This window comes from Gallibacterium genomosp. 2, from assembly GCF_000771895.1.
Taxonomy (GTDB): Bacteria; Pseudomonadota; Gammaproteobacteria; order Enterobacterales; family Pasteurellaceae; genus Gallibacterium.
Genome location: NZ_JPXY01000017.1, coordinates 57,672 through 115,342, shown reverse-complemented (window position 1 = coordinate 115,342; position 57,671 = coordinate 57,672). Strand labels below are relative to the sequence as shown.

Below are 57,671 nucleotides of genomic sequence, written 5' to 3'. Positions count from 1 at the left end.
ACAATGACGGTTGAAATTCTACGTTATAATCCGGAAGTAGATAACGAACCGCATTTAAAATCTTATCAGGTTCCATATGATAGCCAAACCTCATTACTTGATGCGTTGGGTTATATTAAAGATAAACTTGATCCGGATCTTTCTTATCGTTGGTCTTGTCGTATGGCGATCTGTGGTTCTTGTGGGATGATGGTAAATGGTCGTCCTAGCTTAGCGTGTAAGACTTTCTTGCGTGATTTTAGTGGTCATATGCGTATTGAACCATTAGCGAATTTCCCAATTGAACGCGATCTTGTTGTTGATTTGAGCCACTTTATCGAAAGCCTTGAATCAATTAAGCCATATATCATTGGCAACAAAGCTCCGGAGTTGAAGAATGTTCCACAACCTTCTTCAGAATTGGCGAAGTCAAGAACAAAACAAACTCCGGCAGAATTGGAAAAATATCGTACATTCTCAATGTGTATTAACTGTGGTTTATGCTATGCAGCGTGTCCGCAATTTGGCTTGAACCCTGAATTCGTTGGTCCGGGTGCAATTACATTGGCTCACCGTTATAACTTAGATAACCGTGACCACGGTAAAGAAGAACGTATGAAGATCCTTAATGGTAAAAATGGGGTTTGGAGTTGTACTTTCGTTGGTTATTGCTCAGAAGTGTGTCCAAAACACGTTGGCCCTGCTTCGGCGGTTAACCAAGGTAAAATTGAAAGTGCGAAAGACTACGTTTTTGCAATGTTAAAAATGCAAAAATAAGGAGAAAGTAGAATGACAACAGTAGCAACAAGTAAACGCAAAAAGTATGTGCGTGAAGTCAAAGCGACTTGGTGGAAAAAGTTAGACTTTTACAAATTCTATGTCTTGCGTGAAAGTACATCAGTACCAACCATTTGGTTCTGTTTAGAATTATTCTACGGTTTGACTTGTTTAGGTAACGGTACTTTTGATAGTAATTTTGTAAACTTCTTACAAAATCCGGTGGTAGTTATTCTGAATATTATAACTCTTGGTGCAGTGTTACTTAACACATTCACATTCTTTAATATGGCTCCGCAAATGATGAATATCATTGTGAATAATGAACGTATTAATGTGAAAATGGTTACCAGAGTTTTCTGGGCAATTACCTTAGTAGTAAGCATTATTGCTTTAATTTTAGTATAGGGAACAGAAAATGAACAAAGAAACTCCAAAACGTTCAAACGAACCTGTCGTTTGGTTACTGTTCGGTGCAGGTGGTGCAATTAGTGCGGTATTTTTTCCTGTATTAGTCCTCATTTTAGGTTTTCTACTCCCATTTGGATTAGTTTCACCGGACAATATTGTTGCATTTGCACATACTTGGATTGGTAAATTGGCAATTTTAGTATTGTTAATTTTTCCAACTTGGTGCGGTATTCACCGTATCCATTTAGGGTTGCACGATTTTAAAGTGCATATTCCTGCAGGTGGAGTGATTTTCTACGGATTAGCAGTACTTTATTCTGTATTGACTATTTTTGCAGTGATTTCACTATAATCGGCTTTTAGTAAAAAATCTCCTGTTCCGGAAGGGCAGGAGATTTTTTTATGGCTTTAAAAAAACTCTTTTTGATATTTATTTTACCATTTTAAATAAATTTAATTCACAAAGGAGAAACATACTTTTTACATCTTCGGGTAAAAAAATGATATTGAACAAAAGTCTATAAAATAAGGCAATAATTTCTAATCTTTTTCTCAATTTTGTGATCTGTGTTATATCTCTTTTAGCAAAATTTCTTTAAAATTGCCGGCGTTTTTACTCTATTTGAAATTTTATCTATTCATTAAATTAAATAAGGAGCTCCTATGAGTATTGCTATTATCATAGCAACGCATGGTGTCGCAGCCGAGCAATTACTTCGTACAACAGAGATGTTGATCGGAGAGCAAGAAAATGTCGCTTTTATTGAATTTGTTCCGGGTGAGAACCAAGAAACGATCATTGGTAAATATCAGGATAAATTGGCGAATGAACTTTCTGGTTGTGATCGAGTGTTATTCCTCGTTGATACTTGGGGTGGCAGCCCGTTTAATGCAGCTAACCGTGTTGCGGACGGCAAAGACAATATGGAAGTGGTAACAGGGGTTAACGTGCCGATGTTGGTGGAAACCTTTATGGCTCGTGATGATGATCCTTCTTTGGAAGAGTTGGCAGAAATTGCTTTGGAAACTGGTCGTGGCGGTGTCCGTGCATTGAAATTGGAACAAAAACCACAGCAGGAAAGCAAACCTGAACCTGCTCCGGCAGCAGCACCGGCGCAACCTCAAACTCAGCCGGCAGCAGCGCCTCAAGCGCAAGTTGCAACAGCCGGTAAACATATGGCAATCGGTCTTGCACGTATTGATGACCGCTTAATTCACGGTCAAGTAGCGACTCGTTGGACAAAAGAGAGCAAAGTTAATCGTATTATCGTGGTCAATGATGAAGTTGATAAAGACGATGTTCGTAAAACAATGTTGAAACAGGCTGCACCTCCGGGAGTTAGTGCGCACGTTGTCAATGTAGCGAAAATGGTGCGTGTTTACAATAATCCTGAATATAACGATGATCGTGTAATGTTGTTGTTTACCAACCCGACAGATGCTCTCTTTTTAGTTGAGTCAGGTTTGGATATTAAATCGGTCAATATTGGTGGTATGGCTTATCGTGAAGGCAAAAAACAGATCACCAGTGCCGTTTCAGTAGATGATAAAGATATTGCTGCATTCAAAAAGTTGGCTGAATTAAATGTTGAACTTGATGTGCGTAAAGTATCGAATGATCGCAAAGAAGATATGATCGATTTATTGAAAAAGAGCAACCTTATTTAACACTTAACTGAAGGAAAATATTATGGAACTTTCTAGTATTCAAATTATTTTGATCTTCATCATCTCCTGTATTTCAGGGATGGGATCGATCTTGGATGAGTTTCAGACTCACCGTCCTTTAATCGCTTGTACCTTAATCGGTTTAGTATTGGGCGATATCAAAACCGGTATTATCGTTGGTGGTTCATTGGAATTATTAGCATTAGGTTGGATGAATATTGGTGCAGCACTTGCACCGGATGCCGCTTTAGCCTCCGTTGTATCTACCATTTTAGTTATTGTTGGTGGACAAGAAATTACCACTGGGATTGCGATTGCGATTCCGCTTGCAGCTGCCGGTCAGGTATTAACCTATGTGGTGCGTGCAATTACAGTAGGTTTCCAACATCTTGCGGATAAATCTGTGAAAGATGGTAACTTAAATCGTTTAGACTGGGTTCACTGTAGTGCATTACTTCTTCAAGCGATGCGTATTGCTATTCCGGCATTGATCGTGGCATTGACAGCCGGTACAGACACTGTTCAATCTTTATTAAGTGCGATTCCGCCGGTGGTGACAACTGGATTGAAAATCGCCGGCGGTATTATTGCCGTTGTTGGTTATGCAATGGTTATCAATATGATGCGTGCAGGTCATTTAATGCCATTCTTCTATGCTGGTTTCGTTGTGGCAGCATTTACTGATTTCAATTTAGTGGCATTAGGTGTACTTGGTACAATTATGGCAATTCTTTATATCCAACTTCACCCTAAATACAATCAAAGTAAGCAAGTGGTGCAAGTAGTATCAAGCGGTAATAACGATCTTGACAACAGATTAGATTAATGGGGGAAGCAGAGATGACAACAGAAACTAAAAAAGTAACCCAAAGCGATTTAAATAAAGTCGTACTCCGCTCAAATCTTTTCCAAGGATCTTGGAACTTTGAGCGTATGCAAGCGTTAGGTTTTGCATTTTCAATGGTGCCGGTGATTAAACGTTTATATCCTGATCCAAATTCTCAAGAGCGTAAAGATGCGATTAAACGTCATTTGGAATTCTTCAATACACAACCTTTCGTAGCAGCACCGGTATTAGGTGTAACTATTGCGATGGAAGAAGAACGTGCTAATGGTAAGCCGATTGAAGATTCAGCAATCAACGGGATTAAGGTTGGTTTAATGGGACCATTGGCTGGTGTGGGTGATCCGATTTATTGGGGAACTGCACGTCCGGTATTTGCGGCATTAGGTGCTGGTTTAGCATTAAGCGGTAGTATTTTAGGGCCATTACTCTTTTTCGTATTATTTAACCTAGTTCGTTTGGCAACTCGTTACTATGGTGTAACGTATGGCTATAAAAAAGGTTTGGATGTGGTTAAAGATATGAGTGGCGGTTTATTGCAAAAATTAACCGAAGGAGCTTCTATTCTTGGTCTGTTTATTATGGGAGCGTTGGTGCAGAAATGGACAACTATCAATGTGCCGCTTGTCGTTTCCACCATTACTAAACAGGATGGCACGGTTGAAGTTACCACCGTGCAATCCATTCTCGACAGCTTAATGCCGGGATTATTACCGTTGCTGTTTACCTTTGCCTGTATGTGGCTATTGCGTAACCGTGTCAATGCACTTTGGATCATTATTGGTATTTTCATTATCGGTATTATCGGGGCAGCAACCGGAATTTTAGGCTAATCGATAAAGGTGGGCAGTCGTCCACCTTATCACTATTCGGCGGAAGTGGGCTTTGCCCACTTTCTGTTTAAATAAATAATAAATTTCTGTTAGAACGGATAGAAATAGCTATGTTGATTAACGCCATATTATTCACTTTGATTATTCTCTACTTTCTGTTTGCCATTTATGATCAATTCTTAATGGAGAAACGTTACGGCAAAACGGCACTAAAAATACGGCTTCTGCGCAAACAGAAAATCGAAGGGGTGGTCATGTTGGGGCTGATTTGGTTAGCTGTTTATCAAGCAGTGCCACAAGGGCTTGAACAAATGACAATTTACCTGTTAGTGATGGTGTCAATTTTATTGATTTATCACTTTTTCGTGCGTTATCCGCTATTTTTACTCAAACAAGACGGCTTTTTTCTAAATAATATTTATATTCCCTATCAACATATCAATGCGATAAATATCAGTGAAAACGGCTTTTTACAAATCGTGTTAAAAAATCATAAAGCGTTGCCGGTCTATATTGAGGATGTTGATGACATTGCCGCTGTTTTACAGTTTTTAGCGCAAAGCGGAAGAATTACCCAGCCGATTGGAGGAAAATAAATTATGTTTTATCGCCTAAATGGAAAGGCACAACATTATATTTGGGGTGGAAAAACATTCATTCCACAATTATTACAACAACAACCAGATGGTCAGGTTTATGCAGAATGGTGGTTAGGCACACACCCAAGCGCCGTTTCTAGTATCGAAGTAAACGGACAACAACAAGGGCTTGATCATTATATTGCTGCACATCCGGCGGTGTTAGGTGAAAAATCGCAACAACAATTCGGTGATAGATTGCCTTATCTCTTGAAGATATTGGATGTGCTCAAACCTTTGTCTATTCAGCTGCACCCAACCAAAAAAGAGGCGGAACAAGGTTTTGCACGTGAAAATGCACAAGGCATTGATCTGAAAGATCCGAAACGCAGTTATAAAGATGACAACCATAAACCGGAAATGATGATTGCGTTATCTGATTTTTGGTTATTACACGGCTTCAAAAGCAAAAGTGCGATTTTAAAGACCTTGTATGCACGACCGTCTTTGGTGGTTTTAGCGGAAAAATTGGAACAACAATCTTTAAAAGATTTTTATGCAGAGGTAATGCAGTCCTCACAAACGCAATTAGCACAATGGTTATTGCCGATTATTCAGCATAATCAAGTGGCATATCGAAATAATGAATTAACTTTGGATAATCCAGATTATTGGTTGTTATATGCATTGGAAGCGATGGAAATTTCGGTAGATAAACTTGATGTGGGATTATTGAGTTTCTACTTATTCAATATTGTTCATCTGAAAAAAGGTGAAGGCATTTTCCAAGATGCCGGTATTCCACATGCCTATTTACGCGGGCAAAATATCGAACTAATGGCAAGTTCCGATAATGTGATTAGAGGTGGTTTAACGCCGAAATATGTTGATATTCCGGAACTGTTAAAAATTGTCGATTGCACAGAAATTGTGCCAAAGGTGATTGCAGCGGCAAGCAAAGAGAATGGTTACAGCACTTATCAAACGCCAAGCCGAGATTTTGCGTTAAGTAATATTAATTTTTCCACTGATTATCAGTGTCAAATAAAAGCGGATAATGCTGAGATTCTGTTGGTGATGCAGGGTGAAATCACTTTGCATAACAGTGAACAAAAATTAACTTTAGCACAAGGTGAATCTGCATTTATTGAAGCGCAAACATCATATACTTTGTCAGGTGAACAAGATGGGTATGCCATCATTGCCAAGTTACCTTAATAGATAGATTCTTTCTTTGATAAGAAGAAGTAAATTTTATAATAGATAAGGTGCGAATCAACGCACCTTATCTATTATTGATAGGAGAAAGTGAAAGTTGCTCTGCTGATAACTGAGCCTGGCTGGAGTGGGGTGCTAGGATCTAAAGCGTATTTCACAATATAACGTTGAGAAGCTGAACCCCAATCGTTTGGTGGTTTAGTATAGTTTCTGAAAGGTATAGCGTTTAAATTGTCTTTAATTCGAGAGGGGGGTCCAAATTTTATTGCTTGAGAGCTATTTTCTGGATAAATTTTGATGCCAATGCCGGAGGCAGTAGCATCCTTACTTAAACTTAATATATCGCCATAATTGCTAGGCGTGCTTGCATCAGAAAAGGTAATAAAAATCTTTTCAATAGCATTGGAAGAGAAAGAATGTCCTGCTACACCGGCACCACAATTTCCAAGTCGAATTTCAAAATTACCAGATTCAATTTCTCTTTCTTGGCGTAATTTGTAGACCTGTATTGTTTTCATATTGATATTAATATTTTTTTCGGTAAGTAAGTCACAAGTGCTAGATTCAACTTTGAGATTAAGTCCGATTGGCTTGATTGCTGTTTCAGGTGTACCATGTGCACCCCTAATAGATATATCATTGTCATCTGTTACTGTGATATAGCCCATATCATAATTTTCAAATCGTGCAGAAGAGTAGGTGACAGTTTCTCTTTCTAATGATGTAGCGACAGCCACAATTTCCGGATTAATAGTAAATGAAACTTGTTGTATATTGGCATCTACGTCAATAAAAATGGCATTAAAATTTTTTCCCCCATTTTGAACGACCTCTTTTTTATAAAAACGGCTACCTGAAGAATAATTGGTAATGTTAAATTGTAATTCAAATTTATTCCCTGTACCAACAAGATACTGTTCTAACATTACTCTTATTCTTTTTCGTTTAGAGGTTGCTTCTGAACCTTGAAAAAAGAGTGTTACTTGCTGTGGTGTGGTAGCTAACCGTTTACCATAAAAATTATCGCGTGCTAAATAGATATAATTAATTTTTCCTTGTAATTCTAAACGAACAGGATTAGGTGTAGCTTGATATTGAATATCTGCATACCCCTTTGAGATGGTTAAAAATAAGGAAAAAAAGAGAAACAACAAAGACTTTAAATGCATAGCGACCTCTATTTAAATTCGCACTGTACAGGGATAATTAATGGTTTATCTTCGGAAGTTTTATGATTAATGTGATAATGAATTACGCATTGTTTATCACGCCATTTTAACTGTAGTACGCCTTTTTCATCAGAAATATGGCTATAAATACGACCGCCTTGAGCGACAACACCAATGGCTTGTCCATTTTGATCAAAAACTTCTGTACCTAATGGAGGCACACTTTCTCGATTTTGAATTTCAAAGAACACTACGTTACCGACTGTTGTTGCAAACTCAACTAAAATAGCGTTATTAGCACGAGGGATCACTTTTTCTTCCGTTGCTGAAAACTCGACATTATCAGGTAAATTGTCGGTATCAATGCCGACATAATTGATTTTATAAGGCGAAATATAAGGCACAATGCCGTTACCAAAGCGGTCAATTTGGCTGCCGTTAGTGCCGTTAATCAACGCCCCTTTTGCCCCTTTAGCGTGAATAATGGCGAACGTGTCGCTAAGATCGTTAGTTAAGGTAATCCCTCTTGGGTGAGCAACAATCGCACCAGAAACACCAAATGACAATTGGTTATTATGTAGATTGTCTTGACTCCAAGAAGAATCTAATCGCATTAGTGAACTATAATAACTTTGATTTATTGCATAGCTATGTGAAGCACGCTGTTTATTAAATGATAAGTTATAGCTATAACTATTTGTTTCGCCAAGCGTACCTGAAAGCGCAGTGTAACTAGAATGCCCTTGAGTTTTGTTATAATTTAACTGTTGTGATACATAGGCAGAATTTGCACTATTACCAAATGGGATTGATAAATTCAGTGAAATTATTTTCTCTTTGTGTCCAAGGGAATTTTTGCTTTGAGAAAACGCTAAATTGTAGCTTAAACTTTTGTAGTTATTACTATAACCAAATTGGTACTCATTTTGCTTAGCGGAATTATCCCAATAAGTATTGGTTGTTCCGATTAGGTAAGCGGAACCCCAACCGGGTTTTAATTCTTGGCTAATAGAAATTTGAAATTGATTTTTTAAATTTTTTCGAATGATGCCATTTGTCTCTTTATTAAAACGTTGTTGGTTATTTAACATCATTACATCTACAAGGCTCATATAATTACGAGAAAGGTAGCGATAAGCAGCTAAAGTAACATTAGTATTAGTGGGATCAATACGCTTGTTATAACTGGCAGATAAACTGTAGCCTTTGTATTTTTCATTAAGTGGTATCACTGTTGCAGTAGAAAAAGTCGCATTAGTTGCAAATGAACCAAAAGGTGTGTTGAAGGCTAAACCGGCTAATTCTGCGTGATAATGTTTTGAAAAGGTTGCACCAAAATTAACAGTAATATTGTTATTAAGACCATATTGCCAAGTGGCTTGAGCAATTTTTTCATTAAATAGCGTATTACCAAAACGATAACGACCGGCCGCTATTTGGTAACGGCTATATCCCGGTCTGATAAGTTGGGCAGTAGCTGTATAAGGAACACTAAATGTACGTTTTTCACCGTTAGCCTCTAAAATTTCAACTTGTAAATCACCCCCATAACCTATTGGGTATAAATCGTTAATGCTGAATGGGCCTGCCGGTACGGTAACTTCTCGTAAAATACTACCGTTTTGTCTAACTGTAACACGTGCATTACTATTGGCGATTCCACGAATAATAGGTGCATAGCCTTGTACGGATGTGGCTAACATTCTATCATCAGAACTGAGTTGTACGCCTCGCAAAGAGAAACTGTCCATTAAAACACCATCAGTATTAAAATCACCAATTTTTAATTGTCCGCGAAGTACAGCAATATCTCGTTGTAAATAGGTTGCCGTATTTTGATATGGTAATCTCTGATTGTTTTGCCACGAGATCGAACCTTGATGACGCAATGCCCAACCAGCAAAATTGAGACCAGCATTAATACCTAAATAACTTTGTTGTGAATTTATATCTGCGTATTTATAGCGATAGTTTGAGGCATCATAACGGATAAAAGCAACGGGAACACCGACTTGCCATTGAGCGGGGGAAATGTAACCTAAAGGACGTTGCTTAATAAAGGCTTGAGGCGATTTGACATCAAGTTGTAAATCGTTGAGATTAAAATCAGTTTTGATTTCAGGCGCAATATTATCAAATAAAATACACCCATTATGTTCATTACGAGTTCTAGCAATGGCATCATCGGTTAAATCTAACATTTCCAACAATGTGTCATCAGCACATAATGCAGTATTATTTTTTTCAGGAACTTCAATAAATTGAAGTTTTAAGCGTCCTTTAAATTCTTGATTAAGGTAAATATCACTTAAATATTCACCAGCAGGTGTTGGGTTTCCGTAATTAAAACGAGAAATATCTACTGTTTCTTTAACTGTTTTTCCTCGTAAAAATCCATCATAAAACTCAGCAAATTCAACGGCTTCTACGCTAGAATGTAGAAAGCAACCTAGCAATGCCAAAGATAAAGCATTAAGTTTAAACCTCTGCTTATATGAATATTTTTTTGATGAAATGGCATTACAAGCCGTTGTACACATTATGTTATAACTCCATTTGATAATTTTCTTTAGTGTAAATTACTGTTTCCGCTTACTTTTGCACCATAATCATTAATGACACGCCAATTCACGCTCCCACCACGAATAGCTTGTTTTAATGCAAAATGTTTTTCAGAAAATGGTGCGACCATACCAGTTTCTTTCACATCGATTGTGTGTCCGTTTTGATGAACAGCAATATCTTGGTAAGTAATAAAGTAAGGTGTTGGATTTTTGGCAATAATGTCGTTTTTGCCACTTAAACGCCATTGCACTTTCTCATAAGCTTGTTCAACAGGGAATGGCAAATTTTGTGGTCGATAGAATAGTTTTATTCGGCTACGTACCGCAATTTGAAGGTAATTTTCAGGCGCTTTTTCACCTTGTGGCTTTGGTGGAATATCTAATACATTTAAATAAAAAATGGATTCTCTATCTTTAGGTAACGCCTCACCAGTGTGAGTGATTCGTATAGTTTGCCCTTTATTTGCTTCAATTCTGGAAATAGGTGGCGTGATAACAAATGGTGTTTGAATTTGATCGGGAGCAGCGTCAATTTGCCCGTTATCGATCCAAGTTTGCATTAATGCTGGGGTCGTACCAACATTGGAAATTTGTACGTTTACATTTTTTTGTTGAGCAGGGTAAATTACTCGAGTGCCAGTAATAATAAGACCGGCATAGCTAGAAGAAGCTGAAAATGCAATAAGCAATAACATCAATTTTTTCAACATAGAGCAACCTTATTTAAACATCGGGCAGAAACTCTGCCCGAAGTGAATAAATTTTTAATGACAAATGTTTATTCGTAATCAACGTAGTAATCTACTGCAGCTGTAACAGTACCTGCTGTTGTTTTACCGGTTGCATAGTAACGTGCGTAGTAGTTAAGTTTTTTATTGCTGTCATTAATTGTTTGTAGCTTACTTCCTTGAGACCCACTATTTTTTATTACATCAATAACAGTAGTTGTATCGCTATCAAGCAATTGTACTTGCACGTTTTCTGCACCACTAGATGCAGTATTTTTTAGACGACCAGAAGTTAAATCAACTTTGTCTGGGGTAGGAACAAAATAGGCTCTTGCTTTGGTCTCTTTACCGCAATTATCCAATTGAATTTGGAATAATGTTAAACCAGCAGTGTCATTAGCAGCTGGCAATAGACGGGTTGGTAACGTTGGTAGTTGTACAGTGAGGTTCTTACTATTTGCATTTACTTCACAGGTATTCTCTACCAATTTCCCATTAAAATTAGCTGTTCCGTCTTTTGGCTTATCTACGGCAAAAGCCGTTACTGATGTAGCTAATACTAACGTTGTTAAGAAAAGTTTTTTCATAACTTAATTTCCTTTTTTAGTTGGTTGACAAGAGCGTCTTTTATAACATAGTGGGGGGGGGGTGTAAAGTTTTGTTAGTATAAATTTACGAATTAATAATTAATTAGATTATATAATCACCAGAATTCATTAAGTTTTCTGTTATATTGTTGTATATATAATACAAAACAAGAAAAATAGGGCATTTTTGCATTATTTTTACTAATCATTTTTTGTAAATTTATGTGATTTGGATCACATATTATAATGAATAATCACTCTGTTTTTTTAAAGCAACTTAGAGAGTTAAAGTAAAAACGTAAATAAAAGAACAGGTTGTGGACAGACACTGTGCTAAGAAAGAAGAAAAGATTGATAATAATGCGTGAATAAAAATCACGCATTACTCATTGATTATTGATCACCTTGTTGGTGGATAAAGATCATTATGACTGGAGCAATAACAGCAAGCCAGATTGCCCAAATAAGATCCAGTTCTAAATAAACAGCCCCTAATGCTAAGAAAGTAGCAATAATACCTAGCCAGTATCCAAATAGGTGGTAATGTCTTTGCCCACTTAAGCGACGGCGGATAAAGGTAAGAGAAGTTAAATAAATAGCAATAGCTGATGTTAATGTAGCCATTGCAAATAGTGGTGACACGTGATGTTCACTTACGCTTGAGCTGTTTAGCTGTGTTACTGTATCGGCAATCAATTCTAATGCTGAACCAACAGCAGCTAAAGAAATAAAGACAAAATAATGACCATAACCGAATAAAAATACGGTCTTAAATAGGCGTTGTCGTTCTAATAGCTGTGCAAATGGCATTTTAAAATAGAGCCACCAAAGAGAGAACATTATTGCAGAAATACCCAATCCCAGTGGCAGCGCTTCGGTAAGTAGTGAAATTTCGCTACGCAATAATGGTGTGATTGCGTTAGTAATGCCGAGTAATCCTTCGCCAAGCAGAATAATGGTTAGCAATCCATAGCGTTCGGCAATGTGGTGAGGATGCCAGCTTGTTGCCTCTTTTCGTTCAGCCCATAAAGGTACAGAGAGTTCAATTAGTATCATTATAGGAATAAGATAATAGGCATAATCAGTTAATGCAAAAACAATAATTCCCCATAAAATTTGCGTGATAATTAAACCATATCCATAACGTTGGCAGGTTGCTTTTCTGGTTTGATCATTCCTTGCCGCTCTGAACCATTGATAGGCTTGAGCTAGACGCATAATAACGAAACCCCACAACATATTTTTTAATGAACCATTATGAAATACTTCATTAATACTGACTGCTAAAATTAACGCCCCGAACATTTGTACCATTGTTACGATGCGATAGGCGCTATCATCAGTATCATAGGCAGATGCGAACCAAGTGAAATTCATCCACGCCCACCACACGGTGAAGAAGCAAAAAGAGAAAGTAGCCACCCCTTGCAGTAGGTGATGGGCGGCGAGTGCGTGATGCAAACCGCTTGCCGTGGCAGCGATAGCGATCACAAATACCAGATCAAAATATAACTCTAACGGCGTGGCGACACGGTGATGTTGTTGATGGTCGCGCGCCACCATCGGTTTTGTAGCAAGATAACGTTTTATCATAAATTAATTTTCCTGTTGATGGCGTTGTAGGCAGGTTTTTTCATATTTGTTTCCCCATTTGTGCATTGCTTTAATCACCGGCAGTAGGGTTTGCCCAAATTCTGTCAGTGAATATTCCACTTTCGGCGGAATTTCCGGATAAACCTCACGATGCAAAATGCCGTCATTTTCCATTTCTCTCAGTTGCAATGTCAGCATTCGCTGCGTGATATTCGGAATCAATCGGCGCAATTCATTGAAACGTTGCGTCCCTTGGAAAAGGTGATACAGAATAATCACTTTCCATTTGCCACCGATAATCTCCAGAGTGGTATTTACCGGGCATTGTTGATGTTCGGTAATATTTTTGTCTGTCGCTTGCATTGTTTCCTCTGCTTGTCTGAAAAAAACGGCGTTATTATAGCGAAAAAATTTTATAAAAAAAGTCCATTTATTTTTCATATTAATTTTAAAAATAACAGTTTTGTTTTTATAACTATATAAAAATTAATAAATTATTTTAATTTAAAGGTATAAAAAATGTGCGTACTTACGAAAAATAAATTAAGTTTGTATAATGCACCGCATAAATTCAAGGGATGAAATGATAAAGGAGGGTAATAATGCAAATTTCAGAATTGGATAGAATTAATCAGTTAGCACATAAAGCAAAGAATGAAGGTTTAACAGTGGATGAAATTTCAGAAAGAGAAATGTTACGCCAACGTTATTTAGAGAAAATCCGTGGACAGCTAACTAATATTTTGGCAACAGTTACGGTGGTGGATAGCGAAGGTAATGATATTACGCCACAGAAATTACGTTTAGCGCAACGCAACGGAATGATGATTTAAACAGAGAATGAAAGAATAAAGGATAGCAAAATGAGAAAAGTTAAAAATATTTATCAAGAAAATCAAGCACATTGGGTCGGAGATGGCTTTTTGGTTCAACCGTTATTCAGTCATATGGGGGAAGATCGTGGAACAAATCCGTTTTTGATGTTGGATTATGCCGCACCACAATATTATGAACCGAACAGCCAGACACCTCGTGGCGTGGGGCAACATCCGCATAAAGGTTTTGAAACGGTAACGATCGCTTATCAAGGGGAAGTGGAACATCGTGATTCTAGCGGTGGTGGCGGTGTGATTAAAGCTGGTGATGTACAATGGATGACAGCTGGTGCTGGAATTATTCATCAAGAATTTCATTCTGAAGCCTTTAGTCGTCAAGGCGGAATGTTTGAGATGGTACAGCTTTGGGTAAATTTACCACGTAAGGATAAAAATGTACCAGCACATTATCAACATCTTGCTAAGGAAAATATTCCAGTAGTGGCGTTTGCAGATAATGCAGGTTATGCACGGATTATTGCTGGAGATTTTGCAGGTACACAAGGAGCGGCTAAAACCTATACTAAGATGAATGTGTGGGATATGGTGATTAATGCCGGACGTGAAGTTGAGATTGAAATACCGGAAAGCCAATCTCTCTCTATGGTGGTTTTGCGTGGTAAAGCGATCTTTAATCATAACGAGCAGGCGAGTGCCGGACAGTTAGTCAATTTTGAGAGAAGTGCCGGCAAAGTAACCATTACCGCCGCAGATGAAGAGCTGAAAATTCTGCTGTTAGCAGGGGAACCGATTGAAGAACCTGTTGTAGGTTATGGTCCGTTTGTGATGAACTCTTTTGAAGAGATTCGCCAAGCAGTGAACGATTTTAATGCCGGTAAATTCGGTCAAATTGAAAATTGATAAAATGGGTGGTTGCTAAGGCATCCGCCCTGAATAAGGAGAAAAAACGATGCTTTATAAACCATCTCATCCAAACAGTTTATTGCAAGATGAACAACTTTTTCTATTCCAGCAATTTCCACCTGAAAAATGGCAGATGTTGCCGAGTTTTAGCGGTGCTGCTGGTTGGTTAGGAATGCACGATAGCTTACGTTTCGGACAAGGAATGTTAGATCATCTAGGACAGCAATATTTGGATCAGCACTTAGATTGGGAAACGTTCCGGCAACGGTTATTGCACGAAGCCTATCTGCATTATGGGCATCTGGATGGGCATCATCGTTTAGAAGATGATGAACATTTTCCTAAAATGCGTTTGCAACAACCGAAATTAGCTTCAGGATTTGATCTGTTAGAAAATGATCATCATCAGATTGCCGAACGGTTAAGTGAGGTTGATAGGGATTTGCTTCGTTTACGGCAGACGCAATTACAGCCTTCTCAACAGAAATGGGTTGATCAGTTAATTGATAATATTAAACAGAGTGGTGAATTGCTGTATCGTCATCTTGCGGATGAAGAAGATCTGGTGATTCCGTTATTAGCTCTACAACAAGAAGCAAACTAAATAAAATAAATTATTTTATAAAAAACAGCCATTAAACGGCTGTTTTTAACTTCTGAATATAAAATAGACGCAACCTAACAGACAAAGCCCAGCCCAGATATAATCCAATTTAAATGGTTGTTTAAAGAACCAAATCAGAAACGGCACAAAAACAAGCAACGTAATCACTTCTTGGGTGATTTTCATCTGCCCGAAAGAGAAACCTTGTGCAGCAAGATACCGGGTTGCCGGAATCATAAAACTGTATTCCAGTAATGCGATAAACCAGCCGAAAATGACCGCTTGCCAAATCGGTGCATTATGCAGGAATTTCAAATGGCTGTACCACGCCAATGTCATAAAACAGTTGGAAATCACTAACAGCAATAATGGGAAAATGTACGCAAACATCTTAGACCTGTGAAATTGAATATGGGAATAAGCGATGCATTTTACGCTTTTTTTGCTGACAGAAAAATGGGCGTTAAGAAAAAAGGTTGGGCATATGCCCAACCGTAAAGGTGTGATCAGTTAGAGGAAAATGCTGGCGATAGCGACAATAGTAAAACCGATAACGCCCAACAAGGTTTCCAAAACAGTCCAAGTTTTAAAGGTGGTTTTGGTGTCCATTTCTAAGAAACGGCTGATTAACCAGAAACCGGAGTCATTAACGTGAGATAACACAGTCGCACCGGAAGCGATTGAGATCACGATAAAACAGAGATCGAATTGACTTAATCCGGGCGTTGCCGCAATGGTCGGTGCCATAAGGGCGGCAGTGGTGGTTAATGCCACAGTTGCAGAGCCTTGAGCAACACGTAAACAGGCAGAAATAACGAATGCCGCCACGATCACCGGCAATCCGGTGTTGGATAACGTGGATGCCAACACATCGCCGATACCGCTGGCACGCAACACTCCGCCAAACATACCGCCGGCACCGGTTACCAAAACGATTGAGCAGATTGGCCCTAATGCACTGTCGCAAAGTTTTTCAATTTGCTCCTTAGTACGTTGACCTTTTAATAACATAATAGCAACCAATAATGTGATTAATAAAGCAACAGGAGTTTTCCCTAACATTCTGAGAATTTCAACCCAAGTTTGTGAGCCATCAATTACTTTGATGGTACTTAAAGTATTTAACCCTGTATCTAAGAAAATTAAACAGAGCGGTAATAGCAAGATAAATAAAACTTTTCTAAAGCTTGGTACTTCAGAATTTACAGTTTCAGCAACCACATTTTTACTTAAAAAGGTGGTTGGTAATGCAACGTGAATACGTTTACCGATAAATTGGGAATAGAGATAAGCACCGATATACCAAGTTGGGATAGCAGTAAGCAAACCAATAATCACTAATAGCCCCATATTTACACCAAGTAACTCACCGGAAGCTACCGGACCTGGATGTGGTGGTAGAAAAGCGTGCATTACAGCAAAAGCGCCGGCTGCAGGAAAAGCATATTTTAAAGTAGAATCACCAAAGCGTTTCGCTACGCTGAAGATAATTGGCAACATTACCACCAATCCGGCATCGAAAAAGATTGGAAAACCGAATAATAGCGAGGTGACACCCAGCGCTAATGGTGCGCGTTTTTCGCCGAAAATTTTGATTAAGGTATCTGCTAGTACTTTTGCACCACCGGTGATTTCTAATAAACGACCAATCATTGCGCCTAAACCTACTAATAGGGCAACGGAAGCTAAGGTATTGCCGAAACCACTCAGCATTGTTGGAACGATTTTGGTATAAGGCGTACCGGTAACAAGTGCAGTTAAGAGACTGACCAATGTTAAGGACACAAAAGCGTGAACTTTAAAACGTATAATTAAGATTAATAAAGCAATAATTGCACCAAGTGCAATTAAAAGCAGTGTAGTTGCATCGTGAGCCATAGAGTTCTCCCTAAAAAAGACTAAACATTTTAATTATTTTATATGTTACCGATAACAATAAAATTGTAAAAACAAATTTTCCTAAAATGAGATCTAGATCTCATTTTTTGGCATAATTTCGTTTTTTAGTATACAAAACAATCAATATAAATGGTTTTTAATAAAAAATGACTTAAATCAAAGAAAAATAATTTCAGTTATTGACGAAATAGGTAATATAGATTTAATCTTTAATTGTTACCGATAACATTTAATTCTAAATTTTATAGTGTATTTGGGGTAAGTGGTTATCGTAGATGGATTTTAGTAAGAATTGATTGTTTCTAGGGGAATGAAAATGACAGCACAAAAAGGAAAAAGTTTTATCTTAATGGGGGTTTCGAGTACAGGAAAAACAAGTATTGGTACGGCAATTAGTCAGCAATTAGGACTGAAATTAATTGATGGAGATGATCTACATCCACGTGCCAATATCATCAAAATGCGCGATGGACACCCTTTGAATGATGAAGATCGCGCTCCTTGGTTGGAGCGTATTCGAGATGCTGCATTCAGTCTGGAACAAAAATCTGAACGAGGCATTATTATCTGTTCAGCTTTGAAGAAGAAATATCGAGATCAAATTCGACAAGGAAATCAAGATGTGAAATTTATTTTTCTGGAAGGCGATTTTGATTTAGTGTTATCAAGAATGAAACAACGCCAAGGTCATTATATGAAAGTGGATATGTTGAAAAGTCAATTTGCAACATTGGAAACGCCACAAGCCGATGAAACGGATGTGATTCACATTGATATTAATGCACCTTTTGAACAGGTAGTAGATCGTTGTGTTACTGCTATTAAGCCATTTTTAGCTGAATAGGTGGTGCAGTATGAATTCTGTTATTGCTCAAGTAACTAAACGAATTGTGGAACGCAGTCGACACACACGAGAACGTTATTTAGCCCGTATTGAACATCAGTTGCAACGAGGAAAAAGTCGCTCCCATCTTAGTTGTGGTAATTTAGCACATACAGTAGCAACCTGCTGTCCAGCACAGAAACAGACAATTTTGGATTTTACAAAAATCAATGTGGGAATTGTTTCTGCTTATAATGATATGTTGAGTGCGCATTCGCCTTATCTTGAGTATCCAACACAAATCAAACAGATATTAGAACAAATGGGACATTCTGCTCAGGTAGCAGCAGGTGTGCCAGCAATGTGTGACGGTATTACGCAAGGACAGGAGGGAATGGATCTTTCATTGTTTTCTCGAGATCTAATTGCTCAAAGTACAGTGATAGGTTTAAGTCATAATACTTTCGATGCCACATTGTTATTAGGTATTTGCGATAAAATTGCACCGGGACAATTAATGGGGGCATTGTCTTATGGTCATTTGCCGACAGCATTTGTGCCGACTGGTCCAATGACAACTGGAATATCAAATAAGGAAAAAGTTGCTATTCGTCAGCAGTATGCAGCTGGAAAGTTAGGTAAAGAAGCGTTACAGCAGATGGAAAATGCTGCTTATCATAGCAACGGAACTTGTACGTTTTATGGTACGGCAAATACTAATCAGCTTGTGTTTGAGGCGATGGGATTAATGTTGCCGGGTGCTGCATTTGTGCCGGTGAACAGCCTGATTCGACCGTTGTTAACAGAAATGGTTAGCCGTCATATGGTGAAGATTAGCCAAAACGGTACGGATTTTAGACCATTAGCGAAAGTTTTAGATGAGAAAAGTTTGGTCAATGGTTTAGTGGCATTATTGGCTTCGGGCGGAAGTACAAATCACACAATGCATATGATTGCTGTAGCGAAGGCGGCAGGTTTTATTCTGAATTGGGATGATTTTTCTGATTTGTCGAATGCTGTACCATTATTGGCGAAGATTTACCCAAATGGACCTGCAGATGTAAATCAATTTCATCAAGCAGGTGGAGTGCCGTTATTGTTGAAACTGTTGGCAGAGCGTGGATTATTGCATTTAGATGCGACCCCGATTTATGGCTCAATGCAGGATTATTTCACTATGCCGACCCTACAACAAGGAAAACTGGTTTATCAGGCGGTGGATCAGACTTTAGATAAGAATGTGATTGCGGAGCAAGGCAAAGCATTCAGTGCACACGGCGGATTAAAAGTGGTTGCCGGTAATCTGGGACGAGGTGTGATTAAAATCAGTGCGGTGCAACCGGAAAAACGCCGATTAATCGCACCGGCAATGGTGTTTGAGTCACAACAGGATGTGGTGAACGCTTATCAACAAGGAAAATTGACGCAAGATGCAGTGATTGTGGTGCGTAACAGCGGGCCGGCGGCAAGAGGAATGCCGGAATTGCACCAGTTGATGCCGATTTTAGGCAATTTAATGGAGCAAGGGTTAAAAGTCGCATTGGTGACGGATGGGCGTTTATCCGGCGCTTCCGGGAAAGTACCTTCGATCATTCATTTAACGCCGGAATCCGTGAAAGGTGGGCCGTTAGCCTATGTGCAAAATGGCGATTTATTGGAAATTGATGCAGAACAGGGGCACTTAAACTGTTTAACTGATTTAAGTGAACGTCAAGCAGTGAAGATTGATTTGAGTGCGGAGTATCAATATTCCGGACGAGAGTTGTTTAAACTGTTCAGGCAAAACATCAGTTCAGCTGAAGAGGGGGCGACTATCTTCAATGATGAGTAGTAGGATTTAAATTATTAGTGGGGTTGGTAGAAGATACCAACCTCAATTTTTTAATGCCTAAAATGGTGATGACGGTCGCCGAAGAAACGTAAAATTTCCTTACCTGACACCGTTAAGACAATTGCGGAAAGAATAGCAATAATGCCAAGTAAAATACGTATAGTCATCTGTTCGTGGAACACTAAAACGCCGACTAATAGTGCAGTAATCGGCTCCAATGCACCAATAATGGAAGCGGTGGTTGAACCGATCATTTGAATAGACTGATTCATCAATATCAAAGAAAGTACAGTTGGAACTACCGCTAAACCAATGATATTAATACAAAATTGCGATGAATTATTTACTTGCAAACGTACACCAAAATCTAAGCGAAAGAAAAATACTAATGCACTGAATAGCAAACCATAAAAAGTTAATTTAATGATCGGTAGATTATGCAAAGGTGATTTTTCAACTGCAATAATATAAATGGCGTAAGTCAAGGCTGAAATAAAGACAAGCAAGACACCAAACGGATTAAGACTGGTACCATCATTGTCTTGGTATAGCATAGATACGCCGAAAATTACGAGCGTAATTGCAAGCATAGTGATTAAATTAATACGTTCCTTGAAGAACATTATCATCATCACTGCTACTAATAATGGATAGATAAATAAAATAGTTGATGCAATACCGGCTTCAATCAATTGATAACTCATAAAGAGAGCGAGTGATGAAATGGCAAACATTACACCAACGAAAATAACAGAAATCAACTCTACTTTAGTGAGTGAAAAAGATATTTTTTGTTGCCGCATAATAAATGCAAGGATCAAGCTGGCAACACTAAAACGATAGAATAATACGGAGTCGGGAGATAACCCTAATTCATATAAAGGCAGTGTAAATAAAGGGTTTAATCCATAAAAACTAGCACCAATACAACCAAAGATAAACCCTTTAGAAACAAGTTTTGAGATCATTTTTTAAACACACATAAATTAGAATGCGCGTATTATAGACCTTTTATTTTTTGCGTAAACGCCTAATTGTCATCAACCATAAAGCAAGCAATTTTTACTCCGTCAGAATAGGTTTTTAATTCCGGTTGTTGTTGACGACACCGTTCCGTGGCAAACTGGCAGCGAGCATTGAAAGCACAACCTTTTGGTGGATTTAATGGGCTAGGTAATTCGCCGGAAAGTTTGATTCGTTCTCGTCTTAATTCGGGTGATAATCTCGGTGTCGCTGAGAGTAAAGCTTTAGTATATGGGTGACGTGGATTGCCGAAAATTTGTTCGGTCGTGCCTTGTTCGACACAACGACCTAAATACATCACTATTACTTCATCAGAAATGTGTTCTACCACAGAGAGATCGTGAGAAATGAAAACATAGGATAAACCTAAGTTTTCCTGTAATTCCATCATCAAATTTAGTACTTGCGCTCGAACAGAAACATCCAGCGCAGAAACAGGTTCATCCGCTACGACAATATCAGGGTTCAACATTAAACCACGAGCAATGGCAATACGTTGACGTTGACCACCAGAAAACATATGGGGATAACGATCATAAAATTCCGGACGTAATCCCACTTTATCCATAATTGATAAGACTGCTGCTTTACGCTGATCTTTTGTTAGATTAGTATTAATTTTTAACGGTTCATCTAGAATCGTACCAATTTTTTTACGTGGATTAAGAGATGCATAAGGGTTTTGAAACACAATTTGAATTTTTTGTCGGCGTAATTTAACGATCTCGTTATCTTTAACTAAAAAATTTTTCCCTTGATAATAGAGTTCACCTTCTGTCGGACTTTCAATCATTGTTAGTAATCTTCCCAATGTTGATTTACCGCAACCGGATTCTCCAACAACTGCTAGTGTTTTGCCTTGCTGTAATGTGAATGAAATACCGTCAAGTGCTTTGACATATTGAACAGGCGTGAAAACTCCTTTTTTTACTGGATAGTATTTTTTTAGATTAATCGCTTCCAATAAAGGCGTACTCGCCGTTGTTTTTGTAATCATTTGTTTATCAGACATTTTGAGGATTTCCTTGTACATCAAGAGGTGTATGACATTTGACCAAACGGTTGCCTAGTTTGTGTAGTTGTGGTTCATTTTTGCGACATTCATCCGTAGCATACGGACAACGAGGATTAAGCAGACAGCCTTGTGGACGATCGTATTTTCCGGGAACAACACCGGGCAATGATTGCAAACGAGATTTACCGGTAGCAAATTCCGGCAAGGAGCGTAGTAGTGCCTGTGTATAAGGGTGTTTAGGCTCACGGAAAATATCCTCAGATAACCCCTCTTCGACTACTTGACCAGCATACATTACAATAATGCGATGAGCAGCTTCTGCAACTAATGCTAAATCGTGCGTGATTAGAATCAACGCCATATTCTCTTTTTGCTGTAATTCTAAAAGTAAATCAATAATTTGTGCCTGAATTGTTACGTCTAATGCAGTAGTTGGTTCATCAGCAATTAATAATTTCGGTTTGCAAGCGATTGCCATTGCGATCATCACTCGTTGACTCATTCCGCCGGATAATTGATGTGGATAAACATCAAGGCGAGATTTTGGGTCAGGAATGCCAACCAATTTTAATAATTCAAGGGTACGCTCTCGACGTTCTCTGCGACTTCCTCCTTGATGTACTTTGAGTGCTTCCATAATTTGGAAACCTACCGTATAACAAGGGTTTAAACTTGTCATTGGGTCTTGAAAGATCATTGCAACATCAGCACCGACTAATTTTTGCTTCTGTTTTTCATCCAGTTTTAATAAGTTCTGCCCATCAAATTGTAATTGGTCAGCACTCACGCGTCCTGGAAAATCAATTAGTCCCATAATTGCCAACGAACTCACCGATTTTCCTGAACCAGATTCTCCGACAATTCCTAAAATTTCACCCTGTTCAACTTGATAACTGATACGATCAACTGCTTTAAAAGGTTTATCTTTATCGCCAAAATGAACAGATAAATTGTTAACGGTTAATAACGACATTATTACTCCTACTGTTTCAATTTTGGATCAAGTGCATCTCGTAAGCCATCACCCATTAGGTTAAAGGCAAGCACAGTGAAAAGAATGGCTAAGCCGGGGAAAGTGACAACCCACCAAGCACGTTGAACAAATTGTAATGCTTCTGCCAGCATTGCACCCCATTCCGGTGTTGGTGGTTGAGCGCCAATTCCAAGGAAACCGAGTGCTGCCATATCTAAAATAGCGTTGGAGAAGCCCATTGATGTCTGCACAATTAATGGTGCAAGACAGTTAGGTAAAATGGTAATAAACATTAAACGTAAGATCCCTGCTCCAGCAACACGGGAAGCGGTTACGTAATCTCGATTGATCTCATTTAAAACCGAAGCGCGAGTTAAACGGACGTAACTTGGTAACGATACAAAAGCAATTGCAAATGAGGCATTGAGCAATGATGGACCTAAAATTGCCACAATTGCGATTGCAAGCAAAAGGCTAGGTAATGCCAACATAATATCGATAATTCGCATAATGATCATATCGACTAAACCACCGAAATAACCGGCAATTAAACCTAAAGTAACGCCTAAAATAAAAGAAAGTGAAACGACTAACAGTCCAATGAAAAGAGATAATCTTGCACCATAGATAAGACGGGAAAGAATATCTCTTCCTACGTCATCTGTTCCTAGAATATGGCTCCAATTTCCTCCGTCAATCCAAGCAGGGGGAAGAAGGAAGGCATCACGAACCTGCATAATTGGATCGTGTGGTGCAATTACATCTGCAAACAAGCTAATAACAAAAATAATAATAATGTATCCTAAACCGACCACAGCTCCTTTGTTTTTGCTGAAATTGAACCAAAACTCTTGTAACGGTGAACGCGGAGCTGGTGCGGTAAGTTCAAGGGTAGACATAAATGAAATCCTTATTTACGGTATCTAATACGGGGATTAACCACACCATATAACAGATCAACCAATAAATTGACGATGATAATGATAGTGGCAATAATCAACACGGCACTTTGTACTACTGGATAATCTCTGGCACGAATTGCTTCGATAACCCATTTGCCGATTCCCGGCCAAGAAAAAATTGTCTCAGTAAGGATAGCACCGGACAATAATTGCCCAACAATCAATCCAATTACAGTAACGACCGGTATTAATGCATTACGCAGTGCGTGAACAACAATAATACGCATCGAAGAAAGCCCTTTGGCACGAGCAGTGCGGATATAATCTTCGCCTAGCACTTCCAACATAGAAGAACGAGTCATTCTTGAAATAACCGCTAGTGGAATAGTACCAAGTACAATAGAAGGGAGAATTAAATGCATAACTGCTGATTTAAATGCTCCAGGTTCTCCAGATAACCAGCTGTCAATCAACATAAAGCCGGTTACAGAATCGACCCAATATTCCGCATCAATGCGACCGGAAACAGGAGTTAAATTCCATTGTACTGATACCAACAACATCAATAATAATCCCCACCAGAAAATCGGCATAGAATAGCCAGTGAGGGAAATTGCCATTACCGAGTGATCAAATATCGACCCTCGCTTAATCGCTGCTAAAATCCCGATAGGGATACCGATAATAACAGCAAATAAAATTGCGAAAACGGCAAGTTCGATTGTTGCCGGAAAGAGTGACAGAAATTCATCTAAAACCGGCACATTGTTTTTAAAAGAGATGCCGAAATCACCGTGAGCAATGCCTTTTAAATAATCGAAATATTGTTCAGGTAAAGGTTTATCAAGTCCCAATTGATGCATCATTTGCTGATGAACTTCCGGACTTAAACCACGTTCTCCCATACGAATTTCGATTGGATCACCGGGAATAAGATGAATAAGAGCAAAAGTGAGTAAAGTGATTCCGATAAATGTTGGAATCACCATCGCTACCCGTTTGAAAATAAATCGAAACATAAGATTCTCATTAAACAATTAAAAGATTCTTGCCATCAAGTGATGGCAAGAAAAGTTGTTATCATTATAAAAGTGATAATATAGCGATTGTAATTATTCTAAGTCAACGCCATAAAACGGATGAAGTGAGAATGGGTTAATAATGTAATTCTTCACTTCTTTACGAGTCGGCTCATAAACAGTTGAATGTGCAATGGTGATCCAAGGAGCCTGTTCTTTGAAAATCACTTGTGCCTGCTTATAAAGTTCGGTACGTTTAGCTAAATCGGTTGATTGCACCGCTTCACGAATTAATTTATCAAATGGTTCATAGCAGAATTTAGCATAGTTTGAACCTTGCTCTTTCGCAGCGCAGCTTAATAATGTTCCTAAGAAGTTGTCAGGATCACCGTTATCACCGTTCCAACCCATCATACCGCTTGGATCTTCACCTTTACGCATACGTTGCAAATATTCACCCCATTCATAGCTGATGATTTTGGCATCAACTCCGACTTTTTTCCAGTCAGCCTGAATCATTTCTGCCATACGACGTGCATTCGGATTATACGGTCGAGAAACCGGCATTGCCCAAAGTTCGGTACTGAAACCTTTTTCAAAACCAGCTTCTTTTAGAAGTTGTTTTGCTTTTTCAGGGTCGTAATCATAATCTTTAATATCATCGTTGTAAGACCACATTGTTGGTGGAATCGGGTTTTTCGCAATTTGACCAGTTCCTTGATACACTGCCTCCATAATGGCTTTTTTGTTCACGGCATAACTTAATGCTTGACGAACTTTAATATTATCAAATGGTGGTTTTGTGACGTTAAAACTTAAGTAGCCAATGTTAAGCCCAGCTTTTTCGTTAACAATAATTTCGGGATTTTTCTTCATATCGGCAATATCAGCCGGATTAGGATAAGGAATTACATGGCATTCACCTTTTTTTAGTTTAGCATAACGAACGGAAGGATCCGGTGTAATAGAAAATACTAAACGATCTATTTTTGCTTTACCTTCCCAGTAATTAGTGAAAGCTTTATAACGAATTAAAGCATCTTTTTGATAAGAAACAAATTCAAACGGGCCAGTACCAATTGGTTGAGTATCGACTGCATCCGGTTTGCCTAAAGCCAACATTTTATCGGCATACTCTTTTGAAAGAATAGACGCAAAGTCCATCGCGACATTAGCAAGGAACGGTGCATTAGGCGCTTTTAGAGTAAAGCGAACGGTGTAATCATCAATTTTTTCAATTTTATCAATGATATTCGGCATATCCATACCGATAAAATATTCATAAGTTCCGCCGGAAATTTTGTAATATGGATTATCTTTATCCAATTGGCGATTAAATGAGAACAACACATCATCGGCATTAAAATCACGAGTAGGCTTAAACAGCTTATTTGATTGGAATTTTACACCTTTACGGAGATGGAATGTGTACACTTTACCATCGTCTGAAATATCCCAACTTTCTGCCAATGATGGAATAACATTGGTTTTACCTCGTTCAAAAGTTGTTAAACGGTTATAAATTGTTTGTCCGCTAGCATCAATGGATGCACCGTCTGTCACTAATTGTGGATTGAATGCTGAAGGAGAGGCCTCTAAACAATAAACTAGTGTTTTTGGTGCAGCGAGTGCAACAGTAGAGAGAGATAGTGCCAGCACGCTCAGTGATAGCTTAGTTAATTTTTTCATAATTTCTCCAAGTTGTATGTGTGTTTGCCATCGTTTTTATTAAAAAACTTCTTTATTTAGTGAACAAAAAACTTAATTTGTCAAGAGATATTTAATTAAGTTTAAAGAAATGAGTGAAAAGCGATCATTAACATTAAACAGGTACAGAAAAATCATAATAACAATAAATATTTCTGTAGAGTTAAAAATTTATTTGAAATATGTCACAAATTTAAACAAATAAACTTTATTATTTGTGATGATTACTTTAAATTTGTAACAGTTATTTAACAATAAATTACTTACGGAGTAAAAATGAGTTATCAATATGCTAATGACCTTAGCCAAAAATCTGAATTACGCCAATTAATTAGCCAACATTATGCGTCTCCTGAACAGGAAGCAGTACAGCGTTTGTTGACTACATTGTCTTTTAATGAACAACAAGAAAATACGATCAATAATGTAGCGCGTGAGTTGATTACCAAAGTTCGTTCTAAAAAACAGAAACATTACGGAGTTGATGCTTTAATGCACGAATTCTCTTTAGGGTGTGATGAAGGGATTGCGTTGATGTGTTTGGCGGAAGCTTTGTTACGTATTCCTGATGCGGAAACGAGATATGCATTAATTAATGATAAATTACAGCTTGGTGATTGGCGTTCTCATATTAAGAAATCAGGTTCATTGTTCACAAATGCAGCTAGTTATGGCTTGATTTTAGGGAGTAAAATTAGTGCTTCTTTGAGTGAAGAAAAACTCTCTTCAGCATTAATGAAAAGTTTTTCCCGTTTGTCTGCACCGATAATGAAGTTAGCGATAGAAAAGGCAATGGGTATTTTGGGAAATCAATTTGTTACCGGTGAAACAATGGAGGAAGCGTTAAAAAATATTATTCCTAGGGAAAAAATAGGCTATCGTTTTTCTTTCGATATGTTGGGCGAAGCGGCAATGACAATGGCGGATGCCGACCGATATATGCAAGATTATGTGGAGGCGATTGATGCGGTCGGTCGTCAATCGGCAGGTCGCTCATTGTATGATTCCAATGGTGTATCCGTAAAACTTTCAGCAATTCATCCCCGTTATAGTCGTTCTCAGCAACAACGAGTAATGGATGAGCTTTATCCTCGATTAAAGAAATTGTTTGTATTAGCGAAGCAGTACAATATTGGATTAAATATTGATGCTGAAGAAGCTTCTCGTTTAGAGATATCTTTAGATTTGCTGGAAAAATTATTACAAGATCCTGACCTTACCGGATTTGATGGTATTGGTTTTGTAGTTCAGGCTTATTCTAAGCGTTGTCCGTTTGTGTTGGATTACATTATTGAAATGAACCGTCGTTATCAGCGTAAAATGATGATACGGCTAGTAAAAGGTGCTTATTGGGATAGTGAAATCAAATGGGCGCAAGCAGAAGGTGTTTCCGGTTTTCCTTTATATACTAGGAAAGTACATAGTGATATTTCTTATATCAGCTGTGCAAAAAAATTGTTAGCGGCTCAGGATGTGATTTATCCACAATTTGCGACACATAATGTGCAGACACTATCAACTATTTATGAGTTGGGAAAAAATAAAGAATTTGAGTTTCAATGTTTACATGGAATGGGCGAAACGCTGTATGACAATGTTGTCGGGCCACAACAATTCAATCGTCGTGTGCGCGTGTATGCGCCGGTGGGAACGCATCAGACATTGTTGGCTTATTTAGTGCGCCGCTTGTTGGAGAACGGTGCCAACTCTTCTTTTGTTCACCAATTAATTGACGACAATATTTCTGTTGAAGAGTTAATTGAAGCACCGTGGGAAAAAGTGAAGAAATTTAATGGCTTGCCGAATAAAGCAATTAAATTGCCGGAGGAATTATTCCCACAACGCAAAAATTCTCAAGGCTTCAACTTAAATGATGAAATGGATTTGGCACGCTTGGAACAGGCATTAAATAAAGCGGAGTATGGCGATGTTCACTCTCTTTGTGCAACCGATGCGGATATTTCACACAGTTATAAAGCCATTAATCCGGCGCAGTTGGCAGATAGATTGGCAACAGTCGATTTTATGTCTACTTCGTCAGCCGCTGAGGTTTTTTGTGCAGCACAACAGAGTAAATGGAACGAAAAAACAGCACAAGAAAGAGCTGAAATTTTAGAAAAAGCAGCTGATCTTTATCAACAGAATTTCGGATTATTGATTAAATTAGCAATTGAGGAAGCCGGTAAAACGTTGCCGAATGCGATAGGGGAGTTAAGAGAGGCGATAGATTTCTTGCGTTACTATGCAGAGCAAATTCGATTATTATCAGAAAATAAGATGTTAGCTCCGCCATTGGGTACTATTTTATGTATTTCACCTTGGAATTTCCCATTAGCAATTTTTACAGGACAAATCGCAGCAGCGTTAGCAGCTGGAAATAGTGTAGTGGCTAAGCCGGCTGAACAAACCTCAATTATTGCCTATTATGCGGTGAGATTGTTGCATCAAGCAGGCGTTCCTCGTGATGCATTGCAATTAACATTGGGCAATGGTGATTTAGGTGCGGCATTGGTTGCACAGCCGTTTAACGGGGTAATGTTCACCGGCTCAACAGAGGTAGCACATTTAATTAATAAACAGTTGATTACCCGTGAAAATCATCCGGTATTTATCGCAGAAACTGGTGGATTAAATACGATGGTAGTAGATTCTTCTGCATTATTAGAACAGGTGATTACAGATGTACTTAGTTCAGCATTTGATTCAGCAGGGCAACGTTGTTCCGCTTTGCGTATTTTGTTGGTGCAAGAAGATATTGCCGACCGTTTATATCAAATGCTTACAGAAGCAATGCAAGAACTGGTAATAGGCGATCCAAGATATCTTAATACTGATATTGGACCAGTGATAGATCAAGAAGCTCAACAAAAACTACTTGATTATCAAGCAAGTGTGCGTAAAATCGCACGTCGTCATTTTGAATTGTTTGCACCGACATCTGGTTATTTTGTTGCGCCGTCAATTTATGAGATTGGCTCATTGCAACAGATTACACACGAAGTTTTCGGGCCGATTTTGCATTTTGTACGTTATAAACCTCAGGATCTTGCCATTTTGTTACAAGCGATTAATGCAAAAGGGTATGCGCTGACTGGCGGTTGCCATAGTCGGATTCAGCAATCAATAAAAATGGTCGAAGACAATCTACAATGCGGTAATTTCTATATCAATCGTAATATCGTTGGTGCGGTAGTTGGTGTGCAGCCATTTGGTGGACACGGTTTATCTGGAACTGGTCCGAAAGCTGGTGGTGAATTATATGTTCAGCGTTTGACTCGAACCGCACAATATTATTCTTCGTTGGCTGAAGTACCGAAAACATTGCCAAGCATTACCGGTGAATTGAATATAATTAATTATAAAACAACATCAGTGTTGTTGTTGGGTGACGATGTCGCACGTTTGATGTCGGCATATCAATATTTACAACGCTCCGGTTTTAAAGTGGTAGTGGAAGAAGATAATCTATTGTTAACATATCGTTTACCGGATTTAACTGCACGTAAACCGAACGAATATTATCAAAAAGGTGTGTTTGTTTCGCCGATTAGTCTAGAAAAACGAGTGGCATTAGCAGAGCATAATCCATTTATTTTCTGTCTATATGACTGGACACAACATCAAGATATCACGTTGTTATATCACGAATTTTCACATAGTGAGAATATTGCAGCCGCAGGTGGAAATGCGACACTGATGGCTATTGAAGAACAATAACCACTATTAGTAGGGGGAAAGTATGCAGAATTATCAAATCTACACAGCTTTTGGTTTATATCTGTTTGTAATTTTAGGTATTGGCATTTACGCTTATTACTCGACAAAAAATTTTAATGATTATATTTTGGGTGGACGCAAAATGGGAAGTTTTGTAACAGCAATGTCCGCTGGTGCATCTGATATGTCTGGTTGGCTGTTGCTCGGATTACCCGGCGCTATTTTCATTACTGGTTTGTCGGAAGCGTGGATTGCTGTTGGTTTAACGGTAGGGGCTTATTTTAACTATCGTATTGTCGCAGGACGGTTGCGTGTTTTCACTGAACATTATGGTAATGCGTTAACGTTGCCTGAGTTTTTTGCAGCACGTTTTCCTTATCGTGCTAAATCATTAAAAATCATCTCTTCATCTGTTATTCTTTTTTTCTTTACTATTTATTGCGCTTCGGGGGTGGTAGCGGGTGCAAAATTGTTCCAAAGTCTGCTTGGTATTGATTATGGTACGGCATTAATTTTTGGGGCTATAGCTACTATTGCATATACTTTTATCGGAGGATATTTAGCCATCTCTTGGAGTGATACAATTCAAGCTTCATTAATGATCTTTGCATTGTTACTGGCTCCAGTTATCGTTTTGCTGAATATCAGTTGGAATGAAATTTCGGCAGCGTTAACATTAAAATCAGAGCAGACAGGCATTCCTTATTCAAATTGGTTGTATAATGTTTCTGGTATTGGTGTAATTTCAGCACTTTCTTGGGGATTAGGGTATTTTGGACAACCACATATTTTAGCGCGTTTTATGGCTGCAAATTCTGTACAAGCCTTAGAAAAAGCAAGAGTAATAGGTATTACGTGGATGCTACTTTGTTTAGGCGGTGCTTGTGCAGTGGGTTATTTCGGTTTGGCCTATTTTGAAGTGAAAGGTGTTATGTTAGATTCGGCAGAATCAGTATTCATTGAAATTTCCAAAGCTATTTTTAATCCGTGGATAGTGGGAATTGTATTATCAGCTATTTTGGCAGCTATTATGAGTACTTTATCAGCTCAATTTTTAATGTGTTCAGCAGCATTAACAGAAGACTTTTATCACGGCTTTTTACGAAAAAATGCTTCCAGTAAGGAGTTAGTTTGGGTTGGGCGTATTATGGTGTTAATTATTGCAGTAATTGCAATTGCAATTGCACAAGATCCGAATTCACGCGTAATGGGCTTGGTTTCCTATGCGTGGGCTGGGTTTGGTGCATCGTTTGGGCCATTGGTAATTATGTCTTTATTTAATCGCAATATCACTTCTAACGCAGCATTATGGGGAATGATTGCTGGAGCAGTAACCGTAGTGGCGTGGAAACCATTAATGCAGACTTTAAATTGGACAGATATTGCAAATCTTTATGAAATTATTCCGGGCTTTTTAGCCTGCTCAGTTGTTACCGTTACTTCATCATTATTTTCTCCGGTGGCGAAAGATGTTGCGGAACGGTTTGATGTTGCGGTTGATCATTTCAATTCGCAAAAGAGTTTGTAATTATTCGATTTTTTGCTAGTAAAGATAAGTAGAGCATTTGGGCTGAGTAAAATCAGCCCCTTTTTTAAGCAGTTGTTGTCATTTTTGCCGAAAATGCTTGACGATTTGCCGGAAAGTGAATATATTTCGCACCTAATTTCTGAATGAAATCCTCAAAACGGTGAGATGTCCGAGTGGTTGAAGGAGCACGCCTGGAAAGTGTGTATAGGGGAAACTCTATCGAGGGTTCGAATCCCTCTCTCACCGCCATTTATTTCCTTAAAAAATTTTCTTATATAATCCTTTTTCTCTTATTTCCATTAAGTTTTTATTAAACATTTTGGAATATCCAGAATAGTTGAAACGCTACTGTATTGAAAAATCTTTTTGCAAGAAAAAAGAAAACCTGCAATTTAAAGCTATTGCAGGTTTTGATTACAATTAAGAAACGGTTAAATTAAGTTATTCTTCATCGTCCTCTTTTGCCCATTCTAAGGCACGTTTAACGGCTTTTTTCCAACCTTTATAACGGCGTTGCTGTTTAGCTTCGTTTTGATCCGGCAAGAATGTTCTTTCGATAGAAGCTTTGTCACGCAACTCTTCGAGATCTTTCCAGAATCCGGTCGCCAAGCCGGCAAGATAAGCGGCACCGAGTGCGGTGACTTCTTTGACAGTCGGGCGTTCCACTTGAGTGTTAAGAATATCAGCTTGGAACTGCATTAAGAAATTATTCGCGGTGGCGCCGCCATCAACACGCAATGATTGCAATTTTTCACCTGAGTCGGACAACATCGCTTCCAAAACGTCCTTAGTTTGGTATGCGATAGATTCAAGCGTTGCTCTGACAATATGATTGCGGTTAGCCCCTCGAGAAAGACCAACAATAGCACCACGTGCATAAGGATCCCAATAAGGTGCGCCTAAACCGGTAAATGCCGGAACCACATAGACGCCGTTACAATCCGGCACTTTTTGAGCGAAATATTCGGTATCGGCACTGTCATGTACAATTTTTAATTCATCGCGCAACCATTGGATTGAAGCGCCGGCAATAAAGACGGAACCTTCTAAAGCGTAGGCAGGTTCACCTTTGGCATTACAACAGATAGTGGTTAATAGTCCATTTTGTGAAGTAATTGCTTTATCGCCGGTATTCATTAACATAAAGCAACCTGTACCGTAGGTGTTTTTCGCTTGTCCGGCATTAACACAAAGGTGTCCATAAAGAGCAGCCTGTTGGTCACCGGCAATACCGGCGATTGGAATACGCACGCCGCCTTTACCACCGATATTGGTTTGACCATAAATTTCGGAAGAATTTTTCACTTCCGGCAACATACTACGAGGAATATCCAAAATTTCTAACATCTTGTCATCCCACTGTTTGCTATGAATATTAAACATCATTGTACGAGAGGCATTAGTGTAATCGGTAACGTGCACACGGCCTTGAGTAAGTTTCCAAATCAACCAAGTATCAACCGTACCAAATAACAATTCACCTTTTTCCGCCTGTTCTCTTGCGCCTTCAACGTTATCTAAAATCCATTTCACTTTTGTTCCGGAGAAATAGGGGTCGACCACTAAACCGGTAGTATTGCGGATATAATCGGTATAACCTTTCGCTTTTAATTGATCGCAAAATTCGGCGGTACGACGGCACTGCCAAACAATTGCATTGTAAATTGGTTTACCGGTATTTTTGTTCCAAACGATAGTAGTTTCACGTTGATTGGTGATCCCAATAGCGGCGATTTGATCGGAAGTAATGCCAGTTTTTGCCACAACTTCATTTAAAGTAGAACTTTGTGTTGCCCAGATTTCCATAGGATCGTGTTCAACCCAACCAGTTTTTGGATAAATTTGTGTGAATTCGCGTTGTGCAATGCCGACAATATTGGCATCGTGGTCAAGCAAAACAGCGCGAGAACTGGTTGTACCCTGGTCTAAAGCAATGATATATTTTTTATCTGTCATAATAAGTTACCTTTTTAAGAAATTTAGTTATCAATTTTACAGCTATTGCACGGAAGATTTCTGCCAATAAAGCGACGATAACCCCACGCACCGAATAATCCGCCAAGAATTGGCGCAATAATTGGAACTAGTGCATAAGGAATAACGTGTCCGCCGGTCATTGCAATTTCACCCCAGCCGGAAAGTGCAGCGAATAATTTAGGGCCGAAGTCACGTGCAGGATTCATTGCAAAGCCGGTTAACGGCCCCATTGCACCACCCAATACCGCAATGAGAATACCGATAAGTAAAGGCGCTAAAGCACCACGCGGTACGCCGTTACCATCATCAGTCAAAGCTAAAATAACACCGACTAAAGTGGCAGTAAGAATAAATTCAACTGTTCCAGCAGTGAGTAAATCAATATGAGGATTTGCATAGGTAGAGAAAATACCAGCAGTAAATAGGCTTTCGGCAGAACCTCTTACAATATGTTGAGTTGTTTCGTAATCAATGATGACTCCTCGATATAGCAGGTAAACAACTGCGGCTCCGAAAAAACCTCCTAACATTTGAGCGATAATGAAAGGTACTACTTTTTTGCCATCGAAGCAGGCGAATTTCCAAAGAGCGATAGTGACAGCAGGATTAAGATGAGCTCCGGAAACACCGGCGGTAAGATAAACTGCTAATGCAACCCCCATTCCCCAAACGATACTGATTTCCCATAAACCGAATGAAGCACCTGCAACACGGGCTGCAGCTACACAACCGCAACCAAAAAAGATCAATAATGCCGTTCCGAGAAATTCGGCAATACATTGTCCTTTTAATGAATGATCGAGTGCCATAAAGACTCCTTATTTGTAAAATGAAAGTAGAAAAGAAAGTATAAATAATGTTCTTAATCGAACTTATGTTTTGTATTTAAAAGAAAAAATGAGCGTTTATAAAGTATAAATTTTCTAAAATGAGAAGTGTATCAAAATTTTTATTGCAGATTTATTTAAAAATGAGTGATTTATCACAAAAGAATATGCTTATTGAAGTGATTAATGCAGAAAAATTTTTTAAAAAGAGAAATTTTTTGCGTAAAAGAAAAAACTCTCGTATGTGAATTGTTGAATACGAGAGTTTTTAACGAATGTTCAATGCTTAACCACCTGACAGCTTAACTTTAAAGCCTTTTTCTTCCAGCAGCTGTTTTAATAGATCACGATTTTCTCCTTGAATTTCAATTGTACCGTTTTTAACTGAGCCACCACAGCCACAACGCTTTTTCAGTAATGAAGCAAGATCAGAGAGAGCTTTTTCCTCTAAGAGTAAACCGCTGATAACACAAACACCTTTTCCTTTACGTCCTGATGTTTGGCGTTGAATACGAACAATACCATCACCTTGTGGACGTTGCTGTACTTGCTTTTGAGGTTTGATACGTCCGTTTTCAGTTGAGTAAACAAGTTGACTATCAGACATTGATTATCCTTGAATTGATGCATTGATCTGTTTTAATACAGCAACAGGATCTGCGGCTTGTGTAATTGGACGACCGATAACTAGATAGTCTGAGCCGGCATTAATCGCCTCTCTTGGTGTCATTACGCGACGTTGATCACCTAGTTGAGTACCTTCAGGACGAATTCCAGGGGTGATTAATTTAAATTCGTTTCCACAGCGCTGACGTAAGATTTCCACTTCTTGTGGTGAACAGACTACGCCATCCAATCCGGCACGTTGGCTTAAACGCGCTAAACGAATAACGTGTTCTTCTGGAGAAGTATTAACGCCGATTTGCAATAAATCTGCTTCTTCCATACTGGTTAGAACAGTGATAGCAATTAAAATCGGCGCATCTTTGCCATAAGGTTCCAGAATTTTTTTCGCTGCTTCCATCATTCTTAAACCACCACTGGCGTGCATATCGACCATCCAAACACCTAAATCGGCGGCGGAACGTACCGCACGGGCAACAGTATTCGGAATATCGTGGAATTTTAGATCTAAGAACACATCAAAATTACGTCTTTGCAATTCTTTGACAAATTCTGTACCTAGAGTAGTAAACATCTCTTTACCCACTTTAAGGCGACATAAACTGGGATCAAGCTGATCAACCAGTTGCATTGCTTCTTTTTTCGTTTCATAGTCTAAGGCGACAATAACTTTATTTTCCATGATGTTCCCTCTTTGTTTGCAAATTAATTTTCTATTGGTGTAACCGTTTCCCATCGCCGACAGGATGGACATTGCCAAATCAGTTTATGGCTCTGAAAACCGCAATGATTACAGCGATATTCAAAGCTTTTTTTCAAACGTTCGTCAACGATATTATAGAGTAGTTTTAGACTCTCTTTGCCGTTTCCTTCATCAAGCTCATTAATTTGATATTGAATGAATCGATGAAATATTCGCATTGTCGGACGTTTCTCAAGCTGACGATAGAGATGATTTTTTGCAACTTCAGCACCTGATTTCCGTTCAATATAATCTGTTAAGGCAATAACTACGGAGCTATTAGCTTTATGTTGTTGTAATTTGATAAGAAACAGTTCCAAATCGTGGCTATTCGGCAAATGTTGATAATATTCGATAAGTGGTGGTAAGGCTTCACTGATATAGGCAAGATTTTGCTCGGTAATTTGTTGTAATGTCTTGATGGCTTTTGGATAATTGCCTTGTTTTGCATATTGTTCGGAAAGAATAAGCGTTGCTCTAACGCAAGTTGGTGAAACGATTAAAGCTTTTGTAAGAGCATCTATAATCTGTTGTTGCTGATTGGATTCTAAGGCAAATTCGCAATAGTAATGTGCCAATGCGATATTTTCATTGTGCTGCGTCAATTTGCGATAACGCTCTCCCACCTCGATAGCTTTATCCCACTCTTTAGTACGTTGATAAATATTTGCCAGTTCGTGTAAGGCATTTTCTGCGTAGTCTGGCTCTTCACTTAATTTCTGGTAGAGTTTTTCGGCTCTATCCAAGAACCCTACAAACATAAAATCTTTGGCTAATTGCTGGCGGGTGAGCAATTTTTGTTCATAACTGTAATTCGGATTGTTGTCGATATTTTGGTGGATACGCAACGCACGATCCACCTCACCGCGAGAACGGAATAAATTACCTAAAGTCAATTCCGCCTCAAATTGGGAGTCGTTGTCGATAGCGTTTTCCGACTCCTGTTTTTCCAGCATTTTTAAGAAAAGATCAACCGCCTTTTCTTGTTGGTTGGATAAAAGAAAATTTACCCCGGTCATATAATCACGGGATAATTTATTGCTGATCTCCTCCTGATCTTTTTTAGCGCTACGATGTCCCATATACCAGCCATAGGCAGCGGCGATAGGTAACAGCAAAAAAAGCAGTTCCAGCATTATGCGTTTTTATCTCTTGCGGTCATTAATTCATTGATTTGTTGTAACTGCTTTTTAGTTTGGCGTGTTAACGCCATATTTTTTACTTTAAGCTTGATGTAAAAAATCCCGGTTACTAACCAACCGAGTAAGAAGCCGAAGCCGAATAAAAGTGCAACTAAGCTAGAGAGTTGGATATCGCTTTTTGCGACAATATAGTTTACGGAAATAACTTGATCGTTATTGGCACCGACAGTAATGCCGACGATGATTAATGCAATAACAATAACGAAAGTTAGAATGTATTTTAATTTCACATTGCCCCCTAGTAGAAAATAAAATGATGCCCATTATGCCAAAAATAGAGCAACTATAATAGCAAAATTCCGAATCGAAAAGGAAAAATGGCGGAGACTTAGCTGTTATTTATTGGGTATTAAATTTTTTGATAATAAATCCGAGCGTGGTTTGTAATACCCACCCGATAGATAAGGCAAAAACCAATGTGCCTAGACCGACAACACCTCCCAATAGCCAGCCGACAAAACAGACACTACTTTCGATTAAGGTTCTGATCGTCCCGATTTTGAAACCTGTCGTTTGATAAAGACCGACCATTAAACCGTCACGAGGGCCTGCGCCCATATGGCAGGTAAGATAGAATGCGGAGGTAATGCCACCGATAATAACGCCGATGAGCATAAATAGAAATTGTCCGATAAAGGTTTGAGGTGCAGGAATAAAAGTAACGGTTAGGCCAAGAGAAAGTGCGATTAAAGTGATATTAAGCAATGTACCTAAACCGGGCTTTTGCCGGAAAGGTATCCAAGTCAACATTACAATGATGCTGATGATAAAACTAATAATGCCTATATTGTTCCCTGTTTTAATAGAAAGACCTTGTGCTAATACAGTCCAAGGTGTAGAACCGAGTTGAGATAAAACTAAAAAACCATCTCCAATACCAAAAGTTAGTAGTGAAATAACTAATACAGCAAGGGCAGAAGGAGTTGGTTTCCAGAGCGAATGTGATGACCAAGGTGGTCTAGTCAAACTATGTTTAGGGCAGCTCATAAAATGATAATAGGAGAAAAGTAACGTTGCTAATAAAACGAGAATAGATCAGCAACGTTAAATTGGTATGATCATATTAGTTAATTAAATGTTATCAACACGTTCACGCAATTCTTTCCCTGCTTTGAAATGCGGAACTGATTTTGCTTCAAGACTGACTTGTGTACCGGTTTTTGGGTTTCGACCAGTACGAGGTTGACGATAGCGTAATGCAAAACTACCGAAACGGCGGATTTCAATACGATCACCCTTTTCTAAGGTAAGAGAGAGATGTTCAATAATTTCTTTAACAGAAAATTCAATATGTTTAATCGACATAGTAGGATGACGATTTATCAACTTTTCAATCAATTCTGATTTTGTCATATGAGTATCCTTCTGTTTTAGGTAGAAAATCCGATATGCCGAAACATATCGGATTTATTGCAATTAAGCAAAACGATAAGGAAGATTATTCACCTTTTGCTGCTTTGAATGCTTCAGCCATTGCGTTAGGAATAACAACTTCTTCTTGTTTGTTATTTACGCTTGCTAATGCTGCAGCTTCTTCAGCTTCATCTTTTGCACGGATTGATAAGTGAACGATACGTGCTTTACGATCTACACCGGTGTATTTCGCTTCAACAACGTCACCAACATTCACTTCGCCGTTAAGATCAGCGGTACGGATATAACCTTCAACACCGTTATCCAACTCAACTTTGGCACCTTTCGCGTCAACATCAACAACTTTAGCACTTACTACGCTGCCTTTTTTGTTGATAGAAACGAAATTATTGAACGGATCTTCTTCAAGTTGTTTGATACCTAAAGAAATACGTTCTTTCGCTGCATCGACTTGTAATACGATAGCTTCAACTTCATCACCTTTCTTGTAGTTACGAACAGCTTCTTCGCCAGGAACATTCCAAGAAATATCTGATAAGTGAACTAAACCATCGATACCGCCTTCTAAACCGATAAAGATACCGAAGTCAGTGATTGATTTGATTTTACCTGATACTTTGTCACCTTTGTTGTGAGTATCAGCAAATTGTTGCCATGGATTTGGTTTGCATTGTTTCAAACCTAAAGAAATACGACGACGTTCTTCATCGATTTCCAATACCATCACTTCAACTTCATCACCTACGCTGACAACTTTAGATGGGTGGATATTTTTGTTGGTCCAGTCCATTTCAGAAACGTGAACAAGACCTTCAATACCGTCTAAAATTTCAACGAAGCACCCGTAGTCGGTTAAGTTGGTTACTTTACCTGTTAATTTGCTGTTTACAGGATAATTTTCAGCGATAGCCGCCCAAGGATCTTGACCTAATTGTTTTAAGCCTAATGATACACGAGTGCGATCACGGTCAAATTTCAATACTTTAACAGTCACTTCATCACCGACGTTTACGATTTCGCCTGGATGTTTAACACGTTTCCAAGCCATATCAGTGATGTGTAATAAACCATCAACACCACCTAAATCAACGAATGCACCGTAGTCAGTTAAGTTCTTAATGATACCTTTAACTTCAGCGCCTTCTTGTAAGGTTTCAAGTAATTGATCACGTTCTTGGCTGTTTTCAGATTCGATAACGGCACGACGAGAAACAACAACATTGTTACGTTTTTGGTCTAATTTGATAACTTTAAATTCTAATTCTTTACCTTCTAAGTGAAGAGTATCGCGTACAGGGCGAGTATCCACTAATGAACCAGGTAAGAATGCACGAACACCATTCAACTCAACAGTGAAACCACCTTTCACTTTACCGTTAATTAAACCAACAACAGTTTCTTGATCTTCGTATGCTTTTTCTAAGGAAATCCAAGATTCGTGACGAACTGCTTTTTCACGAGAAAGTTTGGTTTCGCCGAAACCATCTTCAACAGCGTCTAACGCAACTTGAACTTGATCACCAACTTGAACAGTGATTTCACCTTGTGCATTTTGGAATTCTTCAGCAGGGATTGCAGCTTCAGATTTCAAACCTGCATCAACGAAAACGAAACCTTTGTTGATAGCAACAACAGTACCAGTAACGATTGAACCTTGACGAGTTTCAAGTTCTTTTAGTGATTCTTCAAATAGTTGAGCAAAAGATTCTGACATATAAATTAATCTTCAATAAGTTAATAACGACCGCTTAAATTCCTTATTAAACGGGGCTGATAATAAACGTCTATTCTTCCTTGAATAAACACAATATGGTTCTATCCCAAATAAGGGCAACGCTGATGAATATGTTGCAATGCCAACGTGAAAACGTCATTAATAGAAAGGGAAGATGAATCTAACAGAATTGCATCATCGGCGGGTTTTAATGGAGCAACCGCACGATTTCTATCTCGGTAATCGCGTTCCTGAATTTCGGATAAAATCTGGGCAAAATTACCATTAATTCCTTTTTCCTGCAACTGTTTTAAACGTCTTTTTGCACGTTCTTCCGCTGAAGCATCCAAAAAAAACTTAATTTGAGCTTCTTGGAAAACAACTGTACCCATATCGCGACCATCTGCCACTAATCCGGGGGCTTGAGCAAAATCTCGCTGTTTTTGCAATAAAGCAGCACGTACTTGAGGGTATATTGCTATTCTGGAGGCATAATCTGCAACCTGTTGTGTACGAATAATATCGCTTACGTCTTCTTGATTTAGAAAAGTTTTTACGCCATTTTTGTCGCTTGAGAAGGAGATGTTGATCGTTTTGGCAAAAACACTTAACGCCTTTTCATCAGAAAAATCAATATTATGTTGTGCTGCAGCTAAACCGAAAACACGATAAATAGCACCGGAGTCCAATAAATGAAAACCGAAATGTTGAGTCAATGCTTGACATAAAGTACCTTTGCCAACGCCGCTCGTGCCGTCAACAGTAATAATTGTAGTTGTCATAATTGTCTTCTGTTTCTTGATAAAAATATGCCGCACATAACGTGCGGCGAAATTGTGGTTAATTATACTCGTAATTCTTACTACAGCAAAGTTGAAACTTACTCTTGTGCGGAAGAGTGGTGTTCAAAATGTGAACTTGGAGTGAGATATTCCTCACGGTTCGGATCAACCAATTTTGATTTTTTAATCATTTTTTCAATGGTTACGCCTTGCACCAAAATTGAGAATACAACAATGGCATAAGTCATAATCAAGATAATATCTTTTACATCTGTGCCATTAACAAATACCGCTTTTGCCGGAATGGAAAGTGCCATAGCCAATGCCAAACCGCCACGTAGTCCACCCCACGTCATAATTTTTAAAGTGTAAGGGTTATAGGTGCGGAAAAAACGCAATATTGAGTATGGTATCCATAAGCTGATATAGCGTGCTGCTAAACAGACTGGAATTGCTAACAACATCATCAAAAAGCCTTGGAAGGTAAAATCAATCAGCAGTAGTGCAAAACCGATTAGAAAGAATAGTAGAGAGTTCAGGAAGTGGTCGATCATTTCCCAAAAATGATCAAGATAGCGTTGGCTTTGCTCAGAGAAACCGCGATGACGAGTCCAATTTCCTACCATAATACCAGAAACCACCATCGCTAATGCACCGGAAACTTCTAATAGATTTGCCAACATAAAACCAGCAGTTGGAATAGTTAAAGTTAATAAGATTTCTAAGCTACCATCATCAGTGGCTGAAATTAAGAGGTGAGCGACCAAGCCAAGCACAAAGCCAAAGATAATTCCACCGATTGCCTCGTGTAGGAACAGATGTAAAATTTCACTGGCAGACATCTGTTCACCGCTGAAGGCAACGGTAAAAATAGTAATAAAAATTACCAAGCCGACACCGTCATTAAATAGAGATTCTCCTTCAACTTGCATTGATAAACGTTTCGGTGCACGTAAATTTTTAATGATTGCCAATACGGCGATAGGGTCAGTAGGTGAAATTAAAGCACCGAAAAGCAAACAGTAAATAAAGCCAATTGGTAAGCTGATAAGATTAGCGACTAAATAAATTAGTGTGCCAATAATGAATGTGGAAGCTAGTGTTGAAAATAACGCAAAGATTGTGATTTCCCATTTTTGATCACGCAACACGGGAATTTTAATACCTAATGCGCCGGCAAACAGTAAGAAGCCTAAAATCCCATTAAGTAGAAAACTTTTAAAGTCGATTTCTTGCATTACTTCTGTTGCAATACTGTCAATTTGAAACCAACCAAGATAACCTAAAGTCAAAAGTAGCAATGAACCAATCATCGCAGCGGCGGTAATTGCGATAGTAGATTGAATTTTATCGCTGATTTTACTGGTGATAAAACCGAGTAAAATAGAAATTGCAGATAAAAAACAAATATATGTGTAAATGCCCATATAATAAGCCTTGTTGAAAAGTCATTAACGCGCGCTATTAAATCAATTAGTGAGTAATATGTAAAGTGTGCAATCGAGGTATATTGAAAAAAGTGAGCAATATTTATGAAAAAATAATTAAATTAATCAGTGTTTTTTTGCTGATGTTGATATTAGCAGTTATCTTGTTTTTATATCAATCTCTAACCCTTTATCAGCCACCTTTGACCCAGTTTATTTCAATGAATGAAAAGCAAAGTTTTGAACCTTTTGTCGAAATAGACAGCAAATTAAGTTGTTATCGTCCAATGTTGGATGCTGAAACAATTTCAACTACGCAACCATTAAAATTATTGGTTTGGAATGTGCATAAAGGAGAAGATAAAGGATGGCAGTCGTTATTGCTAAATTATGAAGAAAAAACGGATTTTATGTTATTACAAGAAGCAACTTCTTTGCAGAAATTACCACAATTATTGCAACGTATGCCAAATCAATTGTTTGCCAGTGGCTTTTCTTATCGAGATATGCAATCTGGCGTAGCGACACTTTCGTTGTTTTCACCACAATATTATTGTAGTGCTGCAGTTGATGAACCTTGGTTAGGTATTCCTAAAACCGGCGTATCTTCAGTATATCCGTTGGATAACGGCAAATTTTTATTGATAATCAATGTTCATATGATCAATTTTGAGTGGACACCGACAGCGTATCGCCAGCAATTAGAACAAATTATGCAACAGCTAGAACAACGGGTTGATGCCGTGATTATAGCTGGCGACTTTAATGCTTGGAATCAGGAAAGGGTAGAGATATTACAACAGAAAATGGAACAATTTGGTCTGCACGAAATCTCATTTTTTCCAGATAATCGCTTACGTTTCAATGATTTTCCATTGGATCATATTTTTGTCAAAGGATTGAAAGCCATTTCTGCGACAACGCAAAAAACAAAAGCGTCCGATCACAATCCAATGTGGGTCGAACTAGCTTTTGATTAAAGAATAAATTGATCGAAAATTTCTTTAAGATGTTTAGTAAGGATCTTTTTACCGGCGATAGTTTCATTTTTCCACGCTTCTAACAAAACCTCGGGGGTAAGTAACGGCTGTAACTTTTCTGCGATTGGGCGATAGCTGATATGCCAAGGCTCAATGCCAATTTTTTTATCTTCCGGTAGTTCAAGAAAAGGAAGATAAAAATCGAAATCAGCTAGATGTTGTTGTAGAAATTCAACTAGCGGAGCAAAGTAACCGTTCTGTTGATATTCTTGAGGTGCTAATTGTAGAGATTGTCCTTTAGGAAGTAGATCCGGATCAAAAATATCAATTTCCGTACCCCAGTGATGGCGACTGGCGCCGGGTAATGCCGACCAGCGCAGAATAGCTAAACATTTTTGCCATTCACTAAGCAGAGAAAGATTAATGTTTTCTCCCTGATCATTGTGTACTTTCCTGATACCGTTGAATTTGTTGTCCCAAATCCATTTTTGGCGTGTGAAATCACGGAAAGTGCTTGCCGGCTGTAAATTAAAACCTGCTTTTTTCGCAACTTGTTGCAAACTTTGGAAGGCTTTCACCGCCTGTGGTTGTAAGAAATGAGCAGTGGAATGGGGAAGCGGTAATAATGCCAAGTGTTGGCGAGATTTTCCTGTTAAGCAATCAAATACAAGCGGCAACATAATTTACTCTCCTAATAATGTATTTAATATTTCTAAATGAGTAACCGCCAATTTTGCTAAATCTTCACAGCTTACACATTCATCAATACGGTGTATGGTTTTATTTAAAGGCCCGAGTTCCACCACTTCTGCTCCCATTAAAGCGATAAAGCGACCATCGGATGTACCGCCACTGGTTTCCAATGTTGGCGTAATTGCCACTACTTTTTGCAATGCGTGTACAACTGCATCGACCAATTTGCCTTTAGTGGTTAAAAATGGTTGACCTGATAGCCACCATTCAATCCGATAATTCAGTTGGTGGCGTGCCAGTAATTCTGTAACACGTTGTTTAATCTTTTCATCGCTGGTTTCGGTATTAAAACGCAAGTTAAATTGAATATAAAGTTCACCCGGAATAACATTATTTGAGCCTGTGCCAGCGTGAATATTGGCAATTTGCAGGCTTGTTGGTGGAAAGAAGTCATTGCCGTTATCCCATTTGATATTCACCAGATCTTGAATAAATCCGGCAGCTTTATGAATCGGATTGTCAGCAAGATGAGGATACGCAACGTGGCCTTGTACACCTTGAATATAGAGATTTGCAGTAATAGAGCCACGGCGACCGTTTTTTACAATATCTCCCAGTTTTTCGGTACTAGAGGGTTCGCCGACTAAACAATAATCTACCTGTTCACCACGAGCCATTAATGCTTCCACTACCCTGACAGTGCCATCTTTAGCGGCTGCTTCTTCATCGGAGGTAATCAAGAACGCAATTCGTCCTTTATGCTGTGGATGTTGTGATACAAACTGTTCTGCTGCTACTACCATTGATGCCAACGAACCTTTCATATCTGCTGCACCACGACCATAAAGTAAATCACCGACAATTTCGGCTGAAAAGGGCGAATGTTGCCATTGTGTTTCATCGCCAGGTGGTACAACATCAGTATGTCCAGCGAAAACAATAGTTGGAGTAGAATTACCGTGGGTAGCCCATAAATTTAAAGTGTCACCGAACGGCATCCATTCAATGTTAAAACCTAATTTACTCAAACGATCAGCTATCACTTGTTGACAACCCTCATCTTTTGGACTGATAGAGGGGCGATGAATTAAATCTTGTGCGAGGGCAATGACTTCTTGTTTCATTCCGCTACTCCAAAAGCCTGCGCATATTGTTTAGCATTAAAGCCGATAAGCTGCACATTATCGCCTAATACGATTGGTCGTTTGATAAGCGTTGGCTGTTCAAGCAATAAAGAAAGTGCATTATCCTGATTAAGTTGATCTTTAACTGTCTGCTCCAAATTACGCCAAGTGGTGCTGCGTTTATTGATTAACGCTTCCCAACCGAACAATGCTTCAATCTGTTGTAAAAAGGCGGCATCAATGCCTTGCTGACGATAATCGTGCAATTTTGCTTCAAGTTGATGTTGTGCCAACCAGACAAGGGTTTTCTTGACGGTATCACAATTTTTTATTCCATAAACAGTCAACATAATTTTCCTATTAAATAAAAAGGTTACGATTTTTAGAAAACTCACTATACTAGCAAACGGTAGGGATGCAAGAAAAGACGCAAATAAAATTAGAGGAGTAGCAAATATGCAACATATCGATAAATTGGCGTGGATTTTAATTAAAGATCGTCAACTATTAATGACACGCTCATATGGAAAAGAGCAATATTATTTGCCGGGAGGTAAACGTGAAGTTGGAGAAAACGATCAGCAGGCATTAGTTCGTGAAATTAAGGAAGAGCTAAATGTCGATTTAATTCCGAATAGTTTACAGCCAGTGGAAACATTTCAAGCACAAGCACACGGTAAAGCTGAAGGGGTAATGGTGATTATGCGTTGTTATCAGGCGCAATATCAAGGTGAATTAATCGCAAGTGCAGAAATCGAAGAAATTCGCTGGATTACCAGTAAAGATCGAGCTATTTGTTCACAAGCTGGTTGTTTGGTATTGGATTATTTGTTGGAGAAAGGATTAATTGACTAAAAGAAAATGAATTAATGTTGATTTAATTTTGAATTAAAGGTCGCACAATAGCGACCTTTAATTATTTGAGAAAGGTGAAAAAATCAATGTTCTTTATCACACTGACAGTCGTGAGAATGCACGATCATATGTCCCATTTTTTGCTCTTTAACGGTTAAATAATCGGTATTGTAACGATTTTCACCAACATTTAACGGCACACGTTCCACCACATTAATACCGGCACGTTTCATTGTTTCGATTTTTTGCGGATTATTAGTTAATAAACGGATCTCTTTTACACCTAATAATTCAAAAATTTCCGCGCAAACAGTGAAATCACGTTCATCTTCTTTAAAGCCCAATGCCAAATTGGCTTCAATGGTGTCCATTCCCTGATCTTGCAAGGCATACGCACGGATTTTATTAATTAAACCGATGCCGCGTCCTTCAGCGCGGTGATAGATTAATATGCCTTTACCTTCTTTACTAATTTGTTTCAGCGCCGCTTGTAATTGAAAACCGCAATCACATTTCAAACTATGCAATGCATCGCCGGTTAGACATTCTGAATGAATTCTGGCAAGAGTAGGTTCTCCGTTGGCAATGTCGCCCATTACTAATGCGACATGTTCTTTGTGTGTTTGTGGATGTTCAAAACCTATAATTTGAAAAATACCAAATTCAGTAGGTAGGTTTGCTTTTGCGACAAGCTCAATTTTTGCCATATGTTCCTCGCTATTCTAATGTTTTTTGCTTTCTTACATAGAGTATTTATTTGTATAACTCAAAAAATAAAAGGAAATCATTATATACATTATCAACCATTTTTGTTGCGGTTTTTAATTATTGTTGTAGTTGTTTTTATGAATGTAGCAGGTTTATTACAAAATAGGCTATAATTCCAGTAATTTTTTCAACTTACGTAGGTATAAATATGTTATATGGGATCGATATTGGTGGTACAAAAATAGAATTGGCAGCATTTAATCAACAGTTAGAGAGGTTGTATAGTGAGCGAATTGATACACCACAAACTAGCTATGAAGATTGGTTAAATTCGATTGTACGGTTAGTAGAAAAAGCCGATCAAAAATTTGGTAGTAAAGGTACTGTTGGTATAGGTGTGCCAGGCTTTGTTCGCCGTGATACCGGTATAGCCGAAATTACCAATATCCGCGTTGCGGATAATCAACCGATTGTACGTGATTTGGAGCAATGTTTACAACGTGAAGTCCGTATAGAAAATGATGCAAATTGTTTTGCTCTTTCCGAAGCGTGGGATGAGGAGAGTAAACAGTATTCAACCGTATTAGGTTTGATCATCGGTACTGGCTTTGGTGGTGGTCTGGTTTTTAATGGCAAAGTGCATTCTGGTAAAGTGGGAATGGCTGGCGAAGTTGGTCATATCCAATTAAATTATCACGCTTTAAAACTGCTTGGTTGGGATAATGCCCCGATTTACCGTTGCGGTTGCGGTAATGTTGCTTGTTTGGATACCTATTTATCTGGGCGCGGATTTGAACTGTTACATAATGATTTATTACACGAAAAATTGTCAGCAAAAGAGATTATCCGGCGTTTTTATCAAAATGATGTAAAAACAGTAGAATTTGTCGAGAAATTCATTGAATTAATGGCGATCAGCATTGGTAATTTGATTACCGTACTTGATCCGGATGCTATTTTCTTAGGCGGAGGCTTATCCAACTTTGACTATATCTATGAAGCCTTGCCGAAACGTCTGCCACAACATTTAATGCGCAGCGCGGTTGTGCCGGCAATCCGTAAAGCAAAATACGGTGATTCCGGCGGTGTGCGTGGTGCGGCAGCGCTATTTTTAAGTTGAGATTAATCATAAACAACGGAGAAATCATAATGATGAAAAGCAAAAATCTATCACTATTATTAAGCGTGGCGTTTGCATTTGTGTTGTCGGCGTGTAGCCAGTTGGCACTTCCCGGCAAAGAAAAGCCGGCGCCGGTAGCAGAAAAAGTGGCAGAAAATGCCGAATTAAAAGCGATCAGCGACAGTGCAAAAAGTTTGCCGAGTTTTATTTATCAGACCGCTAACCAAACTTATACCGCTTATTTCAGTGGTAAAAACATTGTTTATATTGATGTGAGCGGTAATAAGGTAGAGAAAATTTACTTGAAAAATGGTCAAGTTATTGCTGTTGCCAATAATACAAAATTGTATGATTTTAATGTTGCTAATGCAGATGTGGATGCATTACAAGTGAAAAGAAATGCAGAATCTTGGGTGAAAAAATTGAGCTATAACTCAGCAGATAAAAATATTGGTGCAGTTCGCACCGGCGAAGAGGCAAAGCTTAATTATCTCTGTATTGCTAAAGTACAACAAGTTGCCGGCACTAAGCGTGTATTGCGTACTTCCGGTAACAGTGCTGGCAGCACCAGTCGTTTAACTGCGAAAATGCGCCTGAACGGCAATCAGTTCTATCAAATGGATTGTATTTTATCAGGAGATAGAGTGGCAAAATTAAGCTTGATCGCAAATAAATAGAGGCTGAATCGTAATGGATAAAAATATTATTTTGATGAGTGATTCATACAAATACTCTCATTCACGCCAATATCCACCACAAATGACTTATATGCATCACTACATTGAAAGTCGTGGCGGACGTTACGGTTATACTCAATTTTTTGGCTTACAGTATTATTTGAAAAAATATCTTTGCCAGCCGATTACACAAGCAATGATTGATGAAGCAGAACAAATTATGCGTTTGCACGGTTTGCCGTTTGATCGTGAAAATTGGCAATATATTTTGCAACAACATCAAGGTTATTTGCCATTAAAAATTAGAGCAGTACCGGAAGGTAGTTTGGTGAATAACCACAATGTTTTAGTGACGGTTGAAAATACTGATCCCTGTTGTGCTTGGTTAGTGAGTTTTTTTGAAACTTTGCTGTTAAAAATTTGGTATCCGTGTACGGTTGCTACTTTATCTAACTCTTATCACCGCATTTGTCGTAAATTCTTACAGGAAACTGCTGATAGCTTGGATGCATTGCCGTTTATGTTGCACGATTTTGGTTATCGTGGAGTATCGAGTGAAGAGAGTGCGCAGCTTGGTGGTGCAGCACACCTATTGAATTTTAAAGGTACGGATAATGTTGGAGCATTAATGATGTTGCGTCAGTATTATCATGCAGAAATGGCAGGATTCAGTGTACCAGCGGCGGAACACAGCACCATCACTTCGTGGTCAAAAGAACGAGAAGCGCAAGCATATGAACATTTATTGGATACTTATCAAAATTCTGTAATTTCTATTGTGGTTGACAGTTACGATTATTACAAAACGATTGAAGACGTTTTCTGTGGCAAATTAGCAGAAAAAGTGAAACAGCGTAAATTCCCGCTCGTGCTTAGACCTGACAGTGGTGATGCGATTAGTAATGTGCTTTTTGCTTGTGAACGTTTGGGAAATACTTTTGGCGTTACTGTTAATAGCAAAGGTTATAAGGTATTGAATAATGTCAAAGTTTTACAGGGTGACGGCATTAATGAAAATACTACGTGGGACTTGTTGAAAGCATTAAAAGATAACCAATATTCAGTAGAAAATGTGATTTTGGGTTGTGGCGGCTCTTTGTTGCAGGGTAATTTAACCACCAGTATCAATCGTGATACACACCGTTTTGCGATGAAGTGTAGTTGCGTAATTACCGAAGGTAAATTAGTGGATGTATATAAAGCACCGATAACTGATAAGGGCAAGGTAAGTAAAAAAGGTCGTTTAGATTTGATTTGGAATGGTGAAAAATATCAAACGATCAACATTGATCATCTACCGTTAAATCAATATGCTGAAAATTCAATGATGCAAACCGTTTTTGAAAACGGAAAATTATTAGTAGATTGGTGTTTGGACGATATTCAGTATAATGCACAGAAAAATCAACCTAAAATCGAACAATAGTAATTTGGTGGAGTATGCATTTTTCTGATTATGTGGAAAAGTTGGTAGCGGAAAACTCGGAAGAGCGGGTTTTCCCTTTTCAATTTGAGGGTAAAAAATATTGGGTAAAACAGGTGGAGCGCACTAGTGGCGCAATGCGATTGTTGAAGCCTAATCCACAAGCAGCGTTGCAACGAGAGATTAAAACATTACAGTATCTTAACCACAAACAGGCAGCAGTTGCCAAACTAGTGTTAGTCAGTGAGCGTTATTTTGTGATCGAAGATGTTGGGCAGTCAATCAAACGTTATATATACGATCGAAATATCTCACCTGAATTTAAACAACGTTTATTGCACGATGCCGCGTTGGCGTTGGCAAATTTACATCAAAAAAAACTCTATCACGGCAGACCGGCGATTCGTGATATGGGCTGGTTGGAAGACGGTGTACGTTTTATTGATTTTGAATCAAAAGTGTTCAGCCATAATTTAAATAAACAACAGGCGCGTGATTTGCTGTTTTATATTCATAGCCTTTATGTCAGTGAAGAGATTTCCGATCAGGAAATTGAGCAAAGCATTGCGGTTTATCGCCAAAACGGCGGTGAGCAGCAGTGGCAATATACTTGTTGTTTGGTGCAGAAATACTGTTGGCTTTATTATCTGTTATTGCCGTTTACACCAATTGCAAGAACGGACTTAATCGCCTTAATGAAACTGTTTAAATTTTTCTTGTATTATCAAAAGGATAAAAATAGACAATGAAAGTTTATCAGGTGCATTTAAAACAAAGACAACAGACATTGTTGCACGATAATCAAATCTCTTTATTGGAAAATTTGGAACAGCATCAGATTGCGCACGAATATCAATGCCGTTCCGGTTATTGCGGCGCTTGTCGGGCAAAGATATTACAAGGTTCGGTGCGTTATCGCCAATTGCCATTGGCTTTTTTGCAACCGGATGAAATTCTGCTCTGTTGTTGTCAGTTGGAACAGGATATTGTGTTGGATTTATAGCGGATTGTCGCTTTCAGCAAAAATTCCTCTTTATTTCGTGTAAAAATTTATCGCATAAAAAGTGCATAAAAATGGGGCGTTTGATCTACACCCCATTGTTTTAAATTATTGCAATATCGGCTGAATTAGAATTCGTAACCCACACCGGCACCGACACCATATTTACCGTTGGAGTCACTGGTTCCGGAAAGTTTCAAAATCACGTTGCCTTTTTCGTTTGTATGAGATACCCCGATTGCCACCGCAGATTCACCGCCGTAGCTGCCGCCCGCAATCGCAATCATTGATTTACCGCTGTGCATTGCGTGCGGTAAATTACCGACTGCAATCGCTGCTGCTGTACCGGCATCGGAATGTTTTTCCATTTTTTTCTTCACACGGTTAAGTTGGCTAACATTAACCGCATCGTGAGGTTGTACGCCGTCTGCAACGTTGCTGATACGATTGCCGCCGTTATCCAAACCACGAGAAGTTAAAGAGACTGGAGCTTGGTTGTTGCTGTTTACAGTTACTCCACTGGCATTGACAGTGGTATGTTGGCTGCCGTTGTTGACATTAACACTTTCAGCACTGACTTTAGTAGATTGTTTGCCGTTATTAATAGTCACACTTTCGGAGTCCATTTTGGTGGATTTGCCGTTATTACCTTTGCTTAAAGTTACACTTTCGGTGGTAATATCTTTGGCTAATCTTAACTTCAAACCGTCCTTCTCTGTTTCCACACCGATATTGGCATTGTGAGATAAACCGGTTGCACCGCCATTAATGTTTAAAGTATCACCGCTTTTCACTTGAGCAGCTTCACCGATATCACCTTTCACTTTAAAATCAGTGCCGCCACCGCTATCGGTTGCAGAGATAACATAGGTGTTATCTGCTCCCTCTTTTTTCTTGATAGAAACATTATCACCGGCTTCATATTGAATGGTAGAGGTTCCATTACCTGTGTTCGTATTGGCAGCTGTCACGGTTATCGTACCATAGTCGGGTTTTGTCGGATCATCCTGTTTTGTGATCGTTACACCATCACCGGCCTTAATGCCATTAAAGAGTGCACCTCGCAACTGACGCAGATTCACCGCATCAGTATCATGCGTCCCATCCGCTACATATTGAACTTGGCGGATATATGTAGCCGTTTGTACCCCTTGCTTATTATAAAGCTTACTACCAAATGATACAGGACCACGTAAAATATCGTTGTCTGCACCGGTCTTGCCATTACCATTCACACTAAGCTTTACTCCACTATACGGTGCCTTTTCAACTTCAACAACATCTTCGGGCAAGGATTCTGATTCCATCCCCAGCGCTACGCCATAATCGGATGAAGCTACTGAAAATGCGCCGAAGGCTGAACTATTTTGAGCAGTTGCCTTTGCCAAGTACCCTACAGCAGCCGCATTCTTCCCTGATGCATTAGCCCCGCGGCCATAAGATGCTGTATTATCTCCTGTTGCTCTCGACGACAGACCAGTGGCCAGAGAAAATTGACCAGATGCAGTGGCATCAGGCCCAAGGGCTGTAGCATAGCTGTTCACAGCTTTTGCCATGAATCCGATAGCCGTTGTCCCTGCTACATTGTTCTGAGTCAGTGCATATTTCCAACCGAAATTACTCATGACCGCATTGGCCCCATGTTCTCCGCTATTACCGCCACCAAACTGTTCTATCAATTTCTCGTAACTATCTATACCTGACTTTTGAAACCACCATTTATACTTTTCAAATAAAATAGGGTCTACTGTATCCATTCTTTGATACTCAGTCTGTGAAGCATCATATTTTCCAAATACATTAGGATAGGTTTTCTGCAAATATTCTGCATAGTGAAATGACCCTGGGGTAGAGGCCGATTTAATAAAAGCATTTGCTGCCTCTAAGGATCCGGAGGCTATCGCCTGTTGACCTATAGCGATAGATGAATCAGCTGAACTCACTGCCTTCTGTCCTACGACAATACTGGAAGAATGACCTAGACTTTGCTTTCCGATTACAATACCGTTAGAGGTATAGCCTTCGTTCTCATGATCTGTGGGAAGGACTTTGTTAAACATGCCAATCCCGATACCACCATTAGCAATCATATTATTCTGATATCCGATGGCTATTCCTTCATTATTATCGTTAACCATCGCTATATTATCATCACCCAACACATAGGACTGACCAGCATATTCATTATTTAGACCATATATGATGCCGCTATTTTCTAAATATCCATTTACTTTTCCTTTTACATTCTTATTATCTGTACCAATTTGAGGCTCGCCCCGGCCTCCGTAGCTCAGTACCAATGCACCGGCTTTGTTACCTTGATTACTAGGTTGTAACGTCGTTCCCTCAAAGAAAGAAGTAAACCAATTTCTTTCTTCTTCAGTCAATCCATTTGTATTACCAGCTGCTGCTACTTTTTGTAATACCGCCGCTTGATCAACAGCCGCATTTACCGTTAACGGCAAAAGGCTAATACCCCCCCCCAAGAGAATTCCAGTTAAAACAATAAGTTGAGAATATTTGTGATAATGAGTGGTAACCTGATTTAATTTCATTTTAAGCTCCTTATTTTCAACGGATATAATGATATGAATACTTCCTTTGACAGTATAAAACCTTAGTGCTTTATTGTTTAATTTTTAATTAAAGATCTGTTAACTAAATCACAAATTTTCCTTAAATTTACATTTGGCTTATTGCAAAAAGTGAAGGAAATTTTTTGCTAAAAAGAAATAGCATTTGTCATCATTTTTTTATTTTGCTATATTTCGCTTCGAAATTTATAGGGAGCAGTTCAAAATATAATGGCTAAAAGAAATACTAAACAACGTCGTCACGCTATTCTAAAACGTCTAGAAGAACAAGGTGAAGTAACGGTTGAACAGCTTGTTAATCAATTTGAAACATCAGAAGTTACGATTCGTAAGGATTTGTCTGCATTGGAACAAAACGGATTATTACTGCGTCGTTACGGCGGTGCAGTATTAATGCCTGCCGAAGTGTTGGCAGAAGAGGAAATTGAAGCGCTTTCTCCACAGAAAGTCGCTATTGCTAAAATTGCTGCTGCACAAATTCGTGATCATAATCGTATTATTATTGATACGGGCAGTACTACTTCCGCATTAATTAGCCAGCTTAATAAAAAACAGGGATTGGTGGTGATGACCAATTCGTTAAGTGTAGCCGCTGAATTGAGGCAGTTGGAAAATGAACCCACTTTATTAATGACCGGCGGTACTTGGGATGCATCTTCTGATTCGTTTCAAGGCAAAGTGGCGGAGCAGGTGCTTCGTTCCTATGATTTCGACCAATTATTTATCGGGGCAGATGGCATTGATTTGCAGCGTGGTACGACAACCTTTAATGAATTGGTCGGTTTGAGCCGTGTAATGGCAGAGGTTTCACGTGAAGTGATTGTGATGGTGGAATCGCAAAAAATCGGACGCAAAATGCCAAATCTTGAACTGACTTGGCAACAGATTAACTGTTTAATCACCGATGATCATATTGATCCGGTGGTTAAACAACAGATTGAAAATATCGGTGTAGATGTGCTTATTGCCTCTACAAATTAATTGATTTAAAAAGGAAAAAATTATGTGTGGAATTGTTGGTGCTGTAGCACAACGTGATGTTGCTGAAATATTAATTCAGGGTTTACATCGTTTAGAATATCGTGGTTATGACTCAGCAGGTGTTGCTGTAGTAGACAGTAATCATAACTTACAGCGTGTTCGTCGTGTCGGTAAAGTGAAAGCATTAGATGAAGCGGTAGAAAAACAGCCGTTAATCGGAGGTACAGGAATTGCACACACACGTTGGGCAACGCATGGTGAACCGTCAGAAACCAATGCACATCCGCATATGTCGGGTGATATTGCGGTGGTGCATAACGGCATTATTGAAAATTATCAGGAGCTTAAAGCAGAGTTACAACAACGCAGTTATCAATTTGTTTCTCAAACTGATACTGAAGTGATTTCTCATTTGGTGCATTGGGAGTTTGAACATTGTCACGACTTATTAAAGGCAGTGCAACAAGCGGTGACACAATTAACAGGAGCTTATGGGATGGTTGTGATGCATCGTCAACAACCGGAACATTTAATTGCAGCGCGTTCTGGCAGCCCATTGGTTATCGGTTATGGTGTTGGAGAAAACTTTCTCGCTTCTGACCAGTTAGCGTTATTGAACGTGACTCGCCGTTTCAGTTTCTTGGAAGAGGGTGATGTGGCGGAAATTACGCGCCGTAGTGTGACCATTTATAATCGTTTAGGTGAAAAAGTGGAGCGTCCGATTTCAGAATCAAATTTAGAACAGGATGCCGCTGATAAAGGGCAATTCCGCCACTTTATGCAGAAAGAGATTTTTGAACAACCGACCGCGATTATTAATACGTTGGAAGGTCGTATTGCGCACGACAGCGTGATTATCGAAAGTATCGGTAACAAAGCAAAATCTATTTTAGAAAATGTAAAACACGTGCAAATTGTGGCGTGTGGAACTTCTTACAATTCAGGAATGGTGGCACGTTACTGGTTTGAGGCATTGGCTGGTGTAAGCTGTGATGTGGAAATTGCTTCCGAATTCCGTTATCGCAAATTTGTTACGCGTCCGAACAGCTTGTTATTAACACTTTCTCAATCCGGTGAAACCGCTGATACTTTGGCAGCATTACGTTTAGCGAAAGAAAAAGGTTATATGGCAGCAATGACCATTTGTAATGTTGCCGGCTCTTCTTTGGTGCGTGAATCAGATTTAGCCTTTATGACGCGTGCTGGTGTAGAAATTGGAGTTGCTTCAACCAAAGCTTTTACTACACAATTGGTATCAATGTTGATGCTAGTAGTAGCTATCGGAAAATTGAATGGCAGTATTTCTCCTGAAAAAGAGAAAGAGATCGTGCAAGCGTTGCACACTGTGCCGACCGACATTGAAAAAGCGTTGGTGTTCGATAAACAGATTGAAAAATTGGCAGAAGATTTTGCAGAAAAACACAATGCGTTGTTTTTAGGGCGTGGTGAATTTTATCCAATTGCAATGGAAGCAGCGTTGAAATTAAAAGAAATTTCTTATATTCACGCTGAAGCTTATGCTGCAGGGGAGTTAAAACACGGCCCGTTGGCATTGATTGATGCCGATATGCCGGTGATTGTGGTTGCACCGAACAACGATTTATTGGAAAAAGTGAAATCCAATATCGAAGAAGTGCGCGCCAGAGGCGGTCAATTATATGTGTTTGCTGATGCGGAAGCCGGTTTCCAAGACAGCGATAATATGAAAATTATCACAATGCCTAAAGTGAATGAAATCACCGCGCCGATTTATTACACCGTGCCGATGCAGTTGCTCTCCTATTATGTGGCGATTATTAAAGGTACGGATGTTGACCAACCTAGAAATTTAGCGAAAGCGGTAACGGTTGAGTAAGTTAAAAGCAAATTGGAGCAAAATAAGAATGGTGAATAGCGTTTGCTTTTCACCATTTTTTATTTCAAGATTTGGGTTTCGTAGATTAAAGGTTATTCAAATCAAGTACATCGGTCATATCGAATAGACCTTTATCGTGATTAGCCAACCATTTTGCAGCACGTACCGCACCGTTAGCAAAAGTCATCCGACTGGAAGCTTTATGTGCAATTTCGACACGTTCACCTTCATCGGCAAACCAAACAGTATGTTCCCCCACAACATCGCCAGCACGAATAGTGGCGAAACCGATTTGATCCTGTTTACGTTCGCCGGTAATTCCTTCACGAGCATAAACAGCGTGATCTTTTAAGTTTTTCCCCATTGCTTTGGCAATATGTTCGCCCATTGATAACGCTGTACCGGAAGGTGCATCCACTTTATGGCGGTGGTGGGCTTCAATAATTTCAATATCACAATAATCGCCCATCACTTTAGCTGCTTTTTCCAACAGTTTGAATACAAGGTTTACGCCGACACTGTAATTTGAAGCAAAGACAATGCCGATTTTTTCGGCAGCGTGTTTAATTGCCTGTTTTCCCTGTTCATCAAAACCGGTAGTACCAATGACCATTTTTTTATTATTGGCACTACAGAATTCTAAATGCGCCAATGTTCCTTCCGGACGAGTAAAATCAATTAAAAGATCAAAAGTATCTGCTTGTTGTGCCAAATTATCGGAAATGGTAATACCGTTATGACCAATGCCAGCAAGCTCTCCAGCATCACTGCCAACCAAGCTTGAATCTTTTCTTTCAAATGCAGCAGTAAGTTGCACTCCATCTGCTTTGGCTATTGCTTGAATTAATTGGCGACCCATTCGACCGCCGGCGCCAACAACGGCAATTCTTAAATTCATAAATTCCTCAATTAATTATTTGTTAAATAGATATGTACTGAGATCTCTTCACGATCGTGATATAGGTGTTTTGCTTGAAGTTTGTAATCCAGTCCTTCATCTAGCAATTTTTGTTCAATTAGGAAGATACATTTCTGCACCTCTTCATAGCGTTTTTTCATCGGCAATTTGAGATTAAAAATGGTTTCACTGCACCAGCCTTTAATTAACCATTTAGCGATAAGATCCGCAATACGAATCGGTTGTTCAACCATATCGCAAACTAACCAATCAATATGATGATCAGCAGGAGGTTCAAATTTGAATCCATCTTCTGAGCAATGCTCAACACGACCACTTTCCATTAAATGTTCATCAATCTTACC

General features: G+C 38.9%; 56 protein-coding genes and 1 tRNA gene (2 of these 57 cut by a window edge). 25 read left to right on the top strand and 32 right to left on the bottom strand.

Translation table 11 applies throughout. The annotated features are described in order from the left end of the window. The 8 genes from P375_RS04195 to manA all read left to right on the top strand — a co-directional run. Window positions 1-756, top strand: the 3' portion of a protein-coding gene (locus tag P375_RS04195) for a succinate dehydrogenase/fumarate reductase iron-sulfur subunit (RefSeq protein WP_021461006.1). It extends 18 nt beyond the left edge of the window; only the last 756 of its 774 coding nucleotides appear in the window; its start codon lies off the left edge, out of view; its stop codon occupies window positions 754-756. Window positions 757-768: 12 nt separating this feature from the next. Continuing rightward, window positions 769-1,164, top strand: a complete 396-nt coding sequence (gene frdC, locus P375_RS04190) for a fumarate reductase subunit FrdC (protein WP_039096571.1) — start codon at window positions 769-771, stop codon at window positions 1,162-1,164. Window positions 1,165-1,174: 10 nt separating this feature from the next. Next, window positions 1,175-1,519 (top strand): fumarate reductase subunit FrdD, encoded by a 345-nt coding sequence (frdD, locus tag P375_RS04185; protein WP_039096573.1) that lies wholly within the window; start codon window positions 1,175-1,177, stop codon window positions 1,517-1,519. A gap of 311 nt (window positions 1,520-1,830) precedes the next feature. Continuing rightward, a complete protein-coding gene (gene manX, locus P375_RS04180) occupies window positions 1,831-2,835 on the top strand; it encodes a PTS mannose transporter subunit IIAB (protein WP_039134700.1) in 1,005 nt (334 codons plus the stop codon). A 22-nt stretch (window positions 2,836-2,857) separates the two neighbouring features. After that, a complete protein-coding gene (locus P375_RS04175) occupies window positions 2,858-3,661 on the top strand; it encodes a PTS mannose/fructose/sorbose transporter subunit IIC (RefSeq protein ID WP_039134697.1) in 804 nt (267 codons plus the stop codon). Between the two features lie 14 nt (window positions 3,662-3,675). Next, window positions 3,676-4,512 (top strand): PTS mannose transporter subunit IID, encoded by an 837-nt coding sequence (locus P375_RS04170; RefSeq protein ID WP_026210958.1) that lies wholly within the window; start codon window positions 3,676-3,678, stop codon window positions 4,510-4,512. Window positions 4,513-4,622: 110 nt separating this feature from the next. Then, window positions 4,623-5,108: a YobD family protein gene (locus P375_RS04165; RefSeq protein WP_039134695.1), complete on the top strand. Its 486-nt coding sequence runs from the start codon at window positions 4,623-4,625 to the stop codon at window positions 5,106-5,108. Between the two features lie 3 nt (window positions 5,109-5,111). Next, complete coding sequence (manA, locus tag P375_RS04160) at window positions 5,112-6,308, top strand: mannose-6-phosphate isomerase, class I (RefSeq protein ID WP_039134692.1); 1,197 nt, start codon at window positions 5,112-5,114, stop codon at window positions 6,306-6,308. Window positions 6,309-6,382: 74 nt separating this feature from the next. Here the strand turns inward: manA and P375_RS04155 are convergent, their stop codons facing one another. The 6 genes from P375_RS04155 to P375_RS04130 form a co-directional block, all read right to left on the bottom strand. Beyond that, entirely contained in the window at window positions 6,383-7,477 is a 1,095-nt protein-coding gene (locus tag P375_RS04155; RefSeq protein ID WP_039134689.1) for a fimbrial protein, read from the bottom strand. Between the two features lie 8 nt (window positions 7,478-7,485). Further along, window positions 7,486-10,017, bottom strand: coding sequence for a fimbria/pilus outer membrane usher protein (locus P375_RS04150; RefSeq protein WP_052121788.1), 2,532 nt, complete (start codon window positions 10,015-10,017; stop codon window positions 7,486-7,488). Between the two features lie 29 nt (window positions 10,018-10,046). After that, complete coding sequence (locus P375_RS04145; RefSeq protein ID WP_039134686.1) at window positions 10,047-10,751, bottom strand: fimbrial biogenesis chaperone; 705 nt, start codon at window positions 10,749-10,751, stop codon at window positions 10,047-10,049. Between the two features lie 68 nt (window positions 10,752-10,819). Next, window positions 10,820-11,356 carry a fimbrial protein gene (locus tag P375_RS04140; protein WP_039134683.1) on the bottom strand — a complete coding sequence of 179 codons (537 nt, stop codon included), beginning with the start codon at window positions 11,354-11,356 and terminating at the stop codon, window positions 10,820-10,822. Window positions 11,357-11,749: 393 nt separating this feature from the next. Next, window positions 11,750-12,949, bottom strand: coding sequence for a low temperature requirement protein A (locus tag P375_RS04135; RefSeq protein WP_039134680.1), 1,200 nt, complete (start codon window positions 12,947-12,949; stop codon window positions 11,750-11,752). A 3-nt stretch (window positions 12,950-12,952) separates the two neighbouring features. Next, window positions 12,953-13,312 (bottom strand): winged helix-turn-helix transcriptional regulator, encoded by a 360-nt coding sequence (locus P375_RS04130; RefSeq protein WP_039134678.1) that lies wholly within the window; start codon window positions 13,310-13,312, stop codon window positions 12,953-12,955. Window positions 13,313-13,551: 239 nt separating this feature from the next. On the opposite strand from P375_RS04130, the gene P375_RS04125 reads away from it, so the two are divergent. The 3 genes from P375_RS04125 to P375_RS04115 are packed head-to-tail and all read left to right on the top strand — an operon-like array spanning window position 13,552 to window position 15,292. Then, window positions 13,552-13,782 (top strand): DUF896 domain-containing protein, encoded by a 231-nt coding sequence (locus P375_RS04125; RefSeq protein WP_039134675.1) that lies wholly within the window; start codon window positions 13,552-13,554, stop codon window positions 13,780-13,782. Between the two features lie 30 nt (window positions 13,783-13,812). Then, window positions 13,813-14,685 carry a pirin family protein gene (locus tag P375_RS04120; protein ID WP_197494807.1) on the top strand — a complete coding sequence of 291 codons (873 nt, stop codon included), beginning with the start codon at window positions 13,813-13,815 and terminating at the stop codon, window positions 14,683-14,685. 49 nt (window positions 14,686-14,734) lie between these two features. Beyond that, on the top strand, window positions 14,735-15,292 hold the full coding sequence (locus P375_RS04115) for a hemerythrin domain-containing protein (protein ID WP_039134672.1): 558 nt from the start codon (window positions 14,735-14,737) through the stop codon (window positions 15,290-15,292). Between the two features lie 45 nt (window positions 15,293-15,337). Here P375_RS04115 and P375_RS04110 read toward each other — a convergent pair whose 3' ends face one another. Beyond that, window positions 15,338-15,682, bottom strand: a complete 345-nt coding sequence (locus tag P375_RS04110; RefSeq protein WP_039134669.1) for a DMT family protein — start codon at window positions 15,680-15,682, stop codon at window positions 15,338-15,340. A 120-nt stretch (window positions 15,683-15,802) separates the two neighbouring features. After that, window positions 15,803-17,170 carry a GntP family permease gene (locus P375_RS04105; RefSeq protein ID WP_039134666.1) on the bottom strand — a complete coding sequence of 456 codons (1,368 nt, stop codon included), beginning with the start codon at window positions 17,168-17,170 and terminating at the stop codon, window positions 15,803-15,805. A gap of 337 nt (window positions 17,171-17,507) precedes the next feature. Between P375_RS04105 and P375_RS04100 the strand changes: the two genes are divergently transcribed. After that, window positions 17,508-18,035 carry a gluconokinase gene (locus P375_RS04100; RefSeq protein ID WP_039134663.1) on the top strand — a complete coding sequence of 176 codons (528 nt, stop codon included), beginning with the start codon at window positions 17,508-17,510 and terminating at the stop codon, window positions 18,033-18,035. 10 nt (window positions 18,036-18,045) lie between these two features. Further along, on the top strand, window positions 18,046-19,845 hold the full coding sequence (gene edd, locus P375_RS04095; protein ID WP_039134661.1) for a phosphogluconate dehydratase: 1,800 nt from the start codon (window positions 18,046-18,048) through the stop codon (window positions 19,843-19,845). Between the two features lie 50 nt (window positions 19,846-19,895). Here the strand turns inward: edd and P375_RS04090 are convergent, their stop codons facing one another. The 6 genes from P375_RS04090 to P375_RS04065 all read right to left on the bottom strand — a co-directional run bounded on the left by P375_RS04090 (window position 19,896) and on the right by P375_RS04065 (window position 26,466). Next, window positions 19,896-20,813, bottom strand: coding sequence for an EamA family transporter (locus P375_RS04090; RefSeq protein ID WP_039134658.1), 918 nt, complete (start codon window positions 20,811-20,813; stop codon window positions 19,896-19,898). 62 nt (window positions 20,814-20,875) lie between these two features. Continuing rightward, the gene (locus P375_RS04085) at window positions 20,876-21,880 is read right to left on the bottom strand and encodes a peptide ABC transporter ATP-binding protein (RefSeq protein WP_039134655.1); all 1,005 of its coding nucleotides are present in this window, start codon (window positions 21,878-21,880) and stop codon (window positions 20,876-20,878) included. Beyond that, window positions 21,873-22,856 carry a dipeptide ABC transporter ATP-binding protein gene (dppD, locus tag P375_RS04080; RefSeq protein WP_039134652.1) on the bottom strand — a complete coding sequence of 328 codons (984 nt, stop codon included), beginning with the start codon at window positions 22,854-22,856 and terminating at the stop codon, window positions 21,873-21,875. Before dppD ends, P375_RS04085 begins: the two co-directional genes overlap by 8 nt. Before the next feature lie 8 nt (window positions 22,857-22,864). After that, entirely contained in the window at window positions 22,865-23,755 is an 891-nt protein-coding gene (gene dppC / locus P375_RS04075) for a dipeptide ABC transporter permease DppC (RefSeq protein ID WP_039134649.1), read from the bottom strand. 11 nt (window positions 23,756-23,766) lie between these two features. Further along, window positions 23,767-24,777 carry an ABC transporter permease subunit gene (locus tag P375_RS04070; RefSeq protein WP_039134646.1) on the bottom strand — a complete coding sequence of 337 codons (1,011 nt, stop codon included), beginning with the start codon at window positions 24,775-24,777 and terminating at the stop codon, window positions 23,767-23,769. A gap of 93 nt (window positions 24,778-24,870) precedes the next feature. Further along, the gene (locus tag P375_RS04065; protein WP_039134643.1) at window positions 24,871-26,466 is read right to left on the bottom strand and encodes an ABC transporter substrate-binding protein; all 1,596 of its coding nucleotides are present in this window, start codon (window positions 26,464-26,466) and stop codon (window positions 24,871-24,873) included. A 294-nt stretch (window positions 26,467-26,760) separates the two neighbouring features. Between P375_RS04065 and putA the strand changes: the two genes are divergently transcribed. From putA to P375_RS04050, 3 genes are all read left to right on the top strand, one after another. Further along, on the top strand, window positions 26,761-30,201 hold the full coding sequence (gene putA / locus P375_RS04060; protein WP_039134641.1) for a bifunctional proline dehydrogenase/L-glutamate gamma-semialdehyde dehydrogenase PutA: 3,441 nt from the start codon (window positions 26,761-26,763) through the stop codon (window positions 30,199-30,201). A gap of 22 nt (window positions 30,202-30,223) precedes the next feature. After that, window positions 30,224-31,729, top strand: a complete 1,506-nt coding sequence (gene putP, locus P375_RS04055; RefSeq protein WP_039134639.1) for a sodium/proline symporter PutP — start codon at window positions 30,224-30,226, stop codon at window positions 31,727-31,729. 159 nt (window positions 31,730-31,888) lie between these two features. Then, window positions 31,889-31,978, top strand: a tRNA-Ser gene (locus tag P375_RS04050). Window positions 31,979-32,170: 192 nt separating this feature from the next. On the opposite strand, the gene glpK is transcribed toward P375_RS04050, so the two are convergent. The 11 genes from glpK to P375_RS03995 all read right to left on the bottom strand — a co-directional run bounded on the left by glpK (window position 32,171) and on the right by P375_RS03995 (window position 42,398). Next, the gene (gene glpK, locus P375_RS04045) at window positions 32,171-33,685 is read right to left on the bottom strand and encodes a glycerol kinase GlpK (RefSeq protein WP_039134637.1); all 1,515 of its coding nucleotides are present in this window, start codon (window positions 33,683-33,685) and stop codon (window positions 32,171-32,173) included. A 23-nt stretch (window positions 33,686-33,708) separates the two neighbouring features. Continuing rightward, window positions 33,709-34,515: an MIP/aquaporin family protein gene (locus tag P375_RS04040; RefSeq protein WP_039134634.1), complete on the bottom strand. Its 807-nt coding sequence runs from the start codon at window positions 34,513-34,515 to the stop codon at window positions 33,709-33,711. 304 nt (window positions 34,516-34,819) lie between these two features. Further along, window positions 34,820-35,140 carry a stress response translation initiation inhibitor YciH gene (yciH, locus tag P375_RS04035; protein ID WP_039134631.1) on the bottom strand — a complete coding sequence of 107 codons (321 nt, stop codon included), beginning with the start codon at window positions 35,138-35,140 and terminating at the stop codon, window positions 34,820-34,822. A gap of 3 nt (window positions 35,141-35,143) precedes the next feature. After that, entirely contained in the window at window positions 35,144-35,839 is a 696-nt protein-coding gene (gene pyrF, locus P375_RS04030; protein WP_039134629.1) for an orotidine-5'-phosphate decarboxylase, read from the bottom strand. Window positions 35,840-35,862: 23 nt separating this feature from the next. Beyond that, entirely contained in the window at window positions 35,863-37,035 is a 1,173-nt protein-coding gene (gene lapB / locus P375_RS04025; protein WP_039134626.1) for a lipopolysaccharide assembly protein LapB, read from the bottom strand. Continuing rightward, on the bottom strand, window positions 37,035-37,331 hold the full coding sequence (locus tag P375_RS04020) for a LapA family protein (protein WP_039134623.1): 297 nt from the start codon (window positions 37,329-37,331) through the stop codon (window positions 37,035-37,037). The genes lapB and P375_RS04020 overlap by 1 nt, the downstream gene beginning before the upstream one ends. Window positions 37,332-37,440: 109 nt before the next feature. Then, the gene (locus tag P375_RS04015) at window positions 37,441-38,088 is read right to left on the bottom strand and encodes a YczE/YyaS/YitT family protein (RefSeq protein ID WP_039134621.1); all 648 of its coding nucleotides are present in this window, start codon (window positions 38,086-38,088) and stop codon (window positions 37,441-37,443) included. Window positions 38,089-38,172: 84 nt separating this feature from the next. Continuing rightward, entirely contained in the window at window positions 38,173-38,484 is a 312-nt protein-coding gene (locus P375_RS04010) for an integration host factor subunit beta (RefSeq protein ID WP_158305803.1), read from the bottom strand. Window positions 38,485-38,539: 55 nt separating this feature from the next. After that, the gene (gene rpsA / locus P375_RS04005) at window positions 38,540-40,189 is read right to left on the bottom strand and encodes a 30S ribosomal protein S1 (protein ID WP_039134618.1); all 1,650 of its coding nucleotides are present in this window, start codon (window positions 40,187-40,189) and stop codon (window positions 38,540-38,542) included. Between the two features lie 101 nt (window positions 40,190-40,290). Then, entirely contained in the window at window positions 40,291-40,971 is a 681-nt protein-coding gene (cmk, locus tag P375_RS04000) for a (d)CMP kinase (RefSeq protein ID WP_039134616.1), read from the bottom strand. A 98-nt stretch (window positions 40,972-41,069) separates the two neighbouring features. Further along, window positions 41,070-42,398, bottom strand: coding sequence for a cation:proton antiporter (locus tag P375_RS03995; protein WP_039134614.1), 1,329 nt, complete (start codon window positions 42,396-42,398; stop codon window positions 41,070-41,072). 143 nt (window positions 42,399-42,541) lie between these two features. Between P375_RS03995 and P375_RS03990 the strand changes: the two genes are divergently transcribed. Continuing rightward, entirely contained in the window at window positions 42,542-43,378 is an 837-nt protein-coding gene (locus P375_RS03990; RefSeq protein WP_052121789.1) for an endonuclease/exonuclease/phosphatase family protein, read from the top strand. Here the strand turns inward: P375_RS03990 and P375_RS03985 are convergent. The 3 genes from P375_RS03985 to P375_RS03975 are packed head-to-tail and all read right to left on the bottom strand — an operon-like array spanning window position 43,375 to window position 45,545. Beyond that, window positions 43,375-44,058 (bottom strand): M15 family metallopeptidase, encoded by a 684-nt coding sequence (locus tag P375_RS03985; protein WP_039134611.1) that lies wholly within the window; start codon window positions 44,056-44,058, stop codon window positions 43,375-43,377. The genes P375_RS03990 and P375_RS03985 overlap by 4 nt on opposite strands. A gap of 3 nt (window positions 44,059-44,061) precedes the next feature. Continuing rightward, window positions 44,062-45,195, bottom strand: a complete 1,134-nt coding sequence (gene dapE, locus P375_RS03980) for a succinyl-diaminopimelate desuccinylase (protein ID WP_039134609.1) — start codon at window positions 45,193-45,195, stop codon at window positions 44,062-44,064. After that, window positions 45,192-45,545 (bottom strand): ArsC family reductase, encoded by a 354-nt coding sequence (locus P375_RS03975; protein ID WP_039134606.1) that lies wholly within the window; start codon window positions 45,543-45,545, stop codon window positions 45,192-45,194. The genes dapE and P375_RS03975 overlap by 4 nt, the downstream gene beginning before the upstream one ends. 106 nt (window positions 45,546-45,651) lie before the next feature. On the opposite strand from P375_RS03975, the gene P375_RS03970 reads away from it, so the two are divergent. Next, the gene (locus P375_RS03970; RefSeq protein WP_039134604.1) at window positions 45,652-46,050 is read left to right on the top strand and encodes an NUDIX hydrolase; all 399 of its coding nucleotides are present in this window, start codon (window positions 45,652-45,654) and stop codon (window positions 46,048-46,050) included. An 83-nt stretch (window positions 46,051-46,133) separates the two neighbouring features. Here the strand turns inward: P375_RS03970 and ribA are convergent, their stop codons facing one another. Further along, window positions 46,134-46,757 carry a GTP cyclohydrolase II gene (gene ribA, locus P375_RS03965; RefSeq protein ID WP_039134602.1) on the bottom strand — a complete coding sequence of 208 codons (624 nt, stop codon included), beginning with the start codon at window positions 46,755-46,757 and terminating at the stop codon, window positions 46,134-46,136. Window positions 46,758-46,966: 209 nt separating this feature from the next. On the opposite strand from ribA, the gene nagK reads away from it, so the two are divergent. From nagK to yfaE, 5 genes are read left to right on the top strand one after another with little or no spacing between them, the layout of a single operon-like run. Beyond that, a complete protein-coding gene (nagK, locus tag P375_RS03960) occupies window positions 46,967-47,878 on the top strand; it encodes an N-acetylglucosamine kinase (RefSeq protein WP_039134599.1) in 912 nt (303 codons plus the stop codon). 29 nt (window positions 47,879-47,907) lie between these two features. Then, window positions 47,908-48,555: a hypothetical protein gene (locus P375_RS03955; protein WP_039134596.1), complete on the top strand. Its 648-nt coding sequence runs from the start codon at window positions 47,908-47,910 to the stop codon at window positions 48,553-48,555. A gap of 13 nt (window positions 48,556-48,568) precedes the next feature. Beyond that, window positions 48,569-49,981 (top strand): nicotinate phosphoribosyltransferase, encoded by a 1,413-nt coding sequence (locus P375_RS03950; RefSeq protein ID WP_039134594.1) that lies wholly within the window; start codon window positions 48,569-48,571, stop codon window positions 49,979-49,981. 14 nt (window positions 49,982-49,995) lie between these two features. After that, window positions 49,996-50,727: a hypothetical protein gene (locus P375_RS03945; protein WP_039134591.1), complete on the top strand. Its 732-nt coding sequence runs from the start codon at window positions 49,996-49,998 to the stop codon at window positions 50,725-50,727. Further along, window positions 50,724-50,981: a class I ribonucleotide reductase maintenance protein YfaE gene (yfaE, locus tag P375_RS03940; RefSeq protein ID WP_039134589.1), complete on the top strand. Its 258-nt coding sequence runs from the start codon at window positions 50,724-50,726 to the stop codon at window positions 50,979-50,981. The genes P375_RS03945 and yfaE overlap by 4 nt, the downstream gene beginning before the upstream one ends. A gap of 125 nt (window positions 50,982-51,106) precedes the next feature. Here yfaE and P375_RS03935 read toward each other — a convergent pair whose 3' ends face one another. Continuing rightward, a complete protein-coding gene (locus P375_RS03935) occupies window positions 51,107-53,038 on the bottom strand; it encodes a YadA family autotransporter adhesin (protein WP_209434800.1) in 1,932 nt (643 codons plus the stop codon). Window positions 53,039-53,782: 744 nt separating this feature from the next. Between P375_RS03935 and P375_RS03930 the strand changes: the two genes are divergently transcribed. Both P375_RS03930 and glmS read left to right on the top strand, forming a co-directional pair. Then, window positions 53,783-54,553, top strand: a complete 771-nt coding sequence (locus P375_RS03930; RefSeq protein WP_039134586.1) for a DeoR/GlpR family DNA-binding transcription regulator — start codon at window positions 53,783-53,785, stop codon at window positions 54,551-54,553. A gap of 22 nt (window positions 54,554-54,575) precedes the next feature. Further along, entirely contained in the window at window positions 54,576-56,408 is a 1,833-nt protein-coding gene (gene glmS, locus P375_RS03925; RefSeq protein WP_039134583.1) for a glutamine--fructose-6-phosphate transaminase (isomerizing), read from the top strand. Between the two features lie 85 nt (window positions 56,409-56,493). Here the strand turns inward: glmS and dapB are convergent, their stop codons facing one another. After that, window positions 56,494-57,306 carry a 4-hydroxy-tetrahydrodipicolinate reductase gene (gene dapB, locus P375_RS03920; RefSeq protein ID WP_039134580.1) on the bottom strand — a complete coding sequence of 271 codons (813 nt, stop codon included), beginning with the start codon at window positions 57,304-57,306 and terminating at the stop codon, window positions 56,494-56,496. An 11-nt stretch (window positions 57,307-57,317) separates the two neighbouring features. Then, on the bottom strand, window positions 57,318-57,671 hold the 3' portion of the coding sequence (rlmM, locus tag P375_RS03915) for a 23S rRNA (cytidine(2498)-2'-O)-methyltransferase RlmM (protein ID WP_039134577.1). Its footprint extends 738 nt past the window's final position; the window shows 354 of its 1,092 coding nt (coding positions 739-1,092); the start codon falls outside the window, past its right edge — the gene reads right to left on this strand; it ends in the stop codon at window positions 57,318-57,320.

Excerpts from the sequence above, each read along its gene's own strand:
- ribA (WP_039134602.1), bottom strand. The coding sequence starts at position 46,757 with ATGGCAAAAATTGAGCTTGTCGCAAAAGCAAACCTACCTACTGAATTT.
- putP (WP_039134639.1), top strand. The coding sequence starts at position 30,224 with ATGCAGAATTATCAAATCTACACAGCTTTTGGTTTATATCTGTTTGTA.
- P375_RS04065 (WP_039134643.1), bottom strand. The coding sequence starts at position 26,466 with ATGAAAAAATTAACTAAGCTATCACTGAGCGTGCTGGCACTATCTCTC.
- frdC (WP_039096571.1), top strand. The coding sequence starts at position 769 with ATGACAACAGTAGCAACAAGTAAACGCAAAAAGTATGTGCGTGAAGTC.
- cmk (WP_039134616.1), bottom strand. The coding sequence starts at position 40,971 with ATGACAACTACAATTATTACTGTTGACGGCACGAGCGGCGTTGGCAAA.
- P375_RS04070 (WP_039134646.1), bottom strand. The coding sequence starts at position 24,777 with ATGTTTCGATTTATTTTCAAACGGGTAGCGATGGTGATTCCAACATTT.
- dppD (WP_039134652.1), bottom strand. The coding sequence starts at position 22,856 with ATGTCGTTATTAACCGTTAACAATTTATCTGTTCATTTTGGCGATAAA.
- P375_RS03985 (WP_039134611.1), bottom strand. The coding sequence starts at position 44,058 with ATGTTGCCGCTTGTATTTGATTGCTTAACAGGAAAATCTCGCCAACAC.
- P375_RS04145 (WP_039134686.1), bottom strand. The coding sequence starts at position 10,751 with ATGTTGAAAAAATTGATGTTATTGCTTATTGCATTTTCAGCTTCTTCT.
- P375_RS04015 (WP_039134621.1), bottom strand. The coding sequence starts at position 38,088 with ATGAGCTGCCCTAAACATAGTTTGACTAGACCACCTTGGTCATCACAT.
- putA (WP_039134641.1), top strand. The coding sequence starts at position 26,761 with ATGAGTTATCAATATGCTAATGACCTTAGCCAAAAATCTGAATTACGC.
- P375_RS03995 (WP_039134614.1), bottom strand. The coding sequence starts at position 42,398 with ATGGGCATTTACACATATATTTGTTTTTTATCTGCAATTTCTATTTTA.
- P375_RS04170 (WP_026210958.1), top strand. The coding sequence starts at position 3,676 with ATGACAACAGAAACTAAAAAAGTAACCCAAAGCGATTTAAATAAAGTC.
- P375_RS04175 (WP_039134697.1), top strand. The coding sequence starts at position 2,858 with ATGGAACTTTCTAGTATTCAAATTATTTTGATCTTCATCATCTCCTGT.
- P375_RS04155 (WP_039134689.1), bottom strand. The coding sequence starts at position 7,477 with ATGCATTTAAAGTCTTTGTTGTTTCTCTTTTTTTCCTTATTTTTAACC.
- nagK (WP_039134599.1), top strand. The coding sequence starts at position 46,967 with ATGTTATATGGGATCGATATTGGTGGTACAAAAATAGAATTGGCAGCA.
- P375_RS03945 (WP_039134591.1), top strand. The coding sequence starts at position 49,996 with ATGCATTTTTCTGATTATGTGGAAAAGTTGGTAGCGGAAAACTCGGAA.
- P375_RS04040 (WP_039134634.1), bottom strand. The coding sequence starts at position 34,515 with ATGGCACTCGATCATTCATTAAAAGGACAATGTATTGCCGAATTTCTC.
- P375_RS04090 (WP_039134658.1), bottom strand. The coding sequence starts at position 20,813 with ATGATCTCAAAACTTGTTTCTAAAGGGTTTATCTTTGGTTGTATTGGT.
- P375_RS04105 (WP_039134666.1), bottom strand. The coding sequence starts at position 17,170 with ATGGCTCACGATGCAACTACACTGCTTTTAATTGCACTTGGTGCAATT.
- glmS (WP_039134583.1), top strand. The coding sequence starts at position 54,576 with ATGTGTGGAATTGTTGGTGCTGTAGCACAACGTGATGTTGCTGAAATA.
- lapB (WP_039134626.1), bottom strand. The coding sequence starts at position 37,035 with ATGCTGGAACTGCTTTTTTTGCTGTTACCTATCGCCGCTGCCTATGGC.
- P375_RS04140 (WP_039134683.1), bottom strand. The coding sequence starts at position 11,356 with ATGAAAAAACTTTTCTTAACAACGTTAGTATTAGCTACATCAGTAACG.
- P375_RS03950 (WP_039134594.1), top strand. The coding sequence starts at position 48,569 with ATGGATAAAAATATTATTTTGATGAGTGATTCATACAAATACTCTCAT.
- yfaE (WP_039134589.1), top strand. The coding sequence starts at position 50,724 with ATGAAAGTTTATCAGGTGCATTTAAAACAAAGACAACAGACATTGTTG.
- manA (WP_039134692.1), top strand. The coding sequence starts at position 5,112 with ATGTTTTATCGCCTAAATGGAAAGGCACAACATTATATTTGGGGTGGA.
- P375_RS04150 (WP_052121788.1), bottom strand. The coding sequence starts at position 10,017 with ATGTGTACAACGGCTTGTAATGCCATTTCATCAAAAAAATATTCATAT.
- P375_RS03930 (WP_039134586.1), top strand. The coding sequence starts at position 53,783 with ATGGCTAAAAGAAATACTAAACAACGTCGTCACGCTATTCTAAAACGT.
- yciH (WP_039134631.1), bottom strand. The coding sequence starts at position 35,140 with ATGTCTGATAGTCAACTTGTTTACTCAACTGAAAACGGACGTATCAAA.
- P375_RS03955 (WP_039134596.1), top strand. The coding sequence starts at position 47,908 with ATGATGAAAAGCAAAAATCTATCACTATTATTAAGCGTGGCGTTTGCA.
- P375_RS04085 (WP_039134655.1), bottom strand. The coding sequence starts at position 21,880 with ATGTCTGATAAACAAATGATTACAAAAACAACGGCGAGTACGCCTTTA.
- P375_RS04130 (WP_039134678.1), bottom strand. The coding sequence starts at position 13,312 with ATGCAAGCGACAGACAAAAATATTACCGAACATCAACAATGCCCGGTA.
- P375_RS04100 (WP_039134663.1), top strand. The coding sequence starts at position 17,508 with ATGACAGCACAAAAAGGAAAAAGTTTTATCTTAATGGGGGTTTCGAGT.
- P375_RS04125 (WP_039134675.1), top strand. The coding sequence starts at position 13,552 with ATGCAAATTTCAGAATTGGATAGAATTAATCAGTTAGCACATAAAGCA.
- P375_RS04110 (WP_039134669.1), bottom strand. The coding sequence starts at position 15,682 with ATGTTTGCGTACATTTTCCCATTATTGCTGTTAGTGATTTCCAACTGT.
- glpK (WP_039134637.1), bottom strand. The coding sequence starts at position 33,685 with ATGACAGATAAAAAATATATCATTGCTTTAGACCAGGGTACAACCAGT.
- P375_RS03970 (WP_039134604.1), top strand. The coding sequence starts at position 45,652 with ATGCAACATATCGATAAATTGGCGTGGATTTTAATTAAAGATCGTCAA.
- P375_RS04120 (WP_197494807.1), top strand. The coding sequence starts at position 13,813 with ATGAGAAAAGTTAAAAATATTTATCAAGAAAATCAAGCACATTGGGTC.
- manX (WP_039134700.1), top strand. The coding sequence starts at position 1,831 with ATGAGTATTGCTATTATCATAGCAACGCATGGTGTCGCAGCCGAGCAA.
- P375_RS03990 (WP_052121789.1), top strand. The coding sequence starts at position 42,542 with ATGTTGATATTAGCAGTTATCTTGTTTTTATATCAATCTCTAACCCTT.
- P375_RS04135 (WP_039134680.1), bottom strand. The coding sequence starts at position 12,949 with ATGATAAAACGTTATCTTGCTACAAAACCGATGGTGGCGCGCGACCAT.
- edd (WP_039134661.1), top strand. The coding sequence starts at position 18,046 with ATGAATTCTGTTATTGCTCAAGTAACTAAACGAATTGTGGAACGCAGT.
- dapB (WP_039134580.1), bottom strand. The coding sequence starts at position 57,306 with ATGAATTTAAGAATTGCCGTTGTTGGCGCCGGCGGTCGAATGGGTCGC.
- P375_RS04165 (WP_039134695.1), top strand. The coding sequence starts at position 4,623 with ATGTTGATTAACGCCATATTATTCACTTTGATTATTCTCTACTTTCTG.
- rpsA (WP_039134618.1), bottom strand. The coding sequence starts at position 40,189 with ATGTCAGAATCTTTTGCTCAACTATTTGAAGAATCACTAAAAGAACTT.
- pyrF (WP_039134629.1), bottom strand. The coding sequence starts at position 35,839 with ATGGAAAATAAAGTTATTGTCGCCTTAGACTATGAAACGAAAAAAGAA.
- P375_RS03935 (WP_209434800.1), bottom strand. The coding sequence starts at position 53,038 with ATGTTTAACAAAGTCCTTCCCACAGATCATGAGAACGAAGGCTATACC.
- dppC (WP_039134649.1), bottom strand. The coding sequence starts at position 23,755 with ATGTCTACCCTTGAACTTACCGCACCAGCTCCGCGTTCACCGTTACAA.
- frdD (WP_039096573.1), top strand. The coding sequence starts at position 1,175 with ATGAACAAAGAAACTCCAAAACGTTCAAACGAACCTGTCGTTTGGTTA.
- P375_RS03975 (WP_039134606.1), bottom strand. The coding sequence starts at position 45,545 with ATGTTGACTGTTTATGGAATAAAAAATTGTGATACCGTCAAGAAAACC.
- P375_RS04115 (WP_039134672.1), top strand. The coding sequence starts at position 14,735 with ATGCTTTATAAACCATCTCATCCAAACAGTTTATTGCAAGATGAACAA.
- dapE (WP_039134609.1), bottom strand. The coding sequence starts at position 45,195 with ATGAAACAAGAAGTCATTGCCCTCGCACAAGATTTAATTCATCGCCCC.